The sequence below is a fragment of the Aureimonas sp. OT7 genome (genome assembly GCF_014844055.1).
GTDB classification, from domain to species: Bacteria; Pseudomonadota; Alphaproteobacteria; order Rhizobiales; family Rhizobiaceae; genus Aureimonas; species Aureimonas altamirensis_A.
The window spans coordinates 2,194,719-2,250,314 of the sequence record NZ_CP062167.1; the positions used below are offsets into that span (position 1 = coordinate 2,194,719).

The 55,596-nt window shown below is 63.2% G+C and carries 57 protein-coding genes and 1 riboswitch (2 of these 58 running past the window's edge); of the genes, 37 read left to right on the forward strand and 20 right to left on the reverse strand.

The features are described 5' to 3' along the window. Both purN and purM read right to left on the reverse strand, forming a co-directional pair. A protein-coding gene (gene purN, locus IGS74_RS10555) for a phosphoribosylglycinamide formyltransferase (protein WP_192386093.1) crosses the window boundary here: on the reverse strand, window positions 1–489 show its 5' portion. The gene continues 174 nt to the left of window position 1, outside the view; only the first 489 of its 663 coding nucleotides appear in the window; the start codon lies at window positions 487–489; the stop codon falls past the left edge of the window. Next, window positions 486–1,556, reverse strand: coding sequence for a phosphoribosylformylglycinamidine cyclo-ligase (gene purM, locus IGS74_RS10560; protein ID WP_192386094.1), 1,071 nt, complete (start codon window positions 1,554–1,556; stop codon window positions 486–488). Before purM ends, purN begins: the two co-directional genes overlap by 4 nt. 190 nt (window positions 1,557–1,746) lie before the next feature. On the opposite strand from purM, the gene IGS74_RS10565 reads away from it, so the two are divergent. From IGS74_RS10565 to IGS74_RS10580, 4 genes are all read left to right on the forward strand, one after another. Then, on the forward strand, window positions 1,747–2,928 hold the full coding sequence (locus IGS74_RS10565) for an AI-2E family transporter (protein ID WP_192386095.1): 1,182 nt from the start codon (window positions 1,747–1,749) through the stop codon (window positions 2,926–2,928). Next, a complete protein-coding gene (locus tag IGS74_RS10570) occupies window positions 2,925–3,584 on the forward strand; it encodes a DnaA/Hda family protein (protein ID WP_192386096.1) in 660 nt (219 codons plus the stop codon). Before IGS74_RS10565 ends, IGS74_RS10570 begins: the two co-directional genes overlap by 4 nt. An 83-nt stretch (window positions 3,585–3,667) precedes the next feature. Beyond that, entirely contained in the window at window positions 3,668–6,103 is a 2,436-nt protein-coding gene (locus tag IGS74_RS10575; protein ID WP_342585349.1) for an RNA degradosome polyphosphate kinase, read from the forward strand. After that, window positions 6,051–7,610 (forward strand): Ppx/GppA phosphatase family protein, encoded by a 1,560-nt coding sequence (locus tag IGS74_RS10580; protein ID WP_192386097.1) that lies wholly within the window; start codon window positions 6,051–6,053, stop codon window positions 7,608–7,610. The genes IGS74_RS10575 and IGS74_RS10580 overlap by 53 nt, the downstream gene beginning before the upstream one ends. Before the next feature lie 4 nt (window positions 7,611–7,614). Here IGS74_RS10580 and IGS74_RS10585 read toward each other — a convergent pair whose 3' ends face one another. From IGS74_RS10585 to rnd, 6 genes are all read right to left on the reverse strand, one after another. Then, window positions 7,615–9,549: a hypothetical protein gene (locus tag IGS74_RS10585; protein WP_192386098.1), complete on the reverse strand. Its 1,935-nt coding sequence runs from the start codon at window positions 9,547–9,549 to the stop codon at window positions 7,615–7,617. After that, window positions 9,546–10,529 (reverse strand): ABC transporter permease, encoded by a 984-nt coding sequence (locus IGS74_RS10590; RefSeq protein WP_192386099.1) that lies wholly within the window; start codon window positions 10,527–10,529, stop codon window positions 9,546–9,548. The genes IGS74_RS10585 and IGS74_RS10590 overlap by 4 nt, the downstream gene beginning before the upstream one ends. A gap of 11 nt (window positions 10,530–10,540) precedes the next feature. Then, a complete protein-coding gene (locus tag IGS74_RS10595) occupies window positions 10,541–12,436 on the reverse strand; it encodes a sugar ABC transporter ATP-binding protein (protein WP_246722526.1) in 1,896 nt (631 codons plus the stop codon). Window positions 12,437–12,509: 73 nt separating this feature from the next. Continuing rightward, window positions 12,510–13,493: a substrate-binding domain-containing protein gene (locus tag IGS74_RS10600; RefSeq protein WP_192386100.1), complete on the reverse strand. Its 984-nt coding sequence runs from the start codon at window positions 13,491–13,493 to the stop codon at window positions 12,510–12,512. A 43-nt stretch (window positions 13,494–13,536) separates the two neighbouring features. After that, a complete protein-coding gene (locus IGS74_RS10605; protein ID WP_192386101.1) occupies window positions 13,537–14,334 on the reverse strand; it encodes an FCD domain-containing protein in 798 nt (265 codons plus the stop codon). 100 nt (window positions 14,335–14,434) lie between these two features. Beyond that, window positions 14,435–15,595 (reverse strand): ribonuclease D, encoded by a 1,161-nt coding sequence (gene rnd / locus IGS74_RS10610; protein WP_192391737.1) that lies wholly within the window; start codon window positions 15,593–15,595, stop codon window positions 14,435–14,437. A 168-nt stretch (window positions 15,596–15,763) separates the two neighbouring features. Between rnd and aspS the strand changes: the two genes are divergently transcribed. Beyond that, complete coding sequence (gene aspS, locus IGS74_RS10615; RefSeq protein WP_192386102.1) at window positions 15,764–17,551, forward strand: aspartate--tRNA ligase; 1,788 nt, start codon at window positions 15,764–15,766, stop codon at window positions 17,549–17,551. A gap of 81 nt (window positions 17,552–17,632) precedes the next feature. Here the strand turns inward: aspS and IGS74_RS10620 are convergent, their stop codons facing one another. Then, the gene (locus IGS74_RS10620) at window positions 17,633–18,814 is read right to left on the reverse strand and encodes a hypothetical protein (RefSeq protein ID WP_192386103.1); all 1,182 of its coding nucleotides are present in this window, start codon (window positions 18,812–18,814) and stop codon (window positions 17,633–17,635) included. 201 nt (window positions 18,815–19,015) lie between these two features. On the opposite strand from IGS74_RS10620, the gene parC reads away from it, so the two are divergent. Together parC and IGS74_RS10630 are read left to right on the forward strand one after the other, a co-directional pair. After that, window positions 19,016–21,268, forward strand: a complete 2,253-nt coding sequence (gene parC, locus IGS74_RS10625; protein WP_192386104.1) for a DNA topoisomerase IV subunit A — start codon at window positions 19,016–19,018, stop codon at window positions 21,266–21,268. A gap of 56 nt (window positions 21,269–21,324) precedes the next feature. Beyond that, on the forward strand, window positions 21,325–22,461 hold the full coding sequence (locus IGS74_RS10630; RefSeq protein WP_192386105.1) for an iron-containing alcohol dehydrogenase: 1,137 nt from the start codon (window positions 21,325–21,327) through the stop codon (window positions 22,459–22,461). A gap of 4 nt (window positions 22,462–22,465) precedes the next feature. On the opposite strand, the gene IGS74_RS10635 is transcribed toward IGS74_RS10630, so the two are convergent. From IGS74_RS10635 to hemB, 3 genes are all read right to left on the reverse strand, one after another. Continuing rightward, on the reverse strand, window positions 22,466–23,224 hold the full coding sequence (locus IGS74_RS10635; protein WP_039190245.1) for an arginyltransferase: 759 nt from the start codon (window positions 23,222–23,224) through the stop codon (window positions 22,466–22,468). 103 nt (window positions 23,225–23,327) lie between these two features. Continuing rightward, window positions 23,328–23,813 (reverse strand): RDD family protein, encoded by a 486-nt coding sequence (locus IGS74_RS10640; RefSeq protein WP_082016045.1) that lies wholly within the window; start codon window positions 23,811–23,813, stop codon window positions 23,328–23,330. 47 nt (window positions 23,814–23,860) lie between these two features. Next, on the reverse strand, window positions 23,861–24,883 hold the full coding sequence (gene hemB, locus IGS74_RS10645; RefSeq protein ID WP_192386106.1) for a porphobilinogen synthase: 1,023 nt from the start codon (window positions 24,881–24,883) through the stop codon (window positions 23,861–23,863). A gap of 131 nt (window positions 24,884–25,014) precedes the next feature. Between hemB and IGS74_RS10650 the strand changes: the two genes are divergently transcribed. From IGS74_RS10650 to nusB, 9 genes are all read left to right on the forward strand, one after another. Further along, window positions 25,015–25,467 carry a DUF6163 family protein gene (locus IGS74_RS10650; protein ID WP_246722527.1) on the forward strand — a complete coding sequence of 151 codons (453 nt, stop codon included), beginning with the start codon at window positions 25,015–25,017 and terminating at the stop codon, window positions 25,465–25,467. Window positions 25,468–25,615: 148 nt separating this feature from the next. Beyond that, a complete protein-coding gene (locus IGS74_RS10655) occupies window positions 25,616–26,140 on the forward strand; it encodes a winged helix DNA-binding protein (protein WP_039190249.1) in 525 nt (174 codons plus the stop codon). A 247-nt stretch (window positions 26,141–26,387) separates the two neighbouring features. Next, window positions 26,388–27,716 (forward strand): L,D-transpeptidase family protein, encoded by a 1,329-nt coding sequence (locus IGS74_RS10660; protein ID WP_039191154.1) that lies wholly within the window; start codon window positions 26,388–26,390, stop codon window positions 27,714–27,716. 165 nt (window positions 27,717–27,881) lie between these two features. Further along, window positions 27,882–29,201, forward strand: a complete 1,320-nt coding sequence (gene glyA, locus IGS74_RS10665; RefSeq protein WP_192386108.1) for a serine hydroxymethyltransferase — start codon at window positions 27,882–27,884, stop codon at window positions 29,199–29,201. A 3-nt stretch (window positions 29,202–29,204) separates the two neighbouring features. Further along, on the forward strand, window positions 29,205–29,681 hold the full coding sequence (nrdR, locus tag IGS74_RS10670; RefSeq protein WP_039190253.1) for a transcriptional regulator NrdR: 477 nt from the start codon (window positions 29,205–29,207) through the stop codon (window positions 29,679–29,681). A gap of 1 nt (window position 29,682) precedes the next feature. Next, a complete protein-coding gene (gene ribD, locus IGS74_RS10675; protein WP_192386109.1) occupies window positions 29,683–30,786 on the forward strand; it encodes a bifunctional diaminohydroxyphosphoribosylaminopyrimidine deaminase/5-amino-6-(5-phosphoribosylamino)uracil reductase RibD in 1,104 nt (367 codons plus the stop codon). A 6-nt stretch (window positions 30,787–30,792) separates the two neighbouring features. Further along, complete coding sequence (locus tag IGS74_RS10680) at window positions 30,793–31,416, forward strand: riboflavin synthase (protein ID WP_039190258.1); 624 nt, start codon at window positions 30,793–30,795, stop codon at window positions 31,414–31,416. A 68-nt stretch (window positions 31,417–31,484) separates the two neighbouring features. Further along, the gene (locus IGS74_RS10685; RefSeq protein ID WP_039190260.1) at window positions 31,485–31,931 is read left to right on the forward strand and encodes a 6,7-dimethyl-8-ribityllumazine synthase; all 447 of its coding nucleotides are present in this window, start codon (window positions 31,485–31,487) and stop codon (window positions 31,929–31,931) included. A 2-nt stretch (window positions 31,932–31,933) separates the two neighbouring features. Then, window positions 31,934–32,434, forward strand: coding sequence for a transcription antitermination factor NusB (nusB, locus tag IGS74_RS10690; RefSeq protein ID WP_039190263.1), 501 nt, complete (start codon window positions 31,934–31,936; stop codon window positions 32,432–32,434). 93 nt (window positions 32,435–32,527) lie between these two features. Here the strand turns inward: nusB and IGS74_RS10695 are convergent, their stop codons facing one another. Next, window positions 32,528–32,971: an outer membrane protein assembly factor BamE gene (locus IGS74_RS10695; RefSeq protein WP_192391739.1), complete on the reverse strand. Its 444-nt coding sequence runs from the start codon at window positions 32,969–32,971 to the stop codon at window positions 32,528–32,530. Between the two features lie 236 nt (window positions 32,972–33,207). Here IGS74_RS10695 and IGS74_RS10700 point away from each other — a divergent pair, with 236 nt between their 5' ends. From IGS74_RS10700 to IGS74_RS10745, 10 genes are all read left to right on the forward strand, one after another. Next, window positions 33,208–33,759, forward strand: coding sequence for a ubiquinol-cytochrome C chaperone family protein (locus IGS74_RS10700; protein ID WP_039190266.1), 552 nt, complete (start codon window positions 33,208–33,210; stop codon window positions 33,757–33,759). After that, window positions 33,749–34,336: a DUF177 domain-containing protein gene (locus tag IGS74_RS10705; protein ID WP_192386110.1), complete on the forward strand. Its 588-nt coding sequence runs from the start codon at window positions 33,749–33,751 to the stop codon at window positions 34,334–34,336. The genes IGS74_RS10700 and IGS74_RS10705 overlap by 11 nt, the downstream gene beginning before the upstream one ends. An 85-nt stretch (window positions 34,337–34,421) precedes the next feature. Further along, on the forward strand, window positions 34,422–35,501 hold the full coding sequence (gene plsX, locus IGS74_RS10710; RefSeq protein ID WP_192386111.1) for a phosphate acyltransferase PlsX: 1,080 nt from the start codon (window positions 34,422–34,424) through the stop codon (window positions 35,499–35,501). Then, window positions 35,498–36,478, forward strand: a complete 981-nt coding sequence (locus IGS74_RS10715) for a beta-ketoacyl-ACP synthase III (protein ID WP_192386112.1) — start codon at window positions 35,498–35,500, stop codon at window positions 36,476–36,478. Before plsX ends, IGS74_RS10715 begins: the two co-directional genes overlap by 4 nt. A 104-nt stretch (window positions 36,479–36,582) precedes the next feature. Beyond that, window positions 36,583–36,918, forward strand: a complete 336-nt coding sequence (locus IGS74_RS10720; protein ID WP_039190270.1) for an integration host factor subunit alpha — start codon at window positions 36,583–36,585, stop codon at window positions 36,916–36,918. A gap of 15 nt (window positions 36,919–36,933) precedes the next feature. Next, window positions 36,934–37,437, forward strand: a complete 504-nt coding sequence (locus IGS74_RS10725) for a MerR family transcriptional regulator (protein ID WP_192386113.1) — start codon at window positions 36,934–36,936, stop codon at window positions 37,435–37,437. A 130-nt stretch (window positions 37,438–37,567) separates the two neighbouring features. Then, window positions 37,568–38,383 (forward strand): MipA/OmpV family protein, encoded by an 816-nt coding sequence (locus IGS74_RS10730; RefSeq protein ID WP_039190274.1) that lies wholly within the window; start codon window positions 37,568–37,570, stop codon window positions 38,381–38,383. A gap of 37 nt (window positions 38,384–38,420) precedes the next feature. Then, a complete protein-coding gene (locus IGS74_RS10735) occupies window positions 38,421–39,473 on the forward strand; it encodes an MBL fold metallo-hydrolase (RefSeq protein ID WP_192391741.1) in 1,053 nt (350 codons plus the stop codon). Between the two features lie 174 nt (window positions 39,474–39,647). Beyond that, complete coding sequence (locus tag IGS74_RS10740; RefSeq protein ID WP_192386114.1) at window positions 39,648–39,977, forward strand: DoxX family protein; 330 nt, start codon at window positions 39,648–39,650, stop codon at window positions 39,975–39,977. 57 nt (window positions 39,978–40,034) lie between these two features. Beyond that, entirely contained in the window at window positions 40,035–40,286 is a 252-nt protein-coding gene (locus IGS74_RS10745; protein WP_192386115.1) for a hypothetical protein, read from the forward strand. Here the strand turns inward: IGS74_RS10745 and IGS74_RS10750 are convergent. Beyond that, entirely contained in the window at window positions 40,283–40,654 is a 372-nt protein-coding gene (locus IGS74_RS10750) for a helix-turn-helix transcriptional regulator (RefSeq protein ID WP_192386116.1), read from the reverse strand. The genes IGS74_RS10745 and IGS74_RS10750 overlap by 4 nt on opposite strands. An 11-nt stretch (window positions 40,655–40,665) precedes the next feature. Continuing rightward, window positions 40,666–40,923 carry a type II toxin-antitoxin system mRNA interferase toxin, RelE/StbE family gene (locus IGS74_RS10755; protein ID WP_192386117.1) on the reverse strand — a complete coding sequence of 86 codons (258 nt, stop codon included), beginning with the start codon at window positions 40,921–40,923 and terminating at the stop codon, window positions 40,666–40,668. A 366-nt stretch (window positions 40,924–41,289) separates the two neighbouring features. On the opposite strand from IGS74_RS10755, the gene IGS74_RS10760 reads away from it, so the two are divergent. The 6 genes from IGS74_RS10760 (at window position 41,290) to IGS74_RS10790 (ending at window position 46,682) form a co-directional block, all read left to right on the forward strand. Next, on the forward strand, window positions 41,290–42,507 hold the full coding sequence (locus tag IGS74_RS10760) for a site-specific integrase (RefSeq protein WP_192386118.1): 1,218 nt from the start codon (window positions 41,290–41,292) through the stop codon (window positions 42,505–42,507). Continuing rightward, a complete protein-coding gene (locus tag IGS74_RS10765) occupies window positions 42,504–43,217 on the forward strand; it encodes a hypothetical protein (protein ID WP_192386119.1) in 714 nt (237 codons plus the stop codon). The genes IGS74_RS10760 and IGS74_RS10765 overlap by 4 nt, the downstream gene beginning before the upstream one ends. A gap of 279 nt (window positions 43,218–43,496) precedes the next feature. After that, window positions 43,497–43,715: a hypothetical protein gene (locus IGS74_RS10775; RefSeq protein WP_192386121.1), complete on the forward strand. Its 219-nt coding sequence runs from the start codon at window positions 43,497–43,499 to the stop codon at window positions 43,713–43,715. Next, entirely contained in the window at window positions 43,712–44,251 is a 540-nt protein-coding gene (locus IGS74_RS10780; RefSeq protein WP_192386122.1) for a hypothetical protein, read from the forward strand. The genes IGS74_RS10775 and IGS74_RS10780 overlap by 4 nt, the downstream gene beginning before the upstream one ends. 175 nt (window positions 44,252–44,426) lie before the next feature. Continuing rightward, window positions 44,427–45,179 carry a hypothetical protein gene (locus IGS74_RS10785; protein ID WP_192386123.1) on the forward strand — a complete coding sequence of 251 codons (753 nt, stop codon included), beginning with the start codon at window positions 44,427–44,429 and terminating at the stop codon, window positions 45,177–45,179. A gap of 1,176 nt (window positions 45,180–46,355) precedes the next feature. Further along, a complete protein-coding gene (locus IGS74_RS10790) occupies window positions 46,356–46,682 on the forward strand; it encodes a hypothetical protein (protein ID WP_192386124.1) in 327 nt (108 codons plus the stop codon). Window positions 46,683–46,966: 284 nt separating this feature from the next. Here IGS74_RS10790 and IGS74_RS10795 read toward each other — a convergent pair whose 3' ends face one another. Next, window positions 46,967–47,236, reverse strand: coding sequence for a DUF5334 family protein (locus tag IGS74_RS10795; RefSeq protein ID WP_192386125.1), 270 nt, complete (start codon window positions 47,234–47,236; stop codon window positions 46,967–46,969). 66 nt (window positions 47,237–47,302) lie between these two features. Beyond that, window positions 47,303–47,392 carry a YHYH domain-containing protein gene (locus IGS74_RS20480; protein WP_192391744.1) on the reverse strand — a complete coding sequence of 30 codons (90 nt, stop codon included), beginning with the start codon at window positions 47,390–47,392 and terminating at the stop codon, window positions 47,303–47,305. Window positions 47,393–49,065: 1,673 nt separating this feature from the next. Between IGS74_RS20480 and IGS74_RS10805 the strand changes: the two genes are divergently transcribed. Together IGS74_RS10805 and IGS74_RS10810 are read left to right on the forward strand one after the other, a co-directional pair. Beyond that, entirely contained in the window at window positions 49,066–49,584 is a 519-nt protein-coding gene (locus tag IGS74_RS10805; RefSeq protein WP_281413001.1) for an anti-sigma factor, read from the forward strand. Window positions 49,585–49,939: 355 nt separating this feature from the next. After that, window positions 49,940–50,203, forward strand: a complete 264-nt coding sequence (locus tag IGS74_RS10810; protein ID WP_281413065.1) for a hypothetical protein — start codon at window positions 49,940–49,942, stop codon at window positions 50,201–50,203. Between the two features lie 410 nt (window positions 50,204–50,613). On the opposite strand, the gene IGS74_RS10815 is transcribed toward IGS74_RS10810, so the two are convergent. The 3 genes from IGS74_RS10815 to IGS74_RS10825 form a co-directional block, all read right to left on the reverse strand. Next, complete coding sequence (locus IGS74_RS10815; RefSeq protein ID WP_192386128.1) at window positions 50,614–51,282, reverse strand: MFS transporter permease; 669 nt, start codon at window positions 51,280–51,282, stop codon at window positions 50,614–50,616. Window positions 51,283–51,366: 84 nt separating this feature from the next. Beyond that, window positions 51,367–51,867, reverse strand: a complete 501-nt coding sequence (locus tag IGS74_RS10820; protein WP_192386129.1) for a cytochrome b/b6 domain-containing protein — start codon at window positions 51,865–51,867, stop codon at window positions 51,367–51,369. 150 nt (window positions 51,868–52,017) lie between these two features. Further along, a complete protein-coding gene (locus tag IGS74_RS10825) occupies window positions 52,018–52,722 on the reverse strand; it encodes a VIT family protein (protein WP_192386130.1) in 705 nt (234 codons plus the stop codon). 108 nt (window positions 52,723–52,830) lie between these two features. Here IGS74_RS10825 and IGS74_RS10830 point away from each other — a divergent pair, with 108 nt between their 5' ends. The 3 genes from IGS74_RS10830 to IGS74_RS10845 form a co-directional block, all read left to right on the forward strand. Next, window positions 52,831–53,433 (forward strand): isoprenylcysteine carboxylmethyltransferase family protein, encoded by a 603-nt coding sequence (locus IGS74_RS10830; RefSeq protein WP_192386131.1) that lies wholly within the window; start codon window positions 52,831–52,833, stop codon window positions 53,431–53,433. A gap of 141 nt (window positions 53,434–53,574) precedes the next feature. Then, a riboswitch (yybP-ykoY riboswitch) is annotated at window positions 53,575–53,759 on the forward strand. Next, a complete protein-coding gene (locus IGS74_RS10835; RefSeq protein WP_192386132.1) occupies window positions 53,749–54,306 on the forward strand; it encodes a manganese efflux pump MntP family protein in 558 nt (185 codons plus the stop codon). (Overlaps the previous riboswitch by 11 nt.) Window positions 54,307–55,081: 775 nt before the next feature. Then, a protein-coding gene (locus IGS74_RS10845; RefSeq protein ID WP_192386134.1) for a helix-turn-helix domain-containing protein crosses the window boundary here: on the forward strand, window positions 55,082–55,596 show its 5' portion. Its footprint extends 415 nt past the window's final position; 515 of the gene's 930 nt are visible here — the first part of the coding sequence; the start codon lies at window positions 55,082–55,084; its stop codon lies off the right edge, out of view.

Genomic DNA, 55,596 nt, shown 5'->3' on the forward strand with positions numbered 1-55,596 from the left:
CAGGATCGGTACGGCCGCCTGCGCGATGATGGGCCCGCCGTCCATTTCCTCCGTCACGAAGTGCACGGTACATCCGTGTACCCGCATGCCTGCCTCGATGGCGCGCTCATGCGTGTGCAGCCCCGGGAAGAGCGGCAGGAGGGACGGGTGAATGTTGATCATCCGCCCGAGAAACCGTTCGACGAAACCGCGGCCCAGAAGGCGCATGTATCCGGCAAGGCAGATGACGTCCGGCCGCGCCGCATCGAGGGCTTGCGCGACAGCCGCCTCGTGCGCCGCACGGTTGGGATAGGCCTTGTGATCCAGCGCCAGGGTGTCGATGCCGGCGGCGGCCGCCGTTTCGAGCCCCTTCGCCTCGGGCCGGTTGGATAGAACCAACACGATCTCTCCCGGGAAATCGGCGGCTCTGGACGCCTCGATCAAGGCTTCCATGTTGGAGCCGCGCCCTGAAATGAGCACGGCGATGCGCTTCCGGGGCGGCGTCGTCACAGGGAGAGGTTTCCGTTGAATGTAACGGCCGGGCCGGCATGCCGTGCCAGGATGCGCCCCAGCGGCACCACCGTTTCGCCTTCGCGCTGGAGCACGGCGCCGACCGTTGCCGCATCCGCCGCCGAAACGACGACGATCATGCCGATGCCGCAGTTGAAGGTGCGCAGCATCTCCGACTCGGCAACACCGCCCTGCCGCGCCAGCCATTGGAACACCGCCGGCACCTTGAAGGCATCGAGATCGATGTCGGCGCTGAGGCCCTCGGGCAGAACGCGCGGGATGTTTTCCGGGAAGCCGCCGCCGGTGATATGCGCCAGCGCCTTGATGCCGCCGGTCTCGCGGATGGCGGCAAGCAGCGGCTTTACATAGATGCGTGTCGGCTCGATCAACGCGGCCGCAAGCGTTCGGCTGTCGTCGAAGGGGGCCGGCGCGTCGTAGGCCGCGCCGCTCCGCTCCACGATGCGGCGCACCAGCGAGTAGCCGTTGGAGTGGATGCCGGAGGAGGCGAGGCCGAGGATCATGTCGCCATCGGCAAGGCTGGCCGATGGCAGCAATTGTCCGCGTTCGGCCGCGCCGACGGCAAAGCCTGCGAGGTCGTAATCCTTTTCGGCATAGAGGCCGGGCATCTCGGCCGTCTCGCCGCCGATGAGCGCGCACCCCGCCTGGCGGCACCCTTCCGCGATGCCGGCGACGATGGCCTCGCCCTGCGCGGGGTCGAGCCGACCGGTGGCGAAATAGTCGAGGAAGAAGAGAGGCTCCGCCCCCTGTACGACGAGATCGTTGACGCACATCGCCACGAGATCGATACCGATCGTATCGTGAAGGCCGGTATCGATGGCGATCTTCAGCTTGGTGCCGACGCCGTCATTGGCGGCCACGAGAACAGGATCGGAAAAGCCCGCCGCCTTGAGGTCGAAAAGGCCGCCGAACCCGCCGATCTCGCCATCCGCGCCCGGACGCCGGGTAGACCTGACCAGCGGCTTGATGCGCTGGACGAGTTCGTTGCCGGCATCGATGTCCACGCCCGCGTCGCGATAGGTGAGGCCGTTGGTCTTCTGGTCGGTCATTGTCTCGAAACCTTCGTCTTTGCCGTTCGGTTGACAGAAGCGGGGATGGGAAACAAGTGCAAAACGTACGGAAAAGGCGGGATAATGCGGCTCGGCATCCCTTGACCCCTTGTCCGGCGGCTGCCTATCTCGTCTTTGAAGGCAGACGGCGGTTGGGCCGTATCCGCCGGGGAAAGAGCAGCACGGACCAATGGTGAAGGATCGCAGCCGGCTTCTCCGGCGTCAGGCCATGTTCTGGGGCATCGCCGCCGCGGTGGTGCTGGCCTTCATCTGGCTGTTCAGTTCCATCCTTTTGCCCTTCGTGCTGGGCATGGTGCTGGCCTATTTCCTCGATCCGATCGCCGATTGGTTCACGCGGCGCGGCTTGTCGCGGCTGATGGCCTCGCTGGTCATACTCGTCCTCTTCGTCGTTCTCATCATCGCGCTGATCCTGGTGGTCGTGCCGGTGATCTCCAGCCAGATCACCGCCTTCGTCTTCAACCTGCCGCACTACCTGCAGCGCCTCCAGGTGCTGGCCATCGAAGCGCGCACCGGACCGCTGTCCTGGTTGTTCCAGGACCAGGAGCAGAGCCTCAGCCAGGATTTTTCCGATATCGTGCGGCAAAGCACGGCCTTCTTCACCTCCTTCGTGGGACAGTTGTGGACGTCGAGCCTCGCGCTGGTGAACTTTCTGTCGCTTTTCGTCGTCACGCCGGTCGTCGCCTTCTACCTGCTGCTCGACTGGGACCGCATGATCGACAAGATCGATACCTGGGTTCCGCGCCAGCATCTGACCACGGTGCGCCGCCTGGCGCGAGAGGTCGACCGGTCGGTGGCCGGGTTCGTGCGCGGACAGGGCAGCCTGTGCCTGATCCTCGGCACCTATTATGCCGTCGGCCTGACGCTCGTCGGGCTCAACTTCGGACTGTTGATCGGCTTCTTCGCGGGGATGATCTCCTTTATACCCTATGTCGGCTCGGCGCTCGGGCTGATCGTGGCCATCGGTGTCGCGCTGGTGCAGTTCTGGCCCGACTGGGTCTGGGTGGCGGCGACGGCCGGCGTCTTCCTGACCGGGCAGTTCATCGAGGGCAACATATTGCAGCCCAAGCTCGTCGGGGCTTCGGTCGGCCTTCACCCCGTCTGGCTGATGTTCGCCCTGTTCGCCTTCGGCGCGATGTTCGGCTTCGTTGGCCTGCTGATCGCGGTGCCCGCCGCCGCGGCCGTGGGCGTGCTGGTGCGCTTCGCGCTCGGCAAATACCTTGAAAGCGACGTCTATTACGGGCGCACCATCGAACAGCAACCGACGCCCATGGTGGAAAGCCTGAACCTGTCCGCTGCCATCCGCAGCGAATTCTCGCCCCGGGGTGAGGCCGGGGATGGAGGCGAAGCATGAGTACGACACGTCAACTTCCGTTCGAGCTGCCGCACAAAGCATCCTTCGACCGCGCGGACCTGATCGAAAGCGGTGCCAATTGTCTTGCCATCGAGGCCATCGACTCATGGCCGGACTGGCCCCACCCGGTGCTGATGATCGTCGGGCCTGCGGGTAGCGGCAAGACGCACATCGCCGAGGCGTTCGCGGCCATGTCCGGCGGCATCCATGCACGCGCCGGAGACGTCTTCGAACCGCAACCGGGCTTTGTGCGCGTGATCGACGATGTCGATCGTACCGACATGGCCGAGGAAGAGATATTCGCCATCGTCAACGCCGCGCGGGCCGGCCTTGGCCATGTGCTGCTGACCAGCCGAACGCCTGCGCCGCTCCTGCGCCTCCGCCTGCCCGACCTTGCTTCGAGGCTTCGAGCGGCAACCCAGATAGAGCTGGGGGCGCCCGACGACATGCTGCTCCACGGCGTGCTGGTGAAGCTTTTCGCCGACCGCCAGATGGACGTCGACCCCAAGCTCCTGGCCTATGTCCTCTCGCGGATGGAGCGCTCCATCGCTTCCGCCGAGGCGCTGGTTGCACGGCTGGATCGGGAAAGCCTCGCCAGTGGGCGGCGTATAACGCGGGGGATGGTCGCCTCCGTGCTCGAGGATGGACAGCCCTGACCGTCATCAAAGCGTCGCCGCACCCGGCTATGCGCCTTGCAGTTTTGTCCTAAGATGATGGCGGGAAGAATCGAGTGAGCGAGATGAGCGGCAAGACGACCCGTAGGAAACCCGGCGCAGCGGCGCCGCAGCCCGCGCGGCGGGCGGCCCCTCGCAAGCGCAAGGAGCCGGCCATCGCCAAGGCGGATGTCGAGCGCGCGGAAGTGGCGGCAGCCGCCGTCGTGGACGGGCTGGTCGGCAACCTCGCGGCGACCGCGGTGGTAACCGCGGCCCATGCCGGCGCGGACGGGATGCCGCCTGTGATGATGCCGGACCGTCCGCTGATGGAAGCGATCGGCGTCGTCCCGGTCGCTCCCCGAATCGATAATCCGCCGGATGCCGACGAACTGCCCGCCGACCGTTTCGTGAACCGTGAGTTCTCGTGGCTCCAGTTCAACCGCCGCGTGCTGGAAGAGGCCCGCAACGTCAAGCATCCGCTGCTGGAGCGTCTGCGCTTCCTGTCGATCTCGGCCGGCAATCTGGACGAGTTCTTCATGGTGCGCGTGGCCGGGCTGGCGGGCCAGGTCCGTGAAAAGATTCCGGTGCGCAGCGCCGACGGGCTTTTGCCGCAGGAACAGCTGGACAGGGTGCTGGACGAGGTCGAGCTTCTCCAGTCCGAGCAGCAGGCGACGCTTGCGGAGCTGGTCAAGGCCCTGAAGGCGGAGCGCATCAACATCGTCGCCGCCGGCGAGTTGAAGAAACCCGACCGCGAATGGCTGGAGCGCCATTTCGACGAGACCATCTTTCCGGTGCTGACGCCGCTGTCGATCGATCCCGCGCACCCGTTTCCTTTCATTCCCAATCTCGGCTTCTCGATGGCGCTGGCGCTGGTGCGTGAGCGCGATTCCCACCGCATGAACGCGCTTCTGCGTCTGCCGGTCGCGCTGCAGCGCTTTATCCAGATGCCGGTGACGGAGGCCGGCGAACACCGGTTCGTGCCCCTGGAAAGCGTCGTGGCACTGTTCATCGGGCGGCTGTTCCCCGGATACCGGGTGCGCGGGCAGGGCACGTTCCGACTGATCCGCGATTCCGATATCGAGGTGGAGGAAGAGGCGGAAGACCTCGTCCGCCTGTTCGAATCCGCGCTCAAGCGCCGGAGGCGCGGTTCGGTGATCCGTATCGAGTTCGATTCGGTGATGCCCGAGAGCCTGCGCAATTTCGTCGCCACGGAACTGGCGGTGGCGGAAAACCGCGTCTCGGTGATGGACGGCATGCTGGCGCTCGACGCCGTGTCGCAGATCGTCAAGCTCCCGCGCGAGGATCTGAAGTTCGAGCCTTACATACCGCGTTTTCCGGAGCGTATCCGCGAGCATAATGGCGACTGCTTCGCCGCCATCCGCGAGAAGGACATCGTCGTTCACCACCCCTATGAATCCTTCGACGTGGTGGTGCAGTTTCTGCGGCAGGCGGCGTCGGACCCCAATGTCGTCGCGATCAAGCAGACTTTGTACCGCACCTCCAACGACTCACCCATCGTGCGCGCTCTCATCGACGCGGCCGAGGCCGGCAAGTCGGTCACGGCGCTGGTGGAGTTGAAGGCCCGCTTCGACGAGGAGGCGAACATCAAGTGGGCGCGCGACCTGGAGCGGGCCGGCGTGCAGGTGGTGTTCGGCTTCATCGAGAAGAAGACCCATTCCAAGCTGTCGCTCGTCGTGCGGCGCGAGGAAGGACGCATGGTGTCGTTCGTGCATATGGGTACGGGAAACTACCACCCGATCACCGCGCGCATCTACACCGACCTGTCCTACTTCACGGCCGATCCGGACATCGCGCACGACGTGTCGATGATCTTCAACTACATCACCGGCTATGCGGAGCCGACGGAACTGCGCAAGCTTGCCGTCTCCCCGCTGAACCTGCGCCAGCGCATCATCCAGCATATCGAGGAAGAGGTGCAGCACCAGCGCGCCGGGCGCAGCGGCCAGATCTGGATGAAGATGAATTCGCTCGTCGACCCGAAGATCATCGACGCCTTGTACCGCGCCAGCCAGGCCGGCGTGGAGATCGACCTGATCGTGCGGGGCATCTGCTGCCTGCGGCCCCGTGTGCCGGGCCTTTCCGACAATATCCGCGTCAAATCCATCGTAGGCCGCTTCCTGGAACACAGCCGCATCTACTGTTTTGGTAACGGCCATGGGTTGCCATCGGAAAAGGCCATCGTCTACATGAGCTCGGCCGACCTGATGCCTCGCAACCTCGACCGGCGGGTGGAAACGATGATTCCGATGACGACCCCGACCGTGCATAGTCAGGTTCTGTCGCAGATCATGCTCGGCAATATTCTCGACAACCAGCAGAGTTGGTCCGTCCTTTCGGACGGAACTTCGCGGCGCATCAGCCCGTCGGTCGGCGAACAGCCCTTCGACGCGCAGCGTTACTTCATGACCAATCCGAGCCTGTCCGGGCGCGGCAAGGCCCTGAAGTCGAATGCGCCGAAGCTCATTGCAAGGCAACGCGCGGAGCACTCCCGTTTCGATTGATCTTACAGGCCAGGGCCGAATTGCCGGGCGTTTGCCCGTCGCGGTCGTAGACATCGGCTCCAACTCGGTGCGCCTCGTCATCTATGAGGGCAACAGCCGCGCGCCGGTACAGCTTTTCAACGAAAAGATCCTGAGCGGGCTGGGCAAGGGCCTGGCCCGCACGGGCCGGCTGGACGACAAGAGCGTGGCCAGCGCGCTTTCCGCACTGACGCGTTTCCGCGCGCTGGCGGAGCTTGCCGGCTGCACCGAAATTTACCCGCTGGCGACGGCGGCCGCGCGCGAGGCGTCCAACGGGGCGGAATTCATCAAGGCGGCAACAATCGCGATCGGCCGCGACATCATCATCCTGTCCGGCGCGGACGAAGCCCGTTATGCCGCCGAAGGGGTGGTGGCCGGTTTCTTCGCGCCCAACGGAATCGTCGGCGATCTGGGCGGCGGCAGCCTGGAACTGGTCGAGGTTTCGTCCGGGCGGTTCGGCACCGGCCTGACGACGCCGCTTGGCGGCCTGCGCCTGCGCGACCTTTCAGGCGGGGATATTGCCAGGGCCCGCGCCATCGCCGACGGGGAGATCGGCGGCTCGGCCCTGGCGGGCGCCTGCGACGGCAAGAGCTTCTATGCCGTCGGCGGCACCTGGCGTAACCTTGCCAAGCTACACATGGAACAGACGCGATACCCGTTGCAGGTCATGCATGGCTATCGCGTCGCCGTGGCCGAGCTTGCCGATTTTCTCGACAAGGTGGCGACGAGCGATCCGGAGAAACTGCCCGGTATCGACGCCGTATCGCGCAGTCGTCGGTCGCTTCTTCCCTTTGGCGCCGTCACGCTGCAATCCGTCATCGCCAATCTGAAGCCTGTCGACATCGTGGTGTCCGCCTATGGCGTGCGCGAAGGGTATCTGCACGCGCTTCTGCCCGAGGCCGAACTCGAGAAGGATGCGCTGCTGGTCACGGCGCGCGAATTGTCGGTCCTGCGCTCCCGCTCGCCGATCCACAACGAGGAACTCGTCCGCTTCGCCGCCGACACGTTCCATGCCCTCGGCATCGACGAAACGCCGGAGGAGGAGCGCCTCCGCGACGCCGCATGCCTGCTGGCAGACGTCAGTTGGCGCGCCCACCCGGACTATAGGGGCGGCCAGGCACTGTCCTTTACGGTGCATGCGGCGCTGCCGGCGCTCGATCATGCCGGCCGCACGTTCCTGGGGTTGACGAACTACTTCCGCTACGAGGGCCATTTCGAGCAGGGCATGATGCCCGATCTGGAACGGCTGATCCCGCCGCGTATGCTGCAGCGTGCGCGGGTCCTGGCCTCGCTGTTCCGGGTCGTATTCCTGCTGACCGCTGCCATTCCCGGCGTGCTCGGCAAGCTGCGCTGGGTGCAGGATCCACGCGGCGGCTTCACCCTTGCCGTGCCGGCAGACCTGGCCGACCTTCTGGGGGAAAGGCCGCGCGCGCGTTTCCAGCAATTCGCCAAGGTTGTGGAACGCACCTTGCGTATCGAGGTTCGATAAGCACCTACCAGTGCACGCGCGCGACGGCGTAGGGTTTCAACGTCAGCGTCGGGCCCGAGTGGGGCTTCGATAGGGTTTCCGCGGCGTCCGGCGTCCGGCTGGCCACCTCGAAACTGTCTTCGTCCAGCATGAAGACGCCGGCCGCGTTTGCCGGAAGCTGCACGCGGTTTTCCTGGCCGGTCCGGTTGGCGATCCAGAGGATCGTTTCGTCCTTTCCTTGCACGGCAAGCGCCTCGACGGTGTCGCCATGCGAAACGGACAAGCGGGGCAACCCTTGAAGGGCGGCCAGGCCGCGCAGCACGTGGAAAGCGGGAAACAGGCCGCCGGCCCGATCGTACCATGGTTGGGGCCAGTCCTGCGGCGTCCATATCAGGCCGAACGGGCCGGTCGGCGCGCCCATGGCGATGGCGCTCGCACCGCCGTCGCCAAACCGGGCGATATAGCCCAGCATCCAGGCGGCCCCCAGAAGGCCGCGCTGGCGGGGGTCATTGAAGTTCATCGCCTGTCGAATATTGGCCGGGTTGGCCATCGGCGCATCCCCATAGGGGTTCATGCGCATGCCGATGGCGCTGGGGCCAACGGCGATCGGTTTGCCGGCGGCGATGGCCCGTGCACTGTCGGCGATGGCGGGGAGGGATTCCAGCCCTTCCATGATCGAGTGATCGTCGCCCGCATGCAGCGTCGCCGTGGTGGTAAAGCTGACGATATCGAGAAGGTCGGCAGGCGGGCGCTTGCGGTTCATCTCGGTGAAATAGCTGAACATGCCGCCGCCGATGCGCGCGCCCGGAAAGGCCCGTCGCGCCGCCTCGAACATCTGGCGTGGCGGCGGGGCATCGGGCCATACGCTGCCTGGCAGCGTGCATTTGAGGTCGGGCGCCGGCGAGACGAGGACGGTGGCGAAGGGCCGTCCCAGGGCGTCCACACAGGCGCCGAGCGCCGACAATTCGGCTTCGAAGCCGTCGACGGACTGGACGACCGCCTCCAGCCAGATTTCGCCTCCCAGCATCCGCGCGGTCTCCACGAGGGCGCCGAGGGTGGCCTCGTCATGGCCGAGCGCGGGATTGTAGTGGCAGATGATCTGTCCCGGCCGGATCGTCGACAGCAGGTCGGCCTGCCCGCGCGCGGCTTCGATTTCGGAAGGGTCGAGGCCGTAGCCGATGGACGGCATCGTTCCTGCCACGGGGCCGACAGACACGCGCTCTTCGGCCGTATCCGCCTTCGCCACCGCCGATGCGCCGCCGACGGTCAGCGTCACGGCCTGCGCGATGCGCTGGCCCTTGTCCAGCGTGTAGGGCCATGGCAGCGCCAGGGGACGCACATAGGTCTTGTAGGAGGCGTCGGTCCAGTTGCGCTGGTCTTCCATTTCATAGACGTCGCCTTCCATCCGGCAGGTGACGGACAGGCCCGGCGCCGCTTCATGCGTCAGGGCACGCAGGTTCATCATCGGCTGCACGGGGTCGATCAAGTGCGGGAAGGTGCCATCTTCGATGGTCCCGTCGGCATGTTCGATCCGCACCGCGCGGCCGGCGACGCCGACGATGGGATGCAGCACCACGAAGCCGGTGCGATTGGTAAGGAAATCGGTATCGGCCGATCCATCGGCGCTGAAGGTGAGTTGCCCGGCGGTGGTGGCGGAAATCCGCGCGCTGTAGCGGAAGGCCTGCGCCTCGTCCCGTGCCACCGCGTCGTAGGTGACGCTGAACCCGTCGGCGGTCTCGTCGACGATGAGGTTTTCGATTGTCGGGTTGTAGGTGCCCCAGTTTCTGTCCCGCACGATAAAGGAAATTGCGCGGATCAGCTCTACGCCATTGAAGCGGATATGCCGCAGGTTTCCTGCGTCCAGTTCTGCCGTAAGGCTGCCTGCGGTGAGGATGCGGGGACGGGGCGCGGGCTCGTCCGTTCCGAACAGGCGGACGGAAATGGAGGGTTCCTGCGTCATGGATTGACCTTCGAGCTTACGAGGCGTTCGGCCAGGAGGGCGGCGATGATGATCGTGCCGATGGCGGTTCCCTGCCAGAAGGGCGAAACGCCCATCAGGTTCAGGCCATTGCGGATCATGACCATGATGAACACGCCGAACAGCGTGCCGATGATCGAGCCGCGTCCGCCATACAGGCTGGCGCCGCCGATGACGACCGCCGCAATGGCGTCGAGTTCCATCGCATTGCCCATCAGCGGGTCGGCCGACAGAAGCTGGGCGATGGAGAAGGTGATCGCAACGGCCGAAAGAGCCCCGGAGATCACGTAGGGCAGGACGGCGTAGAAAAGAACGCTCAGGCCGGCTGCCCGTGCGGCCTCCTTGTTGGAGCCGACGGCATAGATGGTGCGTCCGCCCTTGGTGTAGCCGAGATACAGGAACGCGACGAGGTAGAGCGCCAGCAGGAAGAGGACGTTGGTGGGCACTCCGAGCACCGTCGTGTAGACGATGGACTGCATCGCGTCCGGGATGGTCGAGATGGCCGTCTGCCCGGACAGGATGTAGGCAAGGCTGCGGCCGATAGCCATGACGCCCAGCGTGACCACGAAGGCCGCGAGGCCGAAGACGTTGATGAGCAGGCCGGACACAAGTCCGATGAAGCCACCCGCGGCAACGGCTAGCGCGATTGCCGGCACGATCGGCATTTCGCGCAGGGCCAGCCCCAGGATGATGCCCGTCAGCCCGGCGACGGACCCGACGGACAGATCGATGCCGCCGGTCAGGATCACGAAGGTCATGCCCACGGCCACGATGCCGATGACGACGGACTGGTCCAGCATGTTGAAGACGTTGGATTGCGTCAGGAAATACGGCGACATGAGCGACAGGCAGAAGGCGATCAGCAGCGCCAGAAGTGTCATGCGAACCTCGAGCCGGCCGATCAGCCTGCGGCCGATGGAGCGGCCGGGGCTCGATCTGGGGGAAGCGGTATCTGCGGTCATGTCCGTGAACCTCAAAGCGTTTGCGCCATCGCGTCGATATGGCTGCGGATCGTTTCCGGCGCGGGAAGGGGCGCGCCGTCCGGCAGGCTGATGCCGACCCAGCCGAAATCATGCCCGCGCGCACTGCGCATCTGCGTCAGCAGGGTTGCGCGGCCGCTGGCCGCATCGGTTACGAAGCCGGTTTCGCGGCGGGCGAGGGCCGAAGGAATGTGCGTCTGATCGAAGCGGCGCGCCTCGCCACTGCGAAAGCCGGGGTCGGCGTTGGCGTTTTCCACGACCGCGTTCAGGCAGATCAGGCTGTCTTCTTCCATAAGGGCCCAGAAGCCCGCGCCGCCATGCTGGCGGGCAAGATTGCGCAGCAGTTCGGTGTTGCGCACCATGGAGGTGCGAGGCGCGGCCAGAAGCGTCAGCTTTTCCTCGTCCAGCATGGCGCTGGGCACGTCCGCGATGGAGCGCCCGTCGCTGATGACGACGACCCGGTCGGCAAGGCCGAGCAGCTCCTCGAAGTCGGACGAGACGATCACAAGCGCCACGCCTTGCGCCGCGACCTCGCGGAGCATGGCGTAAATGCCGGCCCTGGTGCCGATATCGACGCCCTTGGTCGGTTCGTCCAGAATAAGCACGCGCGGCTCCAGAAGCAGCCATCGGGCGATGATCACCTTCTGCTGCATGCCGCCCGAGAAGTTCAGCATGGAGGCGTCCATGAGCCGCTCTTCGGGCAGGCCCAGGCTGGCCAGGAGGCGCGATACCTGCTTGTCGCGGGCGCGGTAATTGCAGAAGAATCCGCGATGGGCGCCGAGATGGGCGAGAAGCAGGTTCTCGCGGACCGAAAAGTCCGGAACGATGTTCTGGCTGCGCCTGTCCTCGGCCACGAAGCCCAGCCCGGCCCGCATCGCCTTGTCGGGCCGTTCGGCGGGCAGGGGCTTGCCCTCCAGCATGACCGTGCCGCCGTCACGCTTGCGCAGGCCGAAGATGGCCTCGATGGTTTCGGAGCGGCCGGCGCCGACAAGCCCGCCGAGCCCGAGGATTTCGCCCTTGCGGACGGCAAAGGATACGTCGCGCACCAGTGGCGCGGATGCCAGGTTGCGGACGTCGAGCGCGGGCTCGCCGCCCGGCTGGGGCAGCGCGGCACCCTCGCGGTGATAGATCGATTGCAGGTCGCTTCCCACCATCGCGCGGATCAGCTCTGCCTGGCTGAGGCTGGCGGTGGGGCGCGCATCCATGACGGTGCGCCCCTCGCGCATCACCGTGACGCGGTCGGTTATGGAGAAAACCTCTTCCAGCCGGTGCGACACGAAGACGAGGCCCCGGCCCTGGGCACGAAGGCGCTCCATGACCTCGAACAGGCGTTCCACCTCGCCCGGGCTGAGCGCGGCGGTCGGCTCGTCGAAGATGATGAGCTTTGCGCGCACGCCCAGCGCCTTGGCGATCTCGACAAGCTGTTTCTGCGCCGAGGACAGGGTTCGCACCTCCCTGTCGAAAGGCAGCCCTTCACGCTGGCCGAGAGCATCGAGGATGACTTCTCCCTGTTGTCGCAGGGCGCGATAGTCGAGCCGGCCGGGACGGCCGAGTTCCGGCAGGAACATGTTCTCCAGCACCGTCAGGTCCGGCACGAGGCTCGTTTCCTGCATGACGATGGCGATGCCGGCCTGCAGCGCATCGCGCGTGCTGCGCATGTGGATGTCATGGCCGCGATAGGTGATGTCGCCGGTATCGGCCATGATGTGACCGGAGATCACCTTCGACAGGGTCGATTTGCCCGCCCCGTTTGCGCCGAGCAACCCATGCACCTCGCCCTCCCGAAGCTCGAAGTCGGCTCCGGCCAAAGCGCGCGTGCGCTCGAAAGTCTTGGTCAGTCCGCGCGCGCTGAGAAGGATGTCCCCGCGCGCCTCATCCGCATCCACCACGTCGCATCTCCGCAGGTCGAACCATGAGGCCGGCAGGCCGCGCCGAAACACGGCCTGCCGGATATGGGTGGTCTCAGACTTCGTTTGCGAAGACGGTTTCCTTCACCGTCGGCAGTTCCTCGGCGATGTTCTTGCTTGTGACGGCAAGGATGGGAACGGTAATTTCCTTTTCGGGCGTCTTGCCGTCCAGGACGTCGATCATCGCTTCGCCGGAGCGCACGCCCATCAGGTAGGGCTGCTGCATGCCGGACACGACGAGCTCGCCCGACTCCAGCAACGGGACGAAGTCGGGGATGCCGTCGAAGGCCGCCACCAGGACTTCGCCGTCCTTGCGCGCCGCCTTGATGGCACGCAGGGCGCCCATGGCCGGCTGGTCGGTCTGGATGAAAAGACCGCGCAGCCCGGGATTGGCGGTCAGGATGTCCTGCGTGAACTTGAAGGTCTCGTCGGTGGTGTAGCTCTGCATCTGCTGCATGCCGGCCTCGCGGCCGGTGAAGCCGCCTTCCTTCAGTCCGTCCAGGAAGCCCTGGGTGCGGGCCTGACCGTTCTTGCGAGCCTGCGAGATGGCCACGATGGCGACGTCGCCGCCCTCCCAGCCCTTCTCCTTCAGCGCCGCGGCCAGCGCGGTGCCCACATCGTGCGCGCCACGATAATTGTCGGAGATGATGAAGGAGGCATACTCGCCGCTATTGGTGCCGATATCGGCAATGACGACCGGAATGCCCGCGCGCTGCGCAAGCTGCAGCACGCTGGGCGCCGTCGAGGAATCGGTGGGGGAAATGATGATGCCGCCCACGCCGCGCGTGATGGAGTCCTGCGCGTTCTGCAACTGGGTCTGTGCGCTGTTGTGGGAATCCAGCGCCTGATAGCCGTAGCCCTTGGCTTTCACCGCGCTTTCGATGCCCTTGGACAGATAGCGCCAGAAAGGCAGGTCGAGGCCGGGCGTCAGGTAGACGATGTCCTTGCCCTGCGCGATGGCCGAGGTGAAGGCCGAGAAACCGGTGCTTGCCAGGACGGCGCCGCCGATGGCCAGCTTGAAGACTGTTCTGCGTTCCATTTCGTGTTCTCCTCCCGAACGAAATGTTGAATTTTCCAGGGTTTCAGGCTTGGCGCCACCGGTCTTTGCCGGTCTGGGCGCCGCTTGCGATCGGGGGCGCCTGGCCCTCCATGACCGAACGCGTCGTGGTGTAGATGCGGCCGGTGTGGACAGAAAAGGCCGATACCGCGGCATTTGCATCTCCGGCCTCGATGGCGGAGACGATGGCCTCGTGTTCGGCGTAGCTGCGGCCGATCGCGTCGGGCTGGCCGATAGCCCGGCGCCTGTACTCCATCATGTAGGTGTAGAGGTCGGTTGCGAAGTCGGCCAGAAGGCGGTTGCCCGGCGCGCGATAGATCGCGACATGGAATTCGCGGTCGCAGATCAGGAAGCGGACCGGGTCGTCCAGCATGCCGGCCTGCGCCTGCAGCAGCTCGCGCAGGGTGCGGCAAAGCCGGGGGCTCGCACTATGGGCGACATCCGCAACCAGCTTCTGCTCCACCAGGATGCGTGCCGAATGGACGCTGTCGATGTCATAGGCGTCTATGGCGCGCGCAAGGGCCAGACCCACCGTGACAGGCCCGACATCGGCACGGAGAACGCGGGTGCGCGCGCCGTGGCTGACTTCGAGGATACCGCGCGCCGCAAGGGTCTGGATGGCGCCGCGCACCGCCTCGCGGCTGACGTTCAGCGCCAACGCCAGGTCGCGCTCTCCCGGCAGTGTATCGCCGACTTGCAGGATACCGCTGGCGACGAGGGTCGAGAGCTTGTCGGCGATGACTTCGCGAATGGGCGTGCGCACAATCCCCTCGCGGAAGATCGGCAGGTCGGACAGCTGCAGCGTATGCCCCGCAGAACCCATGACGCCCTCTGATGAACTGGTTGGACCAGTAGACCACTTCAGAGAATGACGAAACGTCGCACCTGTCAAGATACTGCGAAAGCGGTAGAGCCGGCTGCGGTCAGGCGTCCGGCATGGGGACGATTTCAACCCTGCGGTTTCGGTAGACGAGCGCGGACTGGCCGGAAAGAAGCTCCAGCGCACGCTTTCCGAAAATGTCCCGGCGCCAGCCCGACAACGCGGGAATCGGCGCCGCCTCGCCATGGACGGCCAGCTTTTCGAGGTCGTCGCCACTTACGAGGATCTTGGCCGCGACGCCTTCTTCCTCGGTTACGATCTTCAACAGGACCTTGAGAAACTCGACCGCTGCAGCCGTGCCTTCGGGCAGGGCCGGCGGGCGGGGCAAAGCAGGCAGTTCCGCCTTGGGAATGGCCAGTGCGCGCTGAACGCCGGCCAGGATCTCTCGTGCGGCGGACGAACGCTCGTAGCCGCGCGGAATGGTACGCAGGCGACCGAGCGCCTCTTCGGTGCGGGGCTGCTGCTGGGCGATCTCCTGCAGGGCATCGTCCTTCAGGACGCGGCCGCGCGGCAGGTTTTTCTGTCGTGCCTCGCGCTCGCGCCAGGCGGCCACCTCCTTGAGCACGGCCAGCTCGATCGGCTTCTTCACCCGCATCTTGACCCGCGTATAGGCAAGGTCGGGGTGCAGGTCGTAGGTTTCGGGCGCGGTCAATACGGCAAGTTCGCCGTCCAGCCATTCGCGACGATCCTGCCGATCGATCATGTCGGTCAGGTAGCGGTAGGCATCGCGCAGGTAGGTGACGTCGGCGAGGGCATATTGGAGCTGGCTGGGAGAAAGCGGGCGGGCGCGCCAGTCGGTGAAGCGCGAGGTCTTGTCGATTCGCCCTTCGGTGGTCCGGGCGACGAGCTGGTCGTAGGCGATCGCCTCGCCGAAGCCGCATACCATGGCCGCGACCTGCGTATCGAACAGCGGCGCCGGTATGATGTTTCCCAGCTTATAGATGATTTCCACGTCCTGGCGCGCGGCATGGAAGACCTTGACGACGGCGGTATCCGCCATCAGCGCGAAGAAGGGGGCGAGGTCCATTCCCTCGGCCAGGGGATCCACCAGGACGGCGCGCTCGTCGCTGGCCATCTGGATCAGACACAGTTCGGGCCAGAAGGTCGTTTCCCGGATGAACTCGGTGTCCACGGTGACGAATTGCGCCCGGGCAAGGGCGTCGCAGGCTTCGGCAAGGGCGGATGTGGTGGTGATGGGCTCCATGAGGTCTTCATAGATCAACGGCCGGCACCTTTGAACCGCGTTCTGCGGCGGGGACCGCGAAAATCTTGACAGGACAGGCGCGCCATGCGCTTTTCCGCGCGGATTGAACACCCGACACACGGGACAGGATTGGGCGCGGCTTTCGGCGGCGCCGGGAAGAAAGAGACCATGCATCGCTATCGCAGCCACACATGCGCGGCCCTCCGGGCCGCCGACGTCGGAAGCACCGCCCGCCTGTCGGGCTGGGTCCACCGCGTTCGGGACCATGGGGGACTGCTGTTCATCGACCTTCGGGATCATTACGGCATCACGCAGATCGTGGTGGACCCGGACTCGCCGGCCTTCGCGACGGCCGAGACCGTGCGCAGCGAGTGGGTGATCCGCGTCGACGGCGCGGTCAAGGCGCGCTCGCCCGAGACGGTCAACGCCAAACTGCCGACCGGCGAGGTCGAAGTGTTCGCCGCCGAGATCGAGGTGCTCAGCAAGGCGCGGGAACTGCCTCTCCCCGTCTTCGGAGAGCCGGACTATCCGGAAGATACGCGGCTGAAGTTCCGCTTCCTCGACCTGCGCCGCGAGACGCTGCACCGGAACATCATGCGCCGCACGCAGATCATCGCCGCGATGCGCCGCCGCATGGGCGAGGCCAGCTTCACAGAATTCTCGACGCCGATCCTGACGGCGTCCTCGCCGGAGGGCGCGCGCGACTTCCTGGTGCCGTCACGCATCCACCAGGGCAAGTTCTATGCGCTGCCGCAGGCGCCGCAGCAGTACAAGCAGCTCATCATGATGAGCGGCTTCGACCGCTACTTCCAGATCGCGCCATGCTTCCGCGACGAGGATCCCCGCGCCGACCGACTGCCGGGCGAGTTCTACCAGCTCGACCTGGAAATGAGCTTCGTCACGCAGGAAGACATCTTCCAGACGATGGAGCCGGTGATCCGCGGCATCTTCGAGGAATTTTCCGAGGGCAAGCCCGTCTCGCAGGAATTCCGCCGCATCCCCTACGACGAGGCGATGCGCAAATACGGCAGCGACAAGCCGGACCTGCGCAACCCCATCGAGATGCAGGCCGTGACCGAGCATTTCGCCGGTTCGGGCTTCAAGGTGTTCGCAAACATGATCGCGTCCGACCCGTCCGTCGAGGTCTGGGCGATTCCGGCCCGCACCGGTGGCTCGCGCGCCTTCTGCGACCGCATGAACGGCTGGGCGCAGGGCGAGGGGCAGCCGGGCCTTGGCTACATCTTCTGGCGCGATGAAGACGGCAAGTTCGCCGGCGCCGGCCCGTTGGCCAAGAACATCGGCGAGGAGCGCACGGAAGCGGTGCGCCAGGCCATGGGGCTCGAGGCCGGTGACGCGTGCTTCTTCGTGGCAGGGCAGCCGAAGAAGTTCGTCGATTTCGCGGGCGCGGCGCGCACGCGCATCGGCGAGGAACTGAACCTGGTGGACCGCGACCGCTTCGAGCTGGCGTGGATCGTCGATTTCCCCTTCTTCGAGTGGCAGGAAGAGGAAAAGAAGATCGACTTCTCGCACAACCCGTTCTCCATGCCCCAGGGTGGCATCGAGGCGCTGGAAGGGCAGGAGCCGCTAACCATCAAGGCCTTCCAGTACGACATCGTCTGCAACGGCTACGAAATCGCCTCGGGCGGTATCCGCAACCATTTGCCGGAAACCATGGTGAAGGCGTTCGAGATCGCCGGCTATTCGCGCCAGGACGTGGAAGACCGGTTCGGCGGACTTTACCGGGCCTTCCAGTATGGCGCCCCGCCCCATGGCGGAATGGCGGCCGGCGTGGACCGGATCGTGATGCTGTTGTGCGGTGTGCGCAACCTGCGTGAGATCACCATGTTCCCGATGAACCAGCAGGCTTACGATCTCTTGATGAACGCACCCTCGGAAGCGTCGACGACGCAGCTCCGTGAGCTTGGTATCCGCACGGCGCCGCAGCCCAAGGCCTGAGCGCGCCGCCGATCGCACTGTGAGAACAACAAAAACCCGGCTTCGCCTTTCAGCGAAGCCGGGTTTTTCACGTTACGGAGGTTACTGGTTTGCGGTGATGTCGAGCTTCAGAACTTCGGGCAGCGTCTGCGGAGCGCCCATTGCAGCCCCGATGACCTGGGTTGCCGGAACCGGTGTCTGCGGCGCGACGACGATGGACAGGTTCTCGGGGTTGGTGAGGTAAGCGGAGACCGCGTCCTGCACCTTGGTCTGGAAGGCCGGGTTCTGGATATAGGTCAGCATCGACGGCAACATCGCCTGCAACTGCTGCACGAGCTGGTCGCGAGTCTGGCCGTTACGCTGCGCATAATGGTCCAACAGTTTGTTGGTCAGCGAATTGTCGGTGATCGCAAGTTTGGCATTGTTGAGATACAGCTGAGAAATGAGGCCCAGCATGGCCATGCCGGTGGAGTCGCTGCCCTCCGGGTTGGCCGCCATCTGCTGCTGCAGCTGGCTGAGCTGCTGGATGAAGGCCGGCGTATAACCCGTTATGGTATATGCGAAATCCAGTTCCGCCGCGTCGTCCCAGACGACCTTGAGCGGATCGAGCTTCAACAGGCCATCGGCCGGGTTCCATTCTGCCTGTCCGCTCATGCTGCCATGGATCTGCGGATAGCCGATGGCGGCCATGGTGCGGGCGCCCTCCGAGTCCGGCTCGACGGCGGTGTCGAAGCTGAACTGGCTGACCTCGAACGTACCGGAGATTCCCCCGGCCGAGCCTTGCTCGCTCGTCAGCTCGGTGGTGCCGATGGTCAGCACGTCCTTGCCCTGATGCTGCATCGTGATGGCATCGAAGCCGGCACGGTCGATCTGGATGTTGCTGGGCAAGGCAGGGTCCGTCGCGGCGGCGGTGCCGGCAAGGCGCAGGCCCTCGACTTCCATGCCCGTTACCTGCAGGCGGCTGTCGCTTTCGGTGCGGTCGACGTCCCGCAGGCCGACGCGGTCGGCCGTGAAGCCTTGCTCGGCGGTGCCCTCGACATTCTCGAAGGTGAGATCGCCGAGCTCCAGCGACTCGCCTTCACTGGCGATCGACGCGCCCTGAAGGACGACATCGTCGCCGCTTTCCGAAACGCCCGTATACTCGAGCGCGACGCCCTGGGGCGCCAGAAGGGTCTTCAGGCGCTCGGCGAAAGCCTCGCCATCCGCCGCGGCATGAGCCGCCGTCGAACTCATGAGTCCGACGATCAGGCCGGCCATAATGCCACGGGTGCGGAAATGCATCATCGATTGCAACCTCATCAAACGGCCGCCGCGTCGCCACGGTCCGGCAATATGCGTCGAATCTCGACATTCTGCCCGGTTTATGGCGCGGGCGCGACCGAAGGCAATCCATGGTGGCAGCAAAAAGCATCCTGGCCGCGCAAAGGTTTGGATAAGCTCTGTTCTTCGCTTGTTCTTTTCATGGCGGTCGGCTAGGTCGGAATCATGGGCAAAAGCGTTGAACCGCCCGCCGGCGGCGGCGACATCGAACCGGTAGACCTGAAGACCGCGCTGGAAGAGCGCTATCTGGCCTATGCCTTGTCGACGATCATGGGGCGCGCCTTGCCCGATGTACGCGACGGGCTGAAGCCCGTGCACCGCCGCATCGTGCACGCCATGCGCGTGCTGCGGCTGGATCCGGGCCAGGGCTACAAGAAGTGCGCGCGCATCGTGGGCGACGTGATGGGCAAGTTCCATCCGCACGGGGATGCTTCCATCTACGACGCGCTGGTGCGCCTGTCGCAGGATTTCGCCATCCGCTACCCGCTGATCGACGGGCAGGGCAATTTCGGCAATGTCGATGGCGATAGCGCAGCCGCCATGCGCTACACCGAAGCGCGGATGACGGATGTCGCGACGCTGCTTCTGCGCGGCATCGACGAGGATGCCGTGGATTTCCGCCCCACCTACAACGAGGAGGACCAGGAGCCGGTCGTCCTGCCGGGTGCGTTTCCGAATCTGCTCGCCAACGGTGCGTCCGGAATAGCGGTGGGCATGGCCACGTCGATCCCGCCCCACAACGTGGCCGAGATCTGCGATGCGGCGCTGAAGCTCATCGAAACGCCCGACGCGCCGGTCGAGGCTCTCCTGCGTTTCGTGCAGGGGCCGGATTTTCCGACGGGCGGCGTCGTCGTGGAAGATGCGGCCGCCATCCGGGAGGCGTATGCCACCGGCCGGGGCTCTTTCCGGGTGCGCGCCCGCTGGGACAAGGAAGACACCGGGCGTGGCTCCTATGTCGTGGTCGTCACGCAGATACCGTACATGGTGCAGAAATCGCGGCTGATCGAAAAGATCGCCGACCTTCTGACCGCCCGCAAGCTGCCGTTGCTGGCCGATGTGCGGGATGAATCCGCCGAGGACGTGCGCATCGTGCTCGAGCCGCGCTCGCGCACCGTCGACCCGGAACTGCTGATGGAATCCCTGTTCCGCCTGACGGACCTGGAAAGCCGCATCCCGCTGAACATGAACGTCCTGTCCGGCGGCAAGATACCCCGGGTCATGTCGCTGCGCGACGTGCTGGTGGAATGGCTGGCCCATCGACGCGAAGTGCTGCAGCGGCGCACGGCGTTCCGCCTGGGGCAGATCGCCCGCAGGCTCGAGATCGTGTCCGGCTATCTGGTCGTCTTCCTGAACATCGACGAGGTGATACGGATCATCCGCGAGGAGGACGATCCGAAGGCCGAGTTGATGCGCACCTTCGAGTTGACGGATGTCCAGGCCGAAGCCGTCCTGAACCTTCGCCTGCGGTCTTTGCGCAAGCTGGAGGAGATGGAGCTGCGGCGCGAGTTCGATGCGCTGAGCGAGGAGAAGGCGCGCAAGGAAGCGTTGATGGCATCCGCCGAGCTGCAATGGTCGGCCATCGGCGAGGAGATCCGCGAGGTTCGCGAGACCTTCTCCAAGAAGACGGCGATCGGGCGCCGGCGCACCCTGTTCGCCGAGGCGCCGAGCCATGATGCGGACGTGATCGCCGAAGCGATGATCGAGCGCGAGCCGGTGACCATCGTCCTGTCGCAGAAGGGGTTCCTGCGGGCGATGCGCGGCCACATGGCTGACACGTCCAGCTTGACCTTCCGCGAGGGCGACAAGCTCAAGATGGCGTTTGCCGCCCATACGACCGACAAGCTCGTCTTCCTGTCCACCAACGGGCGGGCCTTCACGCTGGCGGCCGACAAGCTGCCGGGCGGCCGGGGCCATGGCGACCCGATCCGGCTGGCCATCGAACTGGAAGACGATCAGGACATCGTCACCGGTTTCGTCGCCAATCCGGCCGCGCGCCGGCTGATCGTCGCCAATGACGGTAATGGTTTTATCGTGGGTGAGGGCGACCTCGTCTCCGGTATGCGACGCGGCAAGCAGATCCTGAACGTCACCGCAAAGGGGCGGCTGGCGCTGGCCGTACCCGTGGACGGCGACAGCGTCGCCGTTGTCGGCGAAAACCGCAAGCTGCTGGTGTTTCCGCTGTCGCAGGTGCCCGAAATGTCGCGCGGCAAGGGCGTGCGCCTGCAACGCTACAAGGATGGCGGCCTTGCCGACGCGAAGGTGTTCCGGATGGCGGACGGGCTGACATGGACCGATGGCGGCGGCCGCCTCTTCGTGCGCGGCGAGGCCGAGCTGCTGGAATGGCGTGGCGACCGCGCGCAGGCCGGGCGGCTGGTGCCCAAAGGCTTTCCGAAGAGCGGTCGCTTCTCCGGTAGTTGACGGATCTTCGAGGCGGCCCTGCGCAATCCAATGAGCCAACCGAGGGAGGAAACCGGATGGCCCTGATCAATTACCTGACGCAGATCCAGTTTGCGGAGGGCGCCGTAAGCCTGTTGGCGCAGGAGCTCACGGCATTGGGGATCGAGCGGCCGCTTGTCGTGACGGACCGGGGCGTGCGGCAGGCAGGCCTGCTGGACAAGGCGCTTGCCAGCCTTGCCGGTAAGACTGCCGAAATCTTCGACGAAACGCCCGGCAACCCGACAGAGGCCGCTGTCAGGGCAGCCGCCACCGCCTACCTCGACGCCGGGGCCGACGGCATCGTCGCCATTGGCGGCGGCTCGGCCATCGACCTTGCAAAGGGTGTTGCCATAGCCGCCACCCATGATGGCCCGCTGAAGGATTATGCCGTGATCGCCGGCGGCGCGGCGCGCATCACGGCGCGCACCGCGCCGGTTGTGGCGGTGCCGACGACGGCGGGCACCGGCAGCGAAGTGGGGCGGGGCGCGATCATCATCCTCGACGATGGGCGCAAGGTGGGGCTGCTGTCGCCATACCTCATCCCGCGCCGTGCCATCTGCGATCCGGAGTTGACGGTTACGCTTCCGGCGGGACTGACGGCGGCGACGGGCATGGATGCCCTGTCGCATTGCGTGGAAACCTATTTGTCGGCAGCGTTCAACCCACCGGCCGACGGCATCGCACTGGAGGGGCTGCGGCTGGGCTATGGCGCCATCGTCCGCGCGACCGAGTCCCCGCAGGACCGCGCCGCCCGGCGCGACATGATGGCCGCCTCGATGATGGGGGCCATGGCCTTCCAGAAGGGGCTCGGCTGCGTCCACAGCCTCAGCCATGCGCTGGGCGGGTTGAACCCGAAGCTGCACCACGGCACGCTGAACGCGATCTTCCTGCCCGCCGTGCTGGCCTTCAACCGCGGTGCCGACAGCGTGAGAGCCGATGGCAAGTTTGCGCGGCTGGCGGCCGTCATGGGCCTTCCGGACGACGATGCCGTCACTCCGGCTTTCGCGGCCTTGTCGGCGCGCCTTGGCCTGCCGACCGGCCTGTCGCAGCTGGGCGTTGGCCCCGACATGTTCGATGCGATTACGGATGGTGCCTTGAAGGATCATACGCACCAGACCAACCCGCGCGAGGCAAGCCGGGAAGACTATCTCGACATGCTGCGGGCGTCGGCCTGACGCCCTACGCCTCGGGCGGCATATACCGTTCCCAGCCGGCGGGGCGCAGATGCTCCTGCGGCTGGAAGCGGATCTTGTAGCCCATCTTCTCGGAGCCCTCGACCCAGTAGCCGAGATAGACATAGGGAAGGCCCAGGGCGCGGGCGCGCTCGACATGATCGACGATCATGTAGGTTCCGAGGCTGCGGTCGATCTCGGCGGGCTCGTAGAAGGAATATACCATCGACAGGCCATCGGCCATCACGTCGGTCAGCGCCACGCCCACCAGCGCGCCGTCGGAAGAGCGCGAAAAGGCCGAATCCGGCCCACGCCGGCGATACTGGATCAGCTGGGTGTCCACCTGGCTGTCCTCGATCATCATCGAATAGTCCAGCACCGACATTTCCGACATGCCGCCCTGGGCATGGCGCGTATCCAGGTAGCGGCGGAACAGCGAATACTGTTCGCTGCTGGCCGAGGCGGAATCCATCCGGCCGATGAGATCCCGGTTGTTTCGCATCACGCGGCGCATGGATTGGGTGGGGCGAAACTCGTCCACCAGGATCCGAACGGAAATGCAGGCGCGGCACCGCTCGCAGGCGGGCCGATAGGCGATATTCTGGCTGCGCCGGAAACCGCCCTGCGTCAACAGGTCGAGCAACTCTCCGGCGCGCGTGCCGACGAGATGCGTGAAGACCTTGCGTTCGAGTTGACCGGGCAGATACGGGCAAACGGATGGGGACGTCAGGAAGAACTGCGGCGTTTGCGGATGATGCGCTGTCATCTCTCACCGAACCGATACCGGACGCCGAATGCGCCGGTTACCTGCTGCATCTTACTCGAAGCGGGCGCGTAGGGAAGTGGCGCGTCGGACACGCGGCGAACAATCAGTGATTTCTGACGACGACCGTGCCAAGCAGGTAATCGTGCAGCAGTTCCTTGTGCCGGGTGAACAGCGAAACCAGCAGCACGAGCGGTGTCAGAAGCGAAACGCTGGCCCAGAACAGCACGCCGTGCAGAACGGCCAGGACGGGGTCCACCGGCAGGCCGTCGAGCCGCGACACGCGGATATCGAACAGGCGCATGCCAAGCGTCGCCTGGGCACGTCCGCCCATCGTGAACCCGATGTAGAGGATGGCGATCAACGGCAGCATCACGGCGTAGAGCGCCCAGCCGAGGCCGAGCGTCAGCAGCCCAAGGATGGCGACGACGATTGCTGCCGGCACGGCCAGCGCCAGCACGATCGCGTAGTCGACGAGAAAGGCGAAGATGCGCCGGGTGCGCACGCCGCGATAGGCCCGAACGTCGTTGACGATCGCCTGGTTGGCATTCACTTCGGCGGTCTGGCTCATGAGCGGTCTCGTTTCTTTCATCGCTGTCACTCCTGGCAGATGGTCCCGCCGCACGCCGTGCGCAAGGCTCAGGCCATCGCCGCCGCCGCCCGTGGTGCGAAATAAGTGAGGATTCCGGCCGCCCCGGCCCGCTTATAGGCCGTCAGAACCTCCATCATGGCGGCATCGCCGTCCAGCCAGCCACGTTCGGCCGAGGCCATCATCATCGAGTACTCGCCCGATGTCTGGTAGGCGAAGCACGGTATGTTGAACTCCTGCACAAGGCGCGTCAGCACGTCGAGATAGGGCAGGCCCGGCTTCACCATGATCATGTCGGCGCCTTCGTCGATGTCCTGGGCGGCCTCGCGCAGGGCCTCGGCGCAATTGCCCATATCCATCTGGTAGGTGCGCTTGTCGCCTTTCAGGACGCCGGACGAGCCGACCGCATCGCGGAACGTGGAGTAGAACACCGACGCGTACTTGGCGGCATAGGACATGATCATCGTGTCCTGCAGCCCGCTATCGTCCAGCGCCTGCCGGATCAGCGCAACCCGCCCGTCCATCATGTCGGACGGGCCGACGATGTCGCAGCCGGCCTCGGCCTGCACGATCGCCTGCCGGCACAGCACCTCGACCGAGCGGTCGTTGTCGATCCGTCCATTGTGCACGATGCCGTCATGGCCATGGCTCGTATAGGGGTCCAGCGCGACATCGCACAGGATGCCGACTTCCGGCACGGCCGCCTTGATGGCCCGCGTGGCGCGGCAGACGAGGTTGTCCGGGTTCAGCGCCTCGCTGCCCGTTTCGTCGCGGCAACCCCCTTCATTGAAGGGGAAAAGGGCCAGCACCGGAATGCCGAGATCGCGCGCTCTGCGCGCGGCCTCCACCGCCCCGGCCACGCTGTGGCGGTGCACGCCCGGCATCGAGGCGACGGGCTCCGGCCCACCGTCGCCGTCCCGGACGAAGATCGGCCAGATCAGGTCCGCCGGTGCAAGCCGCGTCTCGCGGACCAGGCGGCGCGACCATTCGTTCTGGCGAAGCCGTCGCAGGCGCCGGCCGCCGGTGGCTGCGTCTACGGCGCGTGTGATGTCGCGATGCTCTCGGCCGGTCATGCGGTAACCCTCTCGAACTCTGGCGGCGTTCTAGAACACAGGGGCGCAAATTGGAACCATTCCGCGATGTCCGGGCGCGATGCACCCGTTTGCACCTTCACAAGCGTCGCCGGTACGCGCACAATCGCGCCATGAAGCGTTCGACTCCCCAAGAGAATCCGTCCAGTAACCTGATCCGTCGCTTAAGCATATTCGTATATCGAATTGTCGCGATTGCGTTTTTTGGTGCCGGCGCATACTACTGGGTACGCTTGGCCGGTGTGTATGACGCACCGATGTGGCGTTTCGACCTGATGCCACTGGGCTGGCGCATGGCGGCCTGCACCTTCGCCGTGCTTTACCCGTTCGCCGGGCTGGGCCTCTGGCTTGCCGGGTCCTGGGGCGCCGTCCTGTGGGGCCTCGTGGCCTTGATCGAGGCGGGGCTGGTCATCGGCCGCCCCATTGAGTTTTCCGTCAACTGGCCGATCGCCGTCGCGCATGGCGTCGGGCTTTCGCTTATCCTGTTGCTCCGGGTCGCCGATATCGTGGCCAGCCGCGCCCGGTCGCGCGTCGCGCGCGGCGGGGCCGCCCCGGCGCATTCGTAAACGCCTTGTTAAGCCCGATTGCGTCGGAATGGGTATTTAACGTTTCATTGACTCTGCCCGTTAAGGGGCCGTTTAGGCGCCCCGCGCGAGGCTCCGGGCCATCGTGCCGCCATGTGCGGCCACCTGTACAAGGACCGGAGCACCATTCATGAATAACCAGAGGAACGCCCAGGCAGCGGCGGCCCAAAGGGAGGGAGCGTCGGAGGACGATGCTCCGCTGAAGACGCTCTACCTCGAAACGCTGCAACTGGTGGAGCGGCTGCACCGGCGTCTGCTGGATGTCGTCAAGGACGAGTTCGACCGCGCCGGACGCACCGATATCAATGCGGTGCAGGCCCTCCTGCTGTTCAATATCGGGGATAGCATCCTGACCGCGGGGGAACTGCGCTCACGCGGGTTCTATCTGGGGTCGAATGTCTCCTACAATCTGAAAAAGCTGGTGGAACTCGGCTTCATCGACCATCAGAAATCGGCCAGCGACAAGCGCGCCGTGCGCATTTCGCTGACGCCCGAGGGGCTGGCGATTGCTGAAACCGTCGCCGAACTATACGATCGGCATATCGTGTCCATCGACAAGGTGGGCGGCCTCGGCGAGCAGGAATTCCAGAAGATGAACCGGTCCCTGCAACGGCTCGACCGGTTCTGGAACGATACCATCATGTATCGCCTGTAACGCGCGGATTTCCCAGGGTGGTATCGGGGCGCTGTGACACTTCTGTCGCAGCGCCTTGCCCGACATCGGCAAATGTGGCGGACAACGACGGATTCCCTTTCCGTTTCCACGGTTTGGCCATATTGCCATGGCTTCCAGAGAAATTCTTGCGGCAAGGGCTCAGCCTGCCGGATTTCCAATTGATTTACCATACGCATGGTAGGGATTTCGGCTCAAAGGCCGGTTCAGGTTGCAGGGGGTGCTCATCATGGATGCGATTTCCAGGTTCGGACGCGCAAGATTAACGCGTCGCAATGTCGTTGCCGGTGCGGCGACGGTTGCGGGGCTTGCCGCAATTCCGGGCTCGGCGCTGGCCCAGTCGGCCTTGCAGGACGTGCTGATGGCGCCCAACCGCGGCGGCTGGAACGACCAGTTCGATACGCGGTCGGCCAACGTCGCCTCCGTGCGGTCCAACCAGCCGGTCTTTTCGCCCAATACCGCGGCTGCCATGCAGCAGGCCATTGCCGCCTACAACCAGATTTCGATGGCCGGCGGCTGGCCGATGGTGCCGGAAGGCCAGGTTTTGAAGCTGGGCGTCGAGCATCCCTCCGTCATGGCCCTGCGCGAGCGCCTGGCCATCTCGGGCGATCTGCCGCGCTCCGCCGGCCAGTCCGCCTCGTTCGATACCTACGTGGACGCGGCGGTCAAGCGCTTCCAGTCGCGGCACGGCCTGCCGGCCGACGGCGTCGTTTCCGAGCATACGTTCAAGGCCATGAACGTGCCGACCAGCGTGCGCCTCAGCCAGCTTCAGGTGAACCTGCAGCGCCTGCAGGCCGAAAGCTACGACGCCCCGCGCTTCGTCATGGTGAACATCCCGGCGGCGTCGATCGAGGCGGTCGAGGGTGGCCGCGTCGTGCAGCGCCATACCGCGGTGGTCGGCAAGATCGACCGGCAGACCCCGCTTTTGAAGTCGCGGATCACCAATCTCAACATGAATCCGTACTGGCATGCGCCGACCTCCATCGTGCGCAAGGACATCATTCCGCTGATGCGGAAGGACCCGACCTACCTGGAGCGGAACGACATCTTCATCTATGCGAGCGATGGCAGCGTCATTCCGCCGTCGCAGATCGACTGGAACACGGAAGAGGCGACCCGCTATCTCTTCCGGCAGAATCCGGGCAAGAACAACGCGATGTCCTCGGTGAAGATCAACTTCCCGAACCAGCATTCCGTCTACATGCACGATACCCCGCAGCAGAGTGTGTTCTCGCAGCTCATGCGCTTCGAATCATCGGGCTGCGTACGCGTGCAGAACGTCCGCGACCTTATCGTCTGGCTGGCCAAGAACACGCCCGGCTGGGACCGCGCCACGATGGAGCAGGTCATCGCGCGGCGCGAGCGCAAGGACGTCAACCTCGTCGATCCCGTGCCGCTGACCTTCACCTACCTCACCGCCTGGGCGACCGACCCGACGGTCGTTCAGTTCCGCGACGACATCTACCGCCGCGACGGCTCCGAGCAGCTGGCCATGTCGGACGTGCGCCCGGTGGCATACCAGCCGGGCGAGCAGGTGGCCACGGGCATCAGCTACTGACCGGGCGCCGCTCGGGATCGAAAGAAGCCGGCGGCGCACAGCTGCCGGCTTTTGTCGTTTGGGCACCGGATAGATTTGGTGGCGTGCGTTAACCGTCCATGATAGACGCCACCCCATCGCCGCAGGGCAAAGGCAGCCCCGGCCGGTCAAATCGGAGCATCAGGAATGTCGCAGGCTTACGCGCAGCAACCGTCGCATCGTCATGACGCCTTCTTCAACGAAGGTATCGCGACCGTCGATCCGGAGCTCTTCGCCGCGATGAAGGGCGAACTCAGCCGCCAGAGCCACGAGATCGAGTTGATCGCCTCGGAAAACATCGTGTCTCGCGCGGTGCTTGAGGCGCAGGGATCCGTTCTGACCAACAAGTATGCCGAAGGCTATCCGGGCCGGCGCTACTATGGCGGTTGCGAATATGTCGACATCGCCGAGCAGCTTGCCATCGACCGCGCGCGCGAGTTGTTCGGCTGCGGCTTCGCCAATGTCCAGCCCAATTCCGGCAGCCAGGCCAATCAGGCGGTCCTGATGGCGCTGTCCAAGCCGGGTGAAACCATCCTCGGCATGAGCCTGGACGCCGGTGGTCACCTGACGCACGGCGCCAAGCCCAACCTTTCGGGTCGCTGGTTCAGCGCCGTGCAATACGGGCTCGACGTGGAAACCGGCCTGATCGACTATGACCAGGTGGCCGCGCTGGCCGAGGAGCACAAGCCGCGCATCATCGTGGCCGGCGGCTCTGCCTATTCGCGTCGTATCGATTTCGCGCGTTTCCGCGCCATTGCCGATGCGGTCGGTGCGTTCCTGTGGGTGGACATGGCGCATTTTGCCGGCCTCGTCGCCGCCGGGGAGCATCCGAGCCCGTTCCCGCATGCCGATGTCGTCACCTCCACGACGCACAAGACCTTGCGCGGGCCGCGCGGCGGACTGGTGCTGACGAATAATGAGGACATCGCCAAGAAGATCAATTCGGCGATCTTCCCCGGCCTCCAGGGTGGGCCCCTGATGCATGTGATCGCCGGCAAGGCGGTGGCCTTCAAGGAGGCGTTGGCGCCGGAATACAAGAGCTACATGAAGGCCGTTGCGGAAAACGCCAAGGTACTGGCCGAGACCCTGCGGGAAGGCGGTCTCGATATCGTCTCCGGTGGCACCGATACGCACCTGATGCTGGTGGACCTGCGGCCCAAGATGCTGACGGGCAAGGTGTCGGAAGTGGCCCTGGGCCGTGCCGGGATCACCTGCAACAAGAACGGCGTTCCGAACGATCCGGAAAAGCCCACCATCACCTCCGGCGTCCGGCTCGGCACCCCGGCCGCAACGACGCGCGGCTTCGGCGCGGCCGAGTTCCGCGAGGTCGGCCAGTTGATCGTCGAGGTGCTGGACGGCCTGAAGCGCTCCAACGACCCGGAGGGCAACGCGGCCGTCGAGGCGGCGGTGAAGACCAAGGTGCTCGCCCTGACCGATCGCTTTCCGATCTATCCGACGCTCGGCTGATCCATGCGCTGCCCCTTCTGCGGATCGCAGGAAACGCAGGTCAAGGACTCCCGGCCAGCCGAGGAAGGCGCCGCCATAAGGCGGCGCCGCATCTGCCCGGATTGCAGCGGGCGTTTCACGACCTTCGAGCGTGTGCAGCTTCGCGATCTGGTGGTGGTGAAGCGCTCGGGCCGGCGCGTGCCCTTCGACAGGGACAAGCTGGCGCGCTCGGTCGAGACGGCGCTGCGCAAGCGGGCGGTCGACCAGGAGCGGGTGGACAGGATGATTTCCGGTATCGTCCGCCAGCTCGAATCCACCAGCGACGGGGATGTCGCCTCCGAGGAGATCGGCCGCCTGGTCATGGAAGCGCTGCGTGGGGTGGACGATGTCGCCTATGTGCGCTTTGCCTCCGTCTACCGGGATTTCAGGGAAGCGCGCGACTTCGAGACGCTGATCAGCGAGCTTGCCTCGCCGCCGACGGTTTCCGACGACAAGGACTGACATGGCCATTGCGCCGATCATGCAGGATGACGAACGCTTCATGGCGGCGGCGATCCGCCTGTCGCAACGTCATGTCGGCGCTACGGGCTCCAACCCTTCGGTCGGCGCCCTGATCGTGCGCTTCGACGGCGCCGGGGCGCCGCTGGTGGTGGGACGCGGCGTGACTGCCGCTGGCGGGCGGCCGCATGCGGAAGTCGTCGCCCTGTCGGAAGCGGGCGACGCCGCGCGCGGCGCCACCGCTTACGTTACGCTGGAGCCGTGCTCGCACCATGGCCTGACGCCGCCCTGCGCCAGTGCACTGCTGCGCGCCGGCGTCAGGCGCGCGGTGATTGCGCTGGGCGATCCGGATGCGCGCGTGGACGGACGCGGTTTCGCCATGCTTCGGGCCGGCGGCGTGGACGTGGTGGAGCATGTCGGCGCGGCCGATGCGCGCGATCCGCTTGCCGGCTTCATGACCCGCATGCTGACCGGCCGCCCGCTGCTGACGGTAAAGGTGGCGGTGTCGGCGGATGGCGGCATTGCCTTGGCCGGTCACCGCCCCGCGCAGATCACTTCGCCCATCGCCAACGCGCAGACGCATCTGGTGCGCGCGCGCTCGGACGTCATCCTGGTCGGCGTGGGCACGGTGGCCAGCGACGATCCGATGCTCACCTGCCGGTTGCCGGGCCTTCAACACCGCTCGCCGATCCGCGTCATCTACGATCCTGCGCTTCGCACACATATCGATGCGAAACTGGTATCCACCGCAAGGCAGGTCCCGACCATACTCGCCATCCGGGCGAGCGTCCCCGAGGAACAGCGTGCCGCCTTTCTCGAGGCGGGATGCGAGTTCATCACGCTGGCCGATGACGAGGGGCCGGAGGCCCTCCTGCGGCACCTGGGCGAGCGCCGGGTGTCGTCGGTGCTGTTCGAGGCGGGGGAGCGGCTCGGCCGTTCCGTTCTGGATGCCGGCCTTGCCGACCGGATCGTCCTGGTGCAGGCGCCGTTGACGCTGGGGCCCGGGCGGGTTGTTTCTCCGGTGCGGGATGATCATCTGTCGGCCATGCGCCTGACGCGCGAAGCGCGGCTCGGATGCGACGTCTGGCGCGAATACGAGAGGATATGAAAGCCGATGTTTACCGGTATCGTGACCGATGTCGGGCGGGTTGCCGCCGTCCGCACCCTGGACGAGGGGCGGGCCTTTCGGGTGGAGACCGCCTATGACCCCGCCGGCATCGATATTGGCGCTTCGATCGCCTGCTCGGGCGTCTGCCTGACCGTGACCGCGCTTTCGCCGGAAGGGTCGAACCGGCGCTGGTTCGAGGTCGAGGCATGGGAGGAGGCCCTGCGGCTGACGACGGCGCGCGCCTGGGACGAGGGGACACGCATCAACCTGGAGCGAGCGCTTCGGGTGGGCGACGAACTCGGCGGGCATCTGGTGTCCGGGCATGTCGACGGAACCGGCGAGATCGTCGCAATCGAGGCCGAGGGAGAGGCGACCCGCTTTCGCGTTCGCGTGTCGCCCGAGCTCAAGCGGTTCATCGCCGTCAAGGGCTCGGTCTGCATGGATGGCACCTCGCTGACGGTCAATGGTGTCGACGACGACGAGTTCGACGTGCTCCTGATCCGCCATTCGCTGGAGGTGACCACCTGGGGCGAAAGACAAAAAGGTGACATCGTCAATCTTGAGGTCGACCAGATTGCGCGCTATGCGGAACGCCTGTTCGGGGCAAGCTCCGGTCTGCGCGGCGATTGACGGCCGGCTCTCCTGCACGCACACGGGGCGTTCTCCCCAGTTTTCTGACATCGGGATTTTCGAAAGACATGGCTCAGGCACCGCACCTCCTTATCGTCGAGGCACGCTTCTACGACCATCTGGCCGATCACCTCATCGAAGGGGCTCGCGCCGAGATCGAGCGTGCGGGTGCGACCTGCGATGTCGTCACGGTTCCCGGGGCGCTCGAGATTCCCGGCGCGATCACTTTTGCCCTCGCCGGCGAGGATACCGGCGGCAAGTCCTATGACGGGTTCGTGGCTCTCGGCTGCGTCATCCGGGGCGAGACCTATCATTTCGAAATCGTCGCCAATGAGTCGAGCCGCGCCCTGATGGACCTGTCCATGGAAGGCGTTGCGATCGGCAACGGGATCCTGACCGTCGAGAACGAAGAGCAGGCGCTCGACAGGGCCATGGTCTCACGCAAGAACAAGGGTGCCTCCGCTGCGGCGGCGGCGCTGACGATGATCGATCTGCGCACCCGCATGGGGTTGTGAGCATGTCCGAGGAAAACCCGCGCCCCATCCGCCAGGCCAACAAGCGCGGCGCTGCCCGGCTGGCGGCGGTGCAGGCTTTGTACCAGATGGATGTGGGGGGCACCGGCCTGGTCGAGACCGTGGCCGAATACGAGTCGTTCCGGCTCGGGCGCGAACTCGACGGCGATACATATCGCGAGGCCGATGCGGCGTGGTTTCGCGATATCGTATCCGGCGTGGTGCGGTCGCAGAAGAGCATCGACCCGCTCATCCACTCGTCCCTGACCGCCGATTGGCCGCTGTCGCGGCTGGATGCGACCTTGCGCGCCATCCTGCGTGCCGGGTCCTACGAGGTCATGGAACGCAAGGATGTTCCCGTGGCGGTCATCGTGACGGAGTATGTGGACATCGCCAAGGCCTTCTACACCGAGGACGAGCCGCGACTCGTCAACGCGGTGCTGGATCGCGTTTCGCGCCGCGCGCGTGGTGAAGGCCGCGGCCGGGAGATCGAAACCAAGGATTGAGAACCTCGGGCCCTCGTCCGATACAACGCCATCATGAAGAACGGCCACCCGAGGGGTGGCCGTTCTTGTATCGAAGCTCCTGTGCCCGCGCTGCTACATGGCGCCGGGCTGGTCGCGCTGCAGCGTGCGCTGAATGGCCGAAGGGTCCGGCTGCTCAGAAAGGATGGAGCCGAGGAAGCTGGCGTCGCGTCCGCCCGTAGGCGTCGTCCGCGTGACGAAATCGAACAATTCGCCATTCTGCAGGCCGTAATTGGCGATCCGCTCGACGCGGTTGTCCTTGTTGAAGTAGACGGCCAGGATACGCTGGTCCACCAGGCTCGGCTGCATGAAGGCGAACTGGCGAACGCGCTTCTGCGAGATGTAGTAGAACACCTCATTGTCGAAGATCGCCGTCGTGGACGGCGATCCGAGCGCCAGAAGCACCTGCTCGCGGCTGGAGCCCACGGGCACCAGCGACAGGGCCTGCTCGTCGATAATATAGCCCTGGTTGTAAACCTCCGCCGTCTGGCAGCCTGCAAGGGCGAGGGCGGACGCCATCCCCAATGCAGCCAGCAACGGTCGGATGGGAGGGGCAAGTCTGGTCACGCGGTTCGTCTCCCTGCTGTCGACGCGCAAAGGCATCCATACGTGCGTTGGCGCCGTGGGCGCCGGTGACGCACATTTAGAGCAACGTGTATCCAATTGGAACAGGGCGATTGCACGGCGCCGACGTTGCAATTGTCGTCCGGCCATGCGAACGCCTGTCCGCACCGAGACCTGCCGGATGAGAAGGGATGCTTGAACGTTTCCGCCGCAAGCGCCGCAACAGGGCGATCGTCGAGCACCTCTATGACGGGATCGTCGCGCGTGCGCGCTCTCCGCTTTTCTTCGAGGCAGGGGGCCTGCCCGATACGGTGATGGGGCGGTTCGACGCCCTGGCCGTCGAAATGTTCCTGTTTCTGCGCCGTTGCGGAAGCGAGCCCGCTTTGCAGCCGCTTGCGCAGGATGTGGTGGACCGGTTCATGACCGACATGGACCATTCCATGCGCGAGATCGGCATCGGCTACATGACGGTGCCCAAGCGCATGCGCAAGCTTGCCGGGCTCTTCTATCAAAGGGTCCGCGCACTCGGCGGCCCGCTCGATCGCGCCGATCGCGACGGGCTTGCGGCCGCCCTCAAGGGCGAGAAGCTGGGCGGCGGCGACGCCTTGTCCGATGCGCACATCGCCTTCTGGACCGCTCACATTCTGGACACGTCACACCTATATGCGGCAATCGATCGAACCGAGATTCTCGCCGGCCGCTGGCCGGTCGATCCGGGCAGGAGCGGCGGAAATGAAGGGTGAAAAACCAGTGGTTGATGCGGGCCAACGCTGCCTCGATCTGACGGTCGTCGTCCGCAGTTTGCCGAAGACGGGCAACCGGATAGTTTTTGAGGCATCCGACCGCGAGCGCGCCGCGCTGGCCGCATTCCTGGGGATTCTGGCGGTCGATAGGCTGTCGGCAGACCTGACGGTCGCGCCCTGGCGGCGTGACGGGGTCAGCGTCAGGGGCACCCTTTCGGCAGTCGTGCGGCAGGCTTCGGTGGTGACGCTGGAGCCCGTGGAAGAGCGGATCGAGCAGCAACTGGACCTGGTTTTCCTGCCGGAGCATTCGCGATTGGCGCGAATCGATCACGGCGAGGATGGAGAGATCCATCTCGATCCCGATGGAGACGATATTCCGGAAACCTTCAGTGGCGACCGGATCGATCTGGGGGCGGCGCTGGAAGAGCAGCTTGCGTTGGCGCTGGAGCCATACCCGCGCGAGGATGGGGCCGCGTTCGAGGCCTTCGACACCGATCCCGAGCCTGATGCGCGCGCGCCATCGCCCTTTGCGGGCTTGAAGGGACTGAAGGCGGCGAAGTCCGACGAAACGAAGTGAGGCTGTTGCCGTTCGCTAACATTTGGATATTTTGGCGCGCCGCGGCCGACTGGCCGCGAAGTGCCGCGATGGAAGGTATCGAGACTTGAGTTCCAATGCTGGAATCCGCATCGCGGTGGATGTCATGGGGGGCGATCATGGCCCGTCCGTCATCCTGGCTGGCGCGGACATCGCCCTCGAACGGCATCCGGATTTGCGCTTCGTGCTCTTCGGGCGCGAAGGGGAAGTCCTGCCCGAGCTGGAAAAATATCCGCGGCTGAAAACCGCCTCGACCTTTCACCACTGCGAAGTCTCCGTGCGCATGGACGACAAGCCGTCGCAGGCATTGCGGCAGGGGCGCTACAAGTCGTCGATGTGGCGGGCCATCGACGCGGTCAAGACGGGCGAGGCCGATGTCGCCGTATCGGCCGGCAACACGGGCGCCCTCATGGCGATGGCCAAGTTCTGCCTGCGCACCATGGCCAATATCGAGCGCCCGGCGATCGCGTGCATCTGGCCGACGGTAAAGGGCGAGAGCATCGTCCTCGACGTCGGTGCCACCATCGGTGCCGACGCCCAGCAACTGGTGGACTTTTCCGTCATGGGCGCCGCCATGGCGCGCGCCGTGCTGGCCATCCAGCGCCCGACGATCGGCCTGCTCAATATCGGCGTGGAAGAGGTCAAGGGCCAGGACGAGATTCGGGAAGCGGGGCGCCTCCTGCGTGAAAGCACGATCGAGGACCTCAGCTATCATGGCTTCGTCGAGGGCAACGACCTCGGCCGCGGTACGGTCGACGTAGTGGTGACGGAAGGCTTCACCGGCAACGTCGCCCTGAAGACGGCCGAAGGCACGGTCAAGCAGGTCGCTTCCTACCTGCGCGATTCGCTCAGCCGGACCTTCATGTCGCGGCTTGGCTATTTCCTGGCGCGTGGCGCATTCGCCCGCCTGCGGGAGAAGCTGGATCCGCGCAAGGTGAACGGCGGCGTCTTCCTGGGCCTGAACGGCATCGTCATCAAGAGCCATGGCGGTTCCGACGCGGAGGGGACGGCCGCCGCCATCGACATCGCGCATGCCATGGCGACGGCCGACCTTGTGCGAAAGATCGCCAGGGACCTGGAAATTTTCAACCTGGGCCTGACTGCATCCGCAGCGCCTTCGGATCAAGCCGCGGAGCCCGCCCGATGACAGTTGTACGATCCGTCGTTCGAGGCACCGGCTCCTATCTGCCGGAACGCATCATGGCGAACCGCGACTTCGAGGGCGTCGTCGAGACGTCGGACGAGTGGATCCGGCAGCGGACGGGCATTGCCAACCGCCATATCGCCGCGCCCGAGGACACCACCGCCTCGATGGGCGAGAAGGCCGCGCGGCGCGCGCTGGATGCAGCCGGGCTGCATCCCTCCGACATCGATCTCATCATCGTGGCCACGGCGACGCCGGACAACACCTTCCCGGCCTCGGCCGTGCAGGTGCAGCACCGGCTGGGCATCGGCCACGGCTTCGCCTTCGACCTGCAGGCCGTGTGCAGCGGCTTCGTCTATGCCATCACCACGGCCGATCTCTATCTGCGGTCCGGCATGGCGCGGCGCGCGCTGGTGATCGGTTCGGAGACCTTCTCGCGCATCCTCGACTGGACCGACCGCACGACTTGCGTATTGTTCGGCGACGGGGCGGGCGCCGTGGTGCTGGAAGCAGTGCAGGGCACCGGCGAGCTGAAAGACGAGGGCATCCTCGTTTCCAAGCTGCGGTCGGATGGCCAGCACAAGGAAAAGCTGTTCGTCGACGGCGGCCCCTCGACCACGGGGACGGTCGGCAAGCTGCGCATGGAGGGCCGGGAGGTCTTCAAGCATGCGGTCGGCATGATAACCGACGTCATCGACGATTCCTTCCAGGCTCTCGCCATCGGGCCCGACGATATCGACTGGTTCGTGCCGCACCAGGCCAACCGCCGCATCATCGACGCGTCTGCCAAGAAGCTCGGCATCGCGCCCGGCAAAGTGGTCATGACGGTCGAGAATCACGGCAACACATCAGCTGCCTCGATCCCGCTCGCGCTGGACATCGCGGTACGCGACGGGCGTATCGAAAAGGGCGACCTCGTCCTCATCGAGGCAATGGGCGGCGGCTTCACCTGGGGTGCTTCCATCATCCGATGGTCTTGAATATCCTTGATTTCATTCGGCTATTCGGTATGGTTCGACCATAGGTCCGCAGCGGACGGGCAGGGGGTGCCCCCTTCCGCGGTATTTCAGATCGAGGGGTAGATATGAGCGACAGGACGGTCACGCGCGCCGATCTGGCTGAAGCGGTGTTTCGGAAGATCGGACTTTCCCGGACGGAATCGGCCTATCTGGTCGAATCCATTCTCGAGGAAATCTGCGCTACGATCGCCCGCGGCGAGAGCGTGAAGATATCTTCCTTCGGCTCGTTTCTCGTGCGTGACAAGAACGAGCGGGTCGGACGCAACCCGAAGACGGGCGAGGAAGTGCCCATTTCTCCGCGCCGCGTCACGGTTTTCAAACCATCCAACGTGATGAAAGAGCGTATATTGGCCGCCCATATGGCGCGCACCGAGGAAGGCGTCCTCAAGGCCGCCGAGTAAGGGGCCGCGCCGACCATGGTTGACAAGAGCGCCGACGCATTCCGCACGATCAGCGAGGTCGCCGAAGACCTAGATCTGCCGCAGCATGTGCTTCGTTTCTGGGAAACGCGATTTCCGCAGATCAAACCCATGAAGCGGGGCGGCGGCCGACGCTACTATCGCCCGGACGACATCGATCTTCTGCGTGGCATCCGGTATCTCCTGTATGTCAAGGGATACACGATCAAGGGTGTCCAGAAGATCCTCAAGGAAAACAGCAATCGCTTCGTGATCGCGATCGGCGCGGGGGATACGCAGGGGCTGGATTCGATGCCGGCTCCGCAGGCCGGCCATGTCGCGGAGGCGCCCCCGCGCGACATGGAGCCGCAGGCCGAGCGCCAGAAGGGCGGGCTTTCCAACCTGCTCCGGCGGGATCGCGACGTGGCCGGCGGTGCGCTACCGCCGGATGCCGCCGCGCGGCTGAACCAGGTGCTGCTGGAACTGCTGGAATTGAAGCGTCTTCTGGACCAGGTGCGCTGACTGTCGCGACGGTGCAACATAGTTGCCCAATAGCCATAATGCCCCGGCGATGCGCCGGCGGCCCCTTGATCCCATCCCTGTAACCAACAATTGTGCCGGCAAGGTTCATTGCGTTCGAGGGATGAGGGACATGCGCAACTTCACGGCACTGCTGATGGCATGCAGCGTATTGGCCGGCATCGGCTCGGCGCAGGCTCAGGAGGCACCGGTTACGGCCAACGCGCCGGCGCCCGGTACGGATATCGTCATCGAACTCGGCGTCGGGCCGCTTGCCCGTCCCAACTTCGAGGGCGCCAACAAATACGAGGTGGTGGCCAGCCCGACCATCCGTGTCCACTACCTGAACATTCCGGGCCTGATCGAATTTGGCGGCGGGCTGGATTCTGGCCTCAGCATCGGCCCATCCTTCGGTTATGTCGGCGAGCGCAAGGCATCCGATGCGCCGGAGCTGTCCGGCCTGCGCGATCTGGATGCGACCTACGAGCTTGGCCTTCGGCTCGGTTACGGGTGGGATTTCAGCGCCGCCTACGGAGCGGAAGTCTATGGCGAGGCGCGCTACGCCTTCAACGAAGCGGAAGGTTTCGTCGGTGGCTTCGGTGCCAACGCGATCTTCCGCCCGACAGAGGTGCTGACGCTGAAGCTCGGGCCCAATGCGACGCTCGCCTCCAGCGACTATGCCGAAACCTACTTCTCCGTCTCGCCCGAGGAAAGCCTTGCCACCGGTGGCCGGCTCGAGGCCTATGAGGCGTCGGGCGGCTTCAAGACGGTCGGCCTTCGCGCGGAGTCGCGGTTCGAAGTTCGCCCGACCTGGTTCCTGAACGGGGAATTCGGCTATGATCGCCTTGTGGGCGACGCTGCGGATTCTCCGATCGTCGAGGCGGGCAACCGCGACCAGTTCTTTTTCGGGATCGGCATATCCAAGACGTTCTCCCTCGACCTCTTTTAAGGAAACGCGCGTGAACCGCCGCCGCCTGTTGAAAACGATGGCGGCGGTCGGGGCCGTGGCAGGAACCACTGGCCTGGCGACGCGCAAGGCACAGGCGGCCAACCGTTATTACGATGGCCCCGTTTCGGACCATTTCGACGGCACCCGTTTTTTCAATCCTGGCGGCGAGGAGCCAAGCGGCTTCGGCAACTTCCTGCGCTGGAAGCTGAATGGAGAGCGCGCGCGCTGGCCGGATCGGTGGCCTTCGGAACCGCAGTTCTCCACGCCGGTGAACCGATTGCCCGAAGGCGCGATGCGGGTGACGCTGATCGGCCACGCCGCCTACCTCATTCAGATGGCCGGGCTGAATATCCTGACCGACCCTGTCTATTCGGACCGCGCATCGCCCGTCACCTTCGCCGGGCCCAAGCGTGTAAACCCTCCCGGCATCCGCTTCGAGGAACTGCCGCCCATAGACCTCGTGCTGCTGACACATAACCACTACGACCATATGGACCTGGATACGCTCGGAAGGTTGAAAGCCACGCACGACCCGCTGGTGGCGACGCCTTTGGGCAACGACGCGATCATACGCCGCCATGTTCCCGACATGCGGATCACCGCCATGGACTGGGGGCAATCTTTTGCGTTCGGGCCGGTAACGGTGCATTGCGAGCCGGCGCATCACTGGTCGGCGCGGGGCATTGGCGACAGGCGCATGGCGCTCTGGAGCGCCTTCGCGATCACCCATCCGGCCGGCAATCTGTATCATATCGGCGATACCGGCTTCCATTCCGGCATCAACTACCGCGACGCCGCGCGCAAGTTCGCGGCGTTTCGCCTTGCCTGCCTGCCCATCGGCGCCTACGAGCCGCGCTGGTTCATGCGGGCGCAGCACCAGAACCCCAATGACGCGGTCGAGGGCTTCCGGCTTTGCAACGCCGGCTTTGCGGCCGGCCACCATTGGGGCACGTTCCAGTTGACGGACGAGGCGATCGACGCGCCGCCCGCTGCGCTGGAGGCGGCCATGCTCAAGGCCGGGCTGGATTCGACGCGGTTCCGGGCCTTGTGGCCGGGCGCCGTCTGGGACATCCCGCCCGCAACCGCCTGAAGACCGCTACCCCGCCGCAGGCCGGGTCGGACGGCGGGCGGCGTTGTGATGCGGTGTCCGCGACCGTCTATCCCCGTCACGCAACGGTTTCATGACAGCCGGCTCCGGTGGCGATCTATCCGCCGCACCGCGCTTGTGTCATGATTTCCCGGGCATTGAACGGCGGAGACGTGCATGCTGGGAGCCGTGCTCGGATGGATCATCGCGGCCTTCTTCATCGCCAATGGGCTGGTGAACCTGTACGGGCCGGAAACCATGCGTACAGCTTTCTTCCGCTGGGGTTTTCCGCGCTGGTTCCACCTCGTCAACGGGGCGATCCAGATCCTGATCGGGGTTCTGATCCTGCTGCCGGCCAGCCGCATGGTCGGGCTGAGCCTTGGTGTTGCCCTGTCCGCAGCCATATTGATCGTGTTGTTCCGGCAGCGTGAACTGCGTCATGCGCTGCCCTGCCTGACGCTGCTGGCTTCGCTGCTCGTCGCTGCATGGGAGCAGAGCCTCAGGTAGGGCGGCGGTCAAGCGCGAGGCTCTGCTTGCCATGGCGGAGAAGGACAAGGCCGAGGGATGGTTCGCTTACGCCTGGCGGGGCCGGGCGGGATGTATCTGCTTGCCGTTCTGTGGGTCTGGACGATCGTCCTGGGGCCTGCGGTGTCGGGCCTGACGGCTATGACGTTCCAGCTCGTCGACGCGTCGATGCTCCTGGCGCTGACGGGCGCTTATCTTGGCCTCTACATGGGCGGCAACCCGCCGCCAGGCGGTCGAGGCTGGCGCGGTCGAGGTCGCGATATTGTCGAAGCGGCCCGGGAGCTCCGTTAGAACAGGTCGTCGATGGCCAAGTTGAGCGCTTCGGCGATTGCGGCCCGTTTATCCGGGCGGGCAGCCCGCGCACCGCTTTCGATCTGGCTCACATAGGCTTGCGACAGGCCGCTTGCCTTCGCCAGCGCCGTGACGCTCATGCCACGGTGCTCGCGCCATACGCGCACCTTGTTTTCGCCATCGACGATGCGCTTGACCACGGCAGCCGGGATTAATTCTTCTTCGCCTGCATTGATCCTTGCGAGGGTGTCGGCGGCGGCAGCGGAGTCGACGATATCTTCCAGGCGTTCGATAAGGGCCTCGTACTCGGACTTGGGTAGCACGGCGAGCGTCTCGCCGGCCGGGGTCGTGATATACTGGACGGACATGCTCGTTCCTCTCATTCGTAAATGTCGCGACGGTGGCCGACCTTGAGGACGACAAGGACGACGCCATGCTCGTTGAAGATCACCCGATAGTCACCAACACGAAGGCGGTACGTACCCGATATCTCGCCCTTGAGCGCCTTCACGTTGTTCGCGAGTGATGCCGGGTCAGCCGCGAATTGCTCAACCTTCGCTTGAATGCGGGTCGCAACGTTGCGGGGCATTCTCGACAGGGACCGGAGCGCTCGCGTGGTGTAGCTGATCGCTTTCATGAGTTTTCTATAGCTCAAACATAGCAATTTTGCAATATGCCATAGCATTTTATTGGCACTGGTAGCGTGCGCTGCCAGATATCAGTGTGCTACCACGAGAGTTTGCAGGGAGGGAGTGGGGGCCTTGAAACCCCTGTGTTTCCTGGTGAGCGCGCAGGGATTCGAACCCTGGACCCCATGATTAAAAGTCTCATTTTTGCGAAATCCTATGGACGGAAACGAACGCTGATAAAAGGCTGAAGCCCTTGCCAAGTAACGGTTTTTATGTCCCCTTACGTTCAACGGCGTTCGGTAGAGTTCCAGCATCCTGGAACCCCCTCGGAACCCCGAACGTAAAATGTGACAATTTGGTCATGGGGTCTGGGTATGCCGAGGAAGAACCTGACAGCGCGGTTTGTGGATAGCGTCAGCGTCGAGACGAGGACCGATTTCTGGGACGAGGCAATGCGCGGCTTGGTGCTCCGGGTAGGCCCATCCGGTGCCAAGTCGTGGACGTTCATCTACACCGCCGAAGGGGACGGCGAGAAGCGCCGCGTGACCTTGGGGAGACATCCTGCCCTGACCTTGGAGAAGGCCCGGCGCAAGGCTCTGGATCTCGCCGCCGCAGTGGCAGACGGCGGAGATCCCGCCAGTGATAAGCGCGCATCCCGCGAAGCAATGACCTTCGCGGATCTGGCCGGCCTCTACGTTGAGCGCTACGCAAAGCGAAACAAGAAATCATGGGAGCAGGACGATCGCCTTCTCCGCGTCGAGGTCCTTCCCGTAATCGGCAAAAAGAAGATGACCGCCGTCACGAAGCGCGACGTCCTCGACATCATCGAGGCCAAGGCCGAGGCCGGCTTCCTTGTCCAATCAAACCGGCTGCTGGCGCTACTGCGGAAACTTGGAAACTGGGCCGTGGCGGAGGACTATATCGCGGCCTCTCCAGCGGCCGGCGTGAAACCCCGTTCGAAGCCGGTCAGCCGCGATAGAGTCCTTTCTGAGGATGAGGTAGCGGCGATATGGAAAGCGCTTCCAGGAGCCGCTCTGAGGGGCGTCACGCGCGACGTATTCCGCCTTCTCCTTCTAACCGGCCAGCGTAGCGGCGAAGTCAGTGGCATGCGCCGCTCAGAAGTTGACGTCGACGCGGCGCTGTGGACCATCCCGGCAGCGCGCACGAAGAACGGAAGAGCTCATACCGTGCCCCTGTCGCCCGCGGCGATGGAGCTTGTTAATGCCCGGCTGTCTAAGGCCGGCGAAGAGAGAGATGCTCCGCTCTTCGCCCACGTTGATGAGCCGATGCCGTCGAACGCCATCGCCCATGCGGCGCGGCTAAAGCTCCAACTCTTCGAGGATCCATGGACTCCCCATGACATACGCCGCACGGTCGCGACCATGATGGCTGACAGTGGAACATTGCCGCATGTCATAGAGGCGGTTCTGAACCATATCTCCGGCTTCCGCGCTGGCGTTGCGGGAACGTACAACCGGAACGCCTATGATCGTGAGAAACGGCAGGCGCTCGATATGTGGGCGGATCGCCTTGATGCCATAGCTACGGGCCGCGCCAGCAACATTTCCCCAATGCGCAGGGGTGCCGCATGACACCCTTCGATGAGTTCGAGCGATCTCATCGTAAGCGGATCGAAGCCTCGCTGAAATTACACAGGGCGATGCACGCTTCCCTAATAAAAGTCTGCAAATATCGACGCCGTAGTATCCCGGAGGACCTCGATTATCTCTGCATGACCATTTGGGAGGCGGAACGTCTATCAGGGCTTCGAGAAGGTGACGCGGGAGATCGGGAGTCAGTAGAACGGGTCGGCCAGTTCATCGCCGCCGCGGACGCCTTGAAGTGCGCGTCCGCGAGCCTCCTGTCGCAGGCGAAAGTCGAGACCGGGAACCGCGCTAACGTTGCCAGTGAGGCAATCGCCTCGATGGGCAGCATGCGTTCGCCGGACGAGGACCCATCAAAGGCAGGACAGTTTCAGAGAGGAGGTCATGAGATCGATGAGATGCTCCAGCGATTGGAATGGCTGGTCGACGACGCACGACACGCGCTGGAGCGACATCCTGCGATAGCAGGAGCGGCACCGAACCGCGACCGGCAGGAGACAATCAGGCAATTATTCTTCGCGTTCCGCCGAGCATTCCCGCGCGCTTCCGTAGCTGTGAACCGGAAGGGGTGGGTAACTGGCGATTTCGTAGCGTTCTACGGCGCCATTGAGCATTGCCTGCCCGAGCGGCTGAGATTCAACAATTATCCGGGGCGATCGGAGGGGATAGGGGCCGCTCTTAGGGGGGAACTCGACTGATCAACTAACAATTCCCCCCGTTCAACATTTGAATCTGTGGGAGTATCTGGAAGACCTCGAAACATCAATTGACGAGGTAAAACCAATGAAACTCCTATCAATCAAGGAAACGTGTCAGCGTTATACGTTCAGCCGAACGACGCTCTGGCATGAAATGAAGATCAATCCGACCTTTCCGAAGCCCATCGAAGTATCGAAGGGCCGGAAGGCTTTCGTCGAGGCTGAGATTGACGCCGACATCGCTGCCCGCATTGCAGCCCGTGACGGGGAGCTCGCCCGATGAACGCCTCTGTCCAAAATGCGCCGATCATGTCGAGCCGAGTATTTGCCGAGGTAATTGATAAGCGCCATGACAACGTCAGTCTGGCCCGACCTTCCAACGCCATGGCAGCAATCGTTACGGAGACCGATTTCACTGGTGCGACGGTTGAAATCGGCGCCGCCGTTGGTCTGATCGTCGATGGAGAGACGTTCGTGGCTCGGGAGGCACGGTCATGAACCACAGTGACGAAGTCTCGGCGCTCATCGATCGTCTATATGGAAAAGGCGTCAATTCAACCAACCGGTTAAGCTTCCTTTTAAGCTTGCTGCACGGCCGCCCGACTGAGGTGTTCTGGCCGGTTTTTCTGGAAACTTGGTCTAGATGCGACGACACTTGGCACGAACGGCGATGGATGCTCTTTATGTTGCGGCAGCATGGATCTGCAAAATCCGGCAATGCGGGCCGGTCGCGTGACTTCATGAGTGTCGACGGCAGGTCCTTCTTCGACAGCCTACCTGATTTAATCACGATATATCGCGGTTGCTCCCGTCCAAGGGTGCGCGGCCTGTCTTGGACAACAGACCAACGAGTAGCGCGGACCTTTGCGAGAGGCCACCGCGGAATAAGGGTTCCTGCGCCGGTAATTGTCACTGCAAGAATTCCTAAAGTGGCGATCTTCGCGGTCATCACTGACCGTGACGAAAGCGAACTGATTATTGATCCTATACGTTTGCGCAACCTCGCAACCACCGGCATCGATGATGCTAACTGATGGCGCTAATCTAGGCAGCACGGTCGGAAATGAGCGGGCCAACGAGTTGGCTAGGATTGGGCACTTAACCTTCAGATAGAAAATGCCCCTCGAAGAGTGGCTGCTTCGAGGGGCATGAGATCTTCCCCGGAATGGGCGCCCAACTCAGGAATGTTGGGCATTGTCAGGGCCTCAAATGCTGCACGATCCGCGGAAAAAACTCAGGAAAAACTCCGAGCCAAGCCTCGCGGCTGATATTGCTCTAATGCATCTCAGAAGGGCTGCATCGGTCGGACTCCTGCGAAACTCTGCGCCTGACAATGTCGCGCGCGTGTTCATCAATACGTTGCAACAAATCGCCCGTTATCGATTTCGCGATTACTTACCGGCCGAAGCGGACGTCGCGTTGCGCAATTGCGGAGTGTCCCTGCCGTTCGAGCGCGTCATCGAGATATCCCAGGACGAGGATCGATTCGCGTTTATGAGCATTGAGGAGCGCGGCGGCTTCCTTCAACTGTCCGAGCCGGATCGCATTGAATATCGGCTATGGCTTCTCGGCGTTCATGGCCAGACGCGCGAAGAACGAATATCGAAACGGGATGCTCGCCGCGCCGATCGCGACAGGCGGCAAAACGAGCGCCGTAAACGCGAGCGTGCTGAACGCCGCGGCCCGCTTCACGTCAACATCTCACAGGCCGCAACAGCACTGGGCGTGTCCCATCATCGCGCGCGAACACTCTACTTGAGATGGTTAGAGACAGGCCCAGAAGTCGATGAGACTGAATTTCAAAATTCTGCCGCTTCTGTATTTATATATTATGCGCGGCGAGTTTTCGAATTTGAGTCTCACGTCAAGCCGTGGACGGCTCTCGGCATTTCGAAGGCCACTTACTACCGCCGTAAAGCCAGGGAGGCAGACTTGCGCGATGACGAGATCCATTGGCCGTGAACGCTGATGGAATTCGGCTTTCAATGACTAAGAGCACGACCTAGACGATTAGCTGCCGTTCTGCGTCTTAGCCCGCAGGGGAACTCAAAAAAGAAAGTGACACGACGTCGAAACCTCCTCAACCACCGCCCCGCCCGAGATCGACCGGTAGGTCGAGCGACCGGCGCGATCCGCAGGATCGATATGGCGAGGATGCGCGCCTCAACAGCATCCACATCTCCTAAGGAGGCGGCAGTTCTTACGTTGTCGGGGTTGGCGCATACGCACGCGCGATGGCTCGGGAAGCTACAAGCCCGTGCAGACCGCCACCATGGCGATGCCTGGATCGATCAATGGCCATTCGGAGGGGTACGTGGGTCGACTTATAGGTCGAGGTGGGGATCCCGTGCCGCCGGCCGGGGCCTCGCCTTTCACGCGATGTTCGAGCTGGGCTGATAATTCAGCGCAGCGACTTCCGGCGTCAGACCGCAGATAATTCGACTGTACGGCGTCTCCGTACGGTTGCGTTACATCTCCTGATAATTGAGTGCGCGAAATCCGTGGATGAAAATTCATTCAGCGGCAATAACAACCATCGCGTCATGAAACACCTTGTCAGCGAAATGTGGCAGATAAAGCTTCAGGCTAAATGAAAATTCATTCAAGTTGCTTCCGATGTGATTGGTTGTGCGCGTGATAGTGCGCCAAGAGCCGCAGGAATTCCGGCATCGAGGTTGCGGAGCCTTCACAAACAAATGCTTCAGACGATTTTACCGTCGCGCGCGTCAGGGCGTATCAATGGCGTGAACTGTCACCGGTTCGCCGAAGGGCTTGGCATCAAGATACGTCCAATACGCAGATCGCGCAAAAGCCGGCCTCCAGGCGAAACCTACGCGCTCGGGACCATCCGACGCCTTATCGCCAGTCACGGCGAGGACCACGCCTCCCTCGTCGTGCGGTGCATCTTGGCCTCCGATCCGACCGCGCTAGGCGGCGATGTCATCTCAAGCGTGTCCGCAGCCCTTCGGGCGCATCCTGCTAGGTTCGCCAATCGGAGCGAGGCGGTCGAATTCTTCCGCGCGGTGCCGATCCTCAAACTGCGCCAGCGTGCGCAGCGCCTCGCTACGGGGCCTCATACCTTGTCCACACTGGTCGCTCAGGAGTTTCTCGATGCATGACGGGTGGACGCGTTAGCTGGTGCTCCAGCAACTGATCGAAGCTTTCGAGGTAGACGATGCGCTACCCATCCTCGTTGGCCCGAAGGCCTACGGAAACGCGATGCCCGACGTCATCCGCGAGGCGCGTGACGAGTTCACGGCTGGTGGCGCGGCCTATCGTGCGGCCAATAAGCAGATGGCCGCCATCGCCTTTAGACGATCGCGGATCACAGCCGCAGCTATATCGCGCGCCGAAGCACCCTTCTCATCGGTTCCGCGGTTCGTTCCGACGCTGGATCTCCGCGAGGTTCTGTTCGCCTCCGCAGCCGTAAAGGCGCGCGCGCAGCACCGGGGCAAGTTCATTTAGCGTCGCAATCGACGGAAACCGCAGTCAGACGCGTGAATTGGACGAACCACCTATCGCCACATGTGGCGCGCCGCGCAGGCCATAGCCGACGGCCTCAACAATGCTGCTGAACTGTTGCCCGCTGGGTGTCTGGACGGGTGACACAGATCGAGGCAGAAACGACGTCAGAACCGATACGTTGGTTCCGCTCGTGGGAAGACGAAGGCGCACCCCGCAACCGCGCCGCCGACCCAGCCAGAGCATAGAACGCCGGCCAGCCATCGAGCGGGCCATTTACCTTGAGATCAGTCTTCCATCTCCAAGACGCGATACTCGCCGGTGTCGTAGTCATAGACTTCGACCTCTACGGTAGAACCGTATCGCTGGATGCTCTCAACAGTCACTTGGCGATACTCGCCGGTGGCGTGGTCGTAGACTTCGATGTCGCGGCCGGAGCGAACAAGGTTGCCGGATTGGATCTCGACACTCTCTCCCGTCGATGCATCCTGACCATCCCAGGCCAAAGCCGGGAAAGCGATGATGCTACACGTCAATGCGAGTAGAAATTTGAGCATGCTTACCTCCTCGGGATGTTGAAAGTGCGGGGGAGTGTCGCCAGCATTCGCGCTGGCTACCTTCCATCAATGGCAGTGGTAAGTGCCAGTCTTACGCTCCGTGTGGCAGCCAGAGGAATCCAGCCCACCGCCATGAGCATAGGCGGCAGAAGTCATGCTGGCGGCGATCAGCGCCGCAGCTGCGATTATTGCTTTCACTATGAAGGTCTCCTACCCAACAGCGGGCGATCTATTGGATCCCAGTAAACATTTGCGGAGTCAATCAGGCTGCGGCTACCACTTTCGGTGTATTAGTGGTGACCAATCTTCAAAGCGCATAATACTGAGGTGTCGACGGTCGATTTGCCCTGCATCCCCGCCATTCGCCCAGCCATCGACATTCTCCGCCCACGTGTCGCCCCTGCGCTCAAAGTGGCCGACGCCATCTACACATCGCCCGAATAGCGCCAGTTGGCCGTCTCCATGAAACGGGAATGCGGCTCGGCTTGTGAGAAGTGGACGGCCACCACCAGCGGAATTGTCTGCGACCATTTCCGAGAGAGATGCGCGACGGCGGTGCTACGCTCGATTGTCGCAACGCTATGTTGATGTTGTATGAAATGTCATTCACTGAAGACTTCGCAACCCAGGCGCGAGTGGGTGCAGCGTCAGGGTTATGCTGCCTCTCGGCCTCCACCCGCTGCCTGAGGAGACGGTGCAGTCCAGCAAGTGCATTTTCAGCCGTAGGCGACGCTGGAGAGGCGCAGGCCAATTTAGAGTGCATTGGAAGTGGCAACGTTTAGATGCGCTTCAGGCGACGATCTTGAGCGAATGCGCAGGCATTAACCAGCAGCTCGAACCTTATTGACCGGGGGCGGATTTGAAACGGGAATTTGGTCGCGCTCTTGTTACTAATGCACTTCCGCGCTGTTGCATCTTCAATGCACAGAAACGGCTAGACGACCTTCGGCAACGACAACCCGGCGAGGAACGTAAATTGGCCCACCGTTAAGAGCCGCTATAGCGTCTGCCTGTTGCAAAATGAACGACCGATGCTGCGTTCGCCGGTGCCACCTTAGTAAGGATTTCATGATTAGAGACCTGCGCTCGACGCGGCGCGAATGACCGCATGAGGGCAGGGCATCTAGAAGCGGTGGTTTGACCGTTCATTGCCCCTGGCGTCCTTGTCCTGCTGATTGATCAAGGAGGCGAGGTCGCTCGGATGGTACGTATGCTGTCAACTCTACGAACGACCCAAACGCGGCGGTATATTGAATGAAAAATCATTCAAGTCATGTTGACGATGACTGAATGTGCCTGCCGATTGCTTCTAAAAGTGGTTCCTTGGAGTGACGCTTGAGCTACGGATTGCCTGACAGTTCTGCGGGTGAATCAAACGACCAGCTGGATCAGTGTAAGTCATAAAAAGTTGATGACCGTTGGATCCGCCCCGCCTTGTGCGCGCGCAAGGATCAAAGATGTAAACGTGCCCCACCCGGGGTCAACTTAAAACCGCATGCTGGGGTAGTGTGCCGCCGGCGGGGGATCAAAAATTTTCCGGCCGGGTGATCCCGCCGCCGAGCCTTTCTTAAACGTCCGCTTTGCGCCCCAACCCAGTCGTTCACGGCGCACCCATACGTTCCTAGAAGCGGACATCAAGCCGGCCGTGTGAAATTTTGCTCATCGATGAAGGTGACTTCCTGATCCGCTCGAGAACGATCTTGGCTTGCACTGTGTAGTCGCCTTGCCCCCGGTCCTCATCACGTGTCGTCTGCATACTCTTAAACCGCGAATGGAACAGTCTACGAAAGGCACGCTCAAAACGCACCAGACATAGTAAGGGGCATGTTGTGCAGTCATACTGTACAGTCCGCCCACGCAATCCCTTGTTATTGCTTGAGTCTCGGGCTACCCGGACTGCGGCCGGCAGCAAGTCGATGGTGCGGCGCACGGTACTGCCGGCTGCGGCGGCGGCCATGCTGGCGCTGGCCGCTGGGCTTGGGATCGGCTGGCAGGCAGCCTCTGTCGAACCGCGGGTCGTTGCTATTCTTCTGGATGATGCAGGCGTCCCGCGGGCGATGGTGGAAGATTTCGGAGACGATACCGCGCGTCTTCGCTTTCTCGCGGCCGTCGAGGTGCCGGACGATCGCGTGATGCAGGTGTGGACGCTGCCCTCTGCCGATATGGGCCCCAGATCCATGGATCTCTTGCCGGACTCCCGCGTGACACGGCTGGACGATTTCAACCTGCCGCCGCCGGCAAACGACCAGCTCTACGAGATCACGCTCGAGCCCGAGGGTGGATCGCCAACCGGGCTGCCGACCGGGCCCATCCTGGCGAAGGGTTTCGGCGCCTTCCAGACATACTGATGCGATGGATGGACAAGCGCCTGCCTTGCCACCCTTCGCTACCCGTCAAAGCTCGCGAAAGGGAAACTGGGACGCTTGGCAAAGGGCTGCGCGCGGGCAGAGAAGGCATGCACCCATACGCGGTGGCAATAACTGAGCTTCTCTGCCTGACGGGGTGCCGAGTGGGCGAGATCGCTAACTTGCAATGGTCCGAGATCGATGATGAGGTCCAGTGCCTTCGCTTGGGCGACACAAAAACCGGGAGGAGCGTTCGACCTGTAGGAAAGCCGCTCTTGATTTCCTTAACGCCTGAGCTCGTTAAGTTGGCTCCCCGTTCGTCTTTCCTGTACTGCGTGGGAGCGGCAGCTATCAAGGCATCAAGCGAGTGTCGCGGAAGATCTTCGAAGCTGCTGAGATCGACAGCGCGAGCAGGCATACCATTCGGCACACGTTCGCAACGGTAGCAGCCGGCCTTGGATACTCAGATGCGATCATCGGCGGCCTCCTGAGCCATGCCAGCCGGGGCGTGACGTCCCGGTATTTGCGCCGGCCGGACGAAGCGTTCGTTGCAGCCGCTGATGCCGTATCAACGAAGGTCGCGTGGCTGGCGGTCGACGATCGCGATGCAGATGGTCTCTGAATCGGCCGAGAAGGCATCGTTAACGCGCGTTTGGTGGAATTCCGGTGGTCCGTCTAGCGCGACGAAGGCAGCCCCATGTGGCGGCCTCGAGCGCTCGTGTTGCCGTGGCGGCGGCCCACAACAGATTAGCCCCGCGGGTTTCGCGTAGCTCTTGTTCAATACCGGCCCTTTTTGAGGGCTGAAGTTAACCCAACGCGTTGAACCTCATAACGAGGTAGCGCTTCTGCGCATCAAGCCCAGAAGCCTTCGGCGGTTTGACCGCAAGGCGATCGTCCTCTGACGGTGGAAGCAGCAGACGATCCCGCTTTTCCACGTGGGACAGATACGCATCAGAGTTCGGCAAAATCTTTGCAAGTTAGCTTCGCGTTTCAGACCAATATGAGCGGACGCGCTAGCTTGTAGTGAATTGATTAGGTGTTCGCGGTAGCAATCGCTACGATCAACGTCAGTCCAAGCATGAGCATGGCGCCGACTAGTAGCGTTCCCAGAACTCGCAAAAGTGCCGAAAGTGCCCTGACGCCAGCGTGCGCTGTAAACCAACGCGTCAGTACCGCCGCGTACCAGAGTAGTCCAAGCGCGAAGACGGCGGAACCGGTTACAACCTCTCCGATTGAGCCGTACCGCCCAACCGTTGTTGCGATATCGAAGATTAGTACGAAGGGCGCTGCGACATAGCACTGGCTGTAAAAAGCTGGGCGGAGCGTATCGCGCGTGACAGCCAGTCCTTTCAGGCGGACGCTCTGCACTGAAAACAGGAGTGGAAACAGACTGAATAGGACGGCGCGGAAAACAAGAAGGTTGCGCCCGTCTGCCAATATGCCGGTCAACTCACGCGTGGGTATCGCATAGCGCAGCTCAACGAGATGGGCGATCGCTAGTGTCAGGAACAAAAATATTGGCGGGCTGAGTGCTTCCGCAAAGCGTGACTTCGGGTCTCCCGTCAGTTCAAGCTGCGCATAACTCATCATATACTGGGGCCGGCGCACGCACCGCCAAAAAGTCAAAGGGTAGAAGAGAAGCCAAGAAACAATCTCGTAGAGGAGCTCCTCAACGGATTTCAAAAGGTTCATAAAATCCAAATGGCTTTCCCCACAGTGCTGCGCTTTTGCCTCAATATCAGCGGCCGGACGACAGCGGCTCTACCTTTAGGACAGCTTAGTCGGTCACCTGACCATACGCCGTAACACGTCACTATGGAAAATGAAGTGCTGCGACAGCGCGCCAGCGATATGAACGCCGATGAGCACGAGCAATGGCGTCCAAAGCAGGGTGTGGAAGCCCGCAAGCTCATCAGACTCCGTTAACCAAGCAGCAAGCCCCAAGGATGGCATTGCTAAAAGGCAGGCGTAGATCCCCGCGTGTGTGATCTTCGCAAGCAGCGTGGCCCAGCTCGGTTCGTTAACAGGGTAGGGCGGGCGGCCATTTTTGATGCGATCAGCCAATCTGATGACGGCAGCTACCAGGACAGACGTACCAGCAACAATGTGTACCCACCCGAACGTTTGAATAGTTGAGTTCAGTGCAGCGCCCTCGGTCGTGGCGTCCCAAAGACCCTCCATGTACTCGGACTCCAACCATTGCAGGAGGATGAGCGCGACGATTACCCAATGAAGTACACGGCTTAGCCGCGTCCATGAGCTACCTTGTCGATCAACGTAAGACATGCTGCTGGTCCACTTTCTGACGGCTGCGATTGACACCCGCGACGAAGAGACCACAGTTACATCGCAACAGCATTTCCCGAACTATACAAATTTGAAACCTTTGCTGACATGATTGGCGAAGTCAGCACGTGTCAGGCCATGGGGATCGAGCTACCCCACCGCCGTTCCTACGATCGCACCAATTGCGGCCGTAACTGTCATTGCGAGCGCGCCCCAGAATGTGACCCGTGCAGCAGCCTTCGCCATTCCCGCGCCGCCTGCCGCAGCGCCAACAAATCCGAGTATTGCGAGCGATACCAGTGCTGAACCTGACACGGCCCAGCTGGTGAGATTGGCAGGTGCGAGCACAGCGGCCAGAAGTGGCAAGGCTGCTCCTATGGAAAATGCCGCCGCAGATGTCAAAGCTGCTTGCACAGGCCGGGCCGTCGCCTGTTCGAACATGCCGAGCTCGTCCCGCAGATGCGTGCCGAGCGGGTCATGTTCCATCAGTTGCCGCGCCACCTCGACTGCAAGGTTTCGTTCCAAGCCGCGATTTTCATAGATGCTCACAAGCTCCTCCAATTCCGCCGCCGGCTCTTCGCGCAGTTCCTTAGTCTCGCGTTCAATGTCAGCCTTTTCCGTGTCCAGCTGCGAACTGACTGAGACGTACTCGCCGGCCGCCATGGACATCGCGCCAGCTACTAGGCCAGCTGTCCCGGCGATCAGAATGGCGCTTGTGGATGCTGAGGCTGAAGCTACGCCGACAATGAGGCTGGCGGTTGAGACGATCCCATCGTTTGCGCCGAGGATCGCTGCCCGGAGCCAACCAATTCGCGCTACAAGGTGGCGTTCGCTGTGAACTCGTGGGTTCAGCATTGCTAGCTTCCAGTACCTGAGCTTATCTGAACTGCAACCAGCCTAGCGCCGTGTTCGGGCTGTTGAGACCTGCGTATTTCCCGGTGCACCAACAGGATCCAGGATAGCATGACCCTATCTCAGTTTCAGCACTATCGCCGAATTGTACTGGCGGTCCTTATCATGCTGATTTCGGCCGGCCTGCTCTTCGTCGGGTCGAAGGGAAGTGAAGCGCGACACGATAACATCGAGGCTGTTGGCTTAGGTCTCATCGTCATCGGCATACTTGGCCGACTATGGTGTACGCTATACATCGGGAACCGTAAGAGCGCGGTGCTGGTGGATGTGGGCCCATATTCGATAACGCGCAATCCGCTGTATCTCTTCTCGAGCGTCGCTGCGGGCGGGGTCGGTGCGCAGACAGGCAGCATTATCCTGTCCTTGCTGTTCTTCATCGGATCGGTCGTAGCATTTCAACTCGTCATTCGACGGGAAGAGCGCTTCCTGAGTAGCGCGTTCGGGGCACCATATGAGACTTACCTACAGCGTGTCCCACGTTTTTGGCCATCGATACAAGGATGGCGAGATGAGCCCGTACTCACCATTTCAACCGGGAGGCTATACACGACGTTTCAAGATGGCCTCGTCTTCTTCGCTGCGAAACCAGCCTTCGAGTTCGTCGAGTACCTACAGCGTTCGGATGTCCTGCCAGTTCTTCTGCGGCTTCCGTGAATTTACCTGTTCGACTCATTAATCCGTTACAAGGGAGCGACGTGGTAAGGACGAAATTGTTTGTCGCCGCCAGTTGCAAATGCAAATCAAAGACATTTAAGATATTGATACTGTTTGCCAATTTGGCTTTGATGTTGTAGGACGCCCCTTATCGGGGAGTAGCTACCGTTGCGAAACGGGGGCGCGTCAACACACTCGTGCACGAGCACGTGGCGCGTTCAGCCGAACAGGCCCAGCAAGACCGTGGCAACCGTTTCACCGCTTGCGGACAGGTGCGACGGGCGCCCGGTTCCGCATGTCCGTTGGGTTGTTCTCATGTCTCCCTTTACCATTGCCGTACTCGCAGTCAGCATGTCAGTCGACGCCTTTGCCGTCTCGGTTGGACGCGGTGCTGCGATCGGGCAGCCCCGCTTTTCCGAAACCCTTCGCACAGAAGCGGTTTTCGGTATTGTTGAGGCAATCACGCCGGTCATCGGTTGGGCTGCCGGCGTTGCCGCAAGCAGCTTTGTCGAGGCAGTCGATCACTGGATTGCATTTGGACTGCTCGGCGCCGTCGGCCTGCACATGCTCTTCTCCGCCCTTGTCAAGAAGGAGCAAGATGCGCCGGTCGGACGATCGATGACCGTTCTTCTCGCGACGGCTATCGGTACGAGCCTAGACGCTATGGTCGTGGGTGTGTCGCTGGCGTTTCTCGACGTCAACATCGTGGTCATCGCAATCGCGATCGGTCTGGCAACGTTTCTCATGTCATCCGGCGGCATGCTCGTCGGCCGCCTGATCGGAGAACGGTTCGGCCGGATCGCGGAGGGCATGTCAGGCGTTGCCCTTGTGTTGCTGGGCGCATCAATCCTGATCGAGCACCTCAGCGCATAACCGGGCACAAGGTCAGCGGGTCGGGAAGATGGCGGGATACCGATGCGCGTTATGGATTGGTGAGCCGGTGCCTGCACTGGGCTGCCGCCTACCTCCTCGGCTGGCAATTCACCACATTGCTTGGTTGGCGCATCCTCGGTGATGGAGAGTTCATGCGCACGATCTCCAACTTTGGACCCTATCATGGGACAGTCGGCGTGCTCGTCCTTGCAATCTTTGTTCCGAGGTTCTGCTGGGCATTCCTTAACCGAAAACGTCGCCGGCAACCGGACGGTTCAGTGTGGTCCGAGTTGGCGCGCGGTGTTCATATAATCTTCAACGTGCTCATGTTCGTGGTTCCCGCTCTTGCGCTACGTCGCGCATATGGAAACGGGAAAGGCTATGACCATTGGGGGCTACGCTTATTCCCGCCACCGGCCGAGAAATGCCGTGGCTGACCGCTCCCGCCGACATGCTTCATGGCCCGTTGGCTTGGACATTGTCGGTCCTGATCGCCAGGCATATCATCATGGCTCTGCGGCCCCACGACGGGGAGGCGGGCATGAGAAGGGTAGCATGGTTTTCCGGCAAGTTGATTCTGGACCGGCTAACAGCTCTATGACTGCGGTTCATTTTGGTGATTAGGTACCCGCCCTGTGGACAAAAGAGCGACTTTGGGCTTCCCCTTCTGATCGACGGACTGCTGTCTTCAAGAGTGATTTATACCCGAAAACTTGATATGCAATCAAATGCGTTTTATGACCGAGCTGTACATACTTGGTCGTGAGGTAGTTTCGTGAGCCGCAATTTTCTCGTCGTCGATCCGGAAGAAGGTCAGGAGATCATAAGGGGGCTCGCATCGGAAACCCGCGTGCGCATCCTCAAACTCCTGCATACCGAAGGCGGCATGAACGGAAACGATATTTCCGAACGGCTGAGCCTGCCGCAGTCGACCGTATCTACCAACCTGCAGATCCTAGAATCGGCCGGCCTGATCCGGACCGATGCGCAGAAAGCCCGCAAGGGCAGTCAGAAGATCTGTTATTCCCTGTTCGACGAAATCCTTGTCATGTTCAAGGAAGGCGTGGCCAAGCAACGCGAGAACATGATCGAGGTGAGCATGCCGCTCGGCCTCTACACGAGCTGCGAGGTTACGGCTCCTTGCGGGCTTTGCTCGCCTAGCGGCATCATCGGCCTGCTCGATGTGCCCGACACCTTCCTGAACCCCGAACGCATGAACGCCGGGTTGATCTGGTTTACGCGGGGATATGTCGAGTATCAGTTTCCCAACAACGCACACTTGACGCGCAG

Excerpts from the sequence above, each read along its gene's own strand:
- purM (WP_192386094.1), bottom strand. The coding sequence starts at position 1,556 with ATGACCGACCAGAAGACCAACGGCCTCACCTATCGCGACGCGGGCGTG.
- IGS74_RS10565 (WP_192386095.1), top strand. The coding sequence starts at position 1,747 with ATGGTGAAGGATCGCAGCCGGCTTCTCCGGCGTCAGGCCATGTTCTGG.
- IGS74_RS10570 (WP_192386096.1), top strand. The coding sequence starts at position 2,925 with ATGAGTACGACACGTCAACTTCCGTTCGAGCTGCCGCACAAAGCATCC.
- IGS74_RS10575 (WP_342585349.1), top strand. The coding sequence starts at position 3,668 with ATGAGCGGCAAGACGACCCGTAGGAAACCCGGCGCAGCGGCGCCGCAG.
- IGS74_RS10580 (WP_192386097.1), top strand. The coding sequence starts at position 6,051 with ATGCGCCGAAGCTCATTGCAAGGCAACGCGCGGAGCACTCCCGTTTCG.
- IGS74_RS10585 (WP_192386098.1), bottom strand. The coding sequence starts at position 9,549 with ATGACGCAGGAACCCTCCATTTCCGTCCGCCTGTTCGGAACGGACGAG.
- IGS74_RS10590 (WP_192386099.1), bottom strand. The coding sequence starts at position 10,529 with ATGACCGCAGATACCGCTTCCCCCAGATCGAGCCCCGGCCGCTCCATC.
- IGS74_RS10600 (WP_192386100.1), bottom strand. The coding sequence starts at position 13,493 with ATGGAACGCAGAACAGTCTTCAAGCTGGCCATCGGCGGCGCCGTCCTG.
- IGS74_RS10605 (WP_192386101.1), bottom strand. The coding sequence starts at position 14,334 with ATGGGTTCTGCGGGGCATACGCTGCAGCTGTCCGACCTGCCGATCTTC.
- rnd (WP_192391737.1), bottom strand. The coding sequence starts at position 15,595 with ATGGAGCCCATCACCACCACATCCGCCCTTGCCGAAGCCTGCGACGCC.
- aspS (WP_192386102.1), top strand. The coding sequence starts at position 15,764 with ATGCATCGCTATCGCAGCCACACATGCGCGGCCCTCCGGGCCGCCGAC.
- IGS74_RS10620 (WP_192386103.1), bottom strand. The coding sequence starts at position 18,814 with ATGATGCATTTCCGCACCCGTGGCATTATGGCCGGCCTGATCGTCGGA.
- parC (WP_192386104.1), top strand. The coding sequence starts at position 19,016 with ATGGGCAAAAGCGTTGAACCGCCCGCCGGCGGCGGCGACATCGAACCG.
- IGS74_RS10630 (WP_192386105.1), top strand. The coding sequence starts at position 21,325 with ATGGCCCTGATCAATTACCTGACGCAGATCCAGTTTGCGGAGGGCGCC.
- IGS74_RS10635 (WP_039190245.1), bottom strand. The coding sequence starts at position 23,224 with ATGACAGCGCATCATCCGCAAACGCCGCAGTTCTTCCTGACGTCCCCA.
- IGS74_RS10640 (WP_082016045.1), bottom strand. The coding sequence starts at position 23,813 with ATGAAAGAAACGAGACCGCTCATGAGCCAGACCGCCGAAGTGAATGCC.
- hemB (WP_192386106.1), bottom strand. The coding sequence starts at position 24,883 with ATGACCGGCCGAGAGCATCGCGACATCACACGCGCCGTAGACGCAGCC.
- IGS74_RS10650 (WP_246722527.1), top strand. The coding sequence starts at position 25,015 with ATGAAGCGTTCGACTCCCCAAGAGAATCCGTCCAGTAACCTGATCCGT.
- IGS74_RS10655 (WP_039190249.1), top strand. The coding sequence starts at position 25,616 with ATGAATAACCAGAGGAACGCCCAGGCAGCGGCGGCCCAAAGGGAGGGA.
- IGS74_RS10660 (WP_039191154.1), top strand. The coding sequence starts at position 26,388 with ATGGATGCGATTTCCAGGTTCGGACGCGCAAGATTAACGCGTCGCAAT.
- glyA (WP_192386108.1), top strand. The coding sequence starts at position 27,882 with ATGTCGCAGGCTTACGCGCAGCAACCGTCGCATCGTCATGACGCCTTC.
- nrdR (WP_039190253.1), top strand. The coding sequence starts at position 29,205 with ATGCGCTGCCCCTTCTGCGGATCGCAGGAAACGCAGGTCAAGGACTCC.
- ribD (WP_192386109.1), top strand. The coding sequence starts at position 29,683 with ATGGCCATTGCGCCGATCATGCAGGATGACGAACGCTTCATGGCGGCG.
- IGS74_RS10680 (WP_039190258.1), top strand. The coding sequence starts at position 30,793 with ATGTTTACCGGTATCGTGACCGATGTCGGGCGGGTTGCCGCCGTCCGC.
- IGS74_RS10685 (WP_039190260.1), top strand. The coding sequence starts at position 31,485 with ATGGCTCAGGCACCGCACCTCCTTATCGTCGAGGCACGCTTCTACGAC.
- nusB (WP_039190263.1), top strand. The coding sequence starts at position 31,934 with ATGTCCGAGGAAAACCCGCGCCCCATCCGCCAGGCCAACAAGCGCGGC.
- IGS74_RS10695 (WP_192391739.1), bottom strand. The coding sequence starts at position 32,971 with ATGGCGTCCGCCCTCGCCCTTGCAGGCTGCCAGACGGCGGAGGTTTAC.
- IGS74_RS10700 (WP_039190266.1), top strand. The coding sequence starts at position 33,208 with ATGCTTGAACGTTTCCGCCGCAAGCGCCGCAACAGGGCGATCGTCGAG.
- IGS74_RS10705 (WP_192386110.1), top strand. The coding sequence starts at position 33,749 with ATGAAGGGTGAAAAACCAGTGGTTGATGCGGGCCAACGCTGCCTCGAT.
- IGS74_RS10715 (WP_192386112.1), top strand. The coding sequence starts at position 35,498 with ATGACAGTTGTACGATCCGTCGTTCGAGGCACCGGCTCCTATCTGCCG.
- IGS74_RS10720 (WP_039190270.1), top strand. The coding sequence starts at position 36,583 with ATGAGCGACAGGACGGTCACGCGCGCCGATCTGGCTGAAGCGGTGTTT.
- IGS74_RS10725 (WP_192386113.1), top strand. The coding sequence starts at position 36,934 with ATGGTTGACAAGAGCGCCGACGCATTCCGCACGATCAGCGAGGTCGCC.
- IGS74_RS10730 (WP_039190274.1), top strand. The coding sequence starts at position 37,568 with ATGCGCAACTTCACGGCACTGCTGATGGCATGCAGCGTATTGGCCGGC.
- IGS74_RS10735 (WP_192391741.1), top strand. The coding sequence starts at position 38,421 with ATGGCGGCGGTCGGGGCCGTGGCAGGAACCACTGGCCTGGCGACGCGC.
- IGS74_RS10740 (WP_192386114.1), top strand. The coding sequence starts at position 39,648 with ATGCTGGGAGCCGTGCTCGGATGGATCATCGCGGCCTTCTTCATCGCC.
- IGS74_RS10745 (WP_192386115.1), top strand. The coding sequence starts at position 40,035 with ATGGTTCGCTTACGCCTGGCGGGGCCGGGCGGGATGTATCTGCTTGCC.
- IGS74_RS10750 (WP_192386116.1), bottom strand. The coding sequence starts at position 40,654 with ATGTCCGTCCAGTATATCACGACCCCGGCCGGCGAGACGCTCGCCGTG.
- IGS74_RS10755 (WP_192386117.1), bottom strand. The coding sequence starts at position 40,923 with ATGAAAGCGATCAGCTACACCACGCGAGCGCTCCGGTCCCTGTCGAGA.
- IGS74_RS10760 (WP_192386118.1), top strand. The coding sequence starts at position 41,290 with ATGCCGAGGAAGAACCTGACAGCGCGGTTTGTGGATAGCGTCAGCGTC.
- IGS74_RS10765 (WP_192386119.1), top strand. The coding sequence starts at position 42,504 with ATGACACCCTTCGATGAGTTCGAGCGATCTCATCGTAAGCGGATCGAA.
- IGS74_RS10775 (WP_192386121.1), top strand. The coding sequence starts at position 43,497 with ATGAACGCCTCTGTCCAAAATGCGCCGATCATGTCGAGCCGAGTATTT.
- IGS74_RS10780 (WP_192386122.1), top strand. The coding sequence starts at position 43,712 with ATGAACCACAGTGACGAAGTCTCGGCGCTCATCGATCGTCTATATGGA.
- IGS74_RS10785 (WP_192386123.1), top strand. The coding sequence starts at position 44,427 with ATGCTGCACGATCCGCGGAAAAAACTCAGGAAAAACTCCGAGCCAAGC.
- IGS74_RS10795 (WP_192386125.1), bottom strand. The coding sequence starts at position 47,236 with ATGCTCAAATTTCTACTCGCATTGACGTGTAGCATCATCGCTTTCCCG.
- IGS74_RS20480 (WP_192391744.1), bottom strand. The coding sequence starts at position 47,392 with ATGACTTCTGCCGCCTATGCTCATGGCGGTGGGCTGGATTCCTCTGGC.
- IGS74_RS10820 (WP_192386129.1), bottom strand. The coding sequence starts at position 51,867 with ATGTCTTACGTTGATCGACAAGGTAGCTCATGGACGCGGCTAAGCCGT.
- IGS74_RS10825 (WP_192386130.1), bottom strand. The coding sequence starts at position 52,722 with ATGCTGAACCCACGAGTTCACAGCGAACGCCACCTTGTAGCGCGAATT.
- IGS74_RS10830 (WP_192386131.1), top strand. The coding sequence starts at position 52,831 with ATGACCCTATCTCAGTTTCAGCACTATCGCCGAATTGTACTGGCGGTC.
- IGS74_RS10835 (WP_192386132.1), top strand. The coding sequence starts at position 53,749 with ATGTCTCCCTTTACCATTGCCGTACTCGCAGTCAGCATGTCAGTCGAC.